At 54.4% G+C, this 56,403-nt stretch carries 58 protein-coding genes, 6 tRNA genes, 2 pseudogenes and 1 riboswitch (2 of these 67 running past the window's edge); of the genes and pseudogenes, 54 read left to right on the top strand and 12 right to left on the bottom strand.

Annotated elements, in window-relative coordinates; translation table 11 throughout:
- Window positions 1-767, top strand: the 3' portion of a protein-coding gene (locus PV433_RS28365; protein ID WP_332075372.1) for a tRNA1(Val) (adenine(37)-N6)-methyltransferase. It extends 49 nt beyond the left edge of the window; the window shows 767 of its 816 coding nt (coding positions 50-816); the start codon falls outside the window, past its left edge; its stop codon occupies window positions 765-767.
- A 32-nt stretch (window positions 768-799) separates the two neighbouring features.
- Window positions 800-1,699, top strand: coding sequence for a 16S rRNA (cytidine(1402)-2'-O)-methyltransferase (gene rsmI, locus PV433_RS28360; protein ID WP_332075371.1), 900 nt, complete (start codon window positions 800-802; stop codon window positions 1,697-1,699).
- A 123-nt stretch (window positions 1,700-1,822) separates the two neighbouring features.
- Here the strand turns inward: rsmI and PV433_RS28355 are convergent, their stop codons facing one another.
- Complete coding sequence (locus PV433_RS28355) at window positions 1,823-2,086, bottom strand: AbrB/MazE/SpoVT family DNA-binding domain-containing protein (protein WP_110843775.1); 264 nt, start codon at window positions 2,084-2,086, stop codon at window positions 1,823-1,825.
- 433 nt (window positions 2,087-2,519) lie between these two features.
- Between PV433_RS28355 and PV433_RS28350 the strand changes: the two genes are divergently transcribed.
- Window positions 2,520-3,812, top strand: coding sequence for an HD domain-containing protein (locus PV433_RS28350; RefSeq protein WP_332075370.1), 1,293 nt, complete (start codon window positions 2,520-2,522; stop codon window positions 3,810-3,812).
- Window positions 3,813-3,857: 45 nt separating this feature from the next.
- The gene (locus PV433_RS28345) at window positions 3,858-4,625 is read left to right on the top strand and encodes a TatD family hydrolase (RefSeq protein WP_332075369.1); all 768 of its coding nucleotides are present in this window, start codon (window positions 3,858-3,860) and stop codon (window positions 4,623-4,625) included.
- 112 nt (window positions 4,626-4,737) lie between these two features.
- Here the strand turns inward: PV433_RS28345 and PV433_RS28340 are convergent, their stop codons facing one another.
- Together PV433_RS28340 and PV433_RS28335 are read right to left on the bottom strand one after the other, a co-directional pair.
- The gene (locus tag PV433_RS28340; RefSeq protein WP_332075368.1) at window positions 4,738-5,952 is read right to left on the bottom strand and encodes an ABC transporter permease; all 1,215 of its coding nucleotides are present in this window, start codon (window positions 5,950-5,952) and stop codon (window positions 4,738-4,740) included.
- Window positions 5,949-6,695, bottom strand: coding sequence for an ABC transporter ATP-binding protein (locus PV433_RS28335; RefSeq protein WP_332075367.1), 747 nt, complete (start codon window positions 6,693-6,695; stop codon window positions 5,949-5,951). The genes PV433_RS28340 and PV433_RS28335 overlap by 4 nt, the downstream gene beginning before the upstream one ends.
- A 275-nt stretch (window positions 6,696-6,970) precedes the next feature.
- Window positions 6,971-7,123: riboswitch (cyclic di-AMP (ydaO/yuaA leader) on the top strand.
- 342 nt (window positions 7,124-7,465) lie between these two features.
- On the opposite strand from PV433_RS28335, the gene PV433_RS28330 reads away from it, so the two are divergent.
- The 12 genes from PV433_RS28330 (at window position 7,466) to PV433_RS28275 (ending at window position 17,046) form a co-directional block, all read left to right on the top strand.
- On the top strand, window positions 7,466-8,524 hold the full coding sequence (locus PV433_RS28330) for a ubiquitin-like domain-containing protein (RefSeq protein ID WP_332075366.1): 1,059 nt from the start codon (window positions 7,466-7,468) through the stop codon (window positions 8,522-8,524).
- Between the two features lie 165 nt (window positions 8,525-8,689).
- A complete protein-coding gene (gene rnmV / locus PV433_RS28325) occupies window positions 8,690-9,259 on the top strand; it encodes a ribonuclease M5 (RefSeq protein ID WP_332075365.1) in 570 nt (189 codons plus the stop codon).
- A complete protein-coding gene (gene rsmA, locus PV433_RS28320; protein ID WP_332075364.1) occupies window positions 9,256-10,167 on the top strand; it encodes a 16S rRNA (adenine(1518)-N(6)/adenine(1519)-N(6))-dimethyltransferase RsmA in 912 nt (303 codons plus the stop codon). Before rnmV ends, rsmA begins: the two co-directional genes overlap by 4 nt.
- Window positions 10,168-10,230: 63 nt before the next feature.
- Window positions 10,231-11,103: a sporulation peptidase YabG gene (yabG, locus tag PV433_RS28315; RefSeq protein WP_332075363.1), complete on the top strand. Its 873-nt coding sequence runs from the start codon at window positions 10,231-10,233 to the stop codon at window positions 11,101-11,103.
- Window positions 11,104-11,354: 251 nt separating this feature from the next.
- A complete protein-coding gene (gene veg, locus PV433_RS28310; RefSeq protein ID WP_190931647.1) occupies window positions 11,355-11,630 on the top strand; it encodes a biofilm formation stimulator Veg in 276 nt (91 codons plus the stop codon).
- Between the two features lie 86 nt (window positions 11,631-11,716).
- Window positions 11,717-11,905 carry a small, acid-soluble spore protein, alpha/beta type gene (locus tag PV433_RS28305; protein WP_332075362.1) on the top strand — a complete coding sequence of 63 codons (189 nt, stop codon included), beginning with the start codon at window positions 11,717-11,719 and terminating at the stop codon, window positions 11,903-11,905.
- A gap of 122 nt (window positions 11,906-12,027) precedes the next feature.
- The gene (ispE, locus tag PV433_RS28300; protein ID WP_332075361.1) at window positions 12,028-12,882 is read left to right on the top strand and encodes a 4-(cytidine 5'-diphospho)-2-C-methyl-D-erythritol kinase; all 855 of its coding nucleotides are present in this window, start codon (window positions 12,028-12,030) and stop codon (window positions 12,880-12,882) included.
- Window positions 12,883-12,961: 79 nt separating this feature from the next.
- The gene (gene purR / locus PV433_RS28295) at window positions 12,962-13,780 is read left to right on the top strand and encodes a pur operon repressor (protein ID WP_332075360.1); all 819 of its coding nucleotides are present in this window, start codon (window positions 12,962-12,964) and stop codon (window positions 13,778-13,780) included.
- A gap of 128 nt (window positions 13,781-13,908) precedes the next feature.
- Window positions 13,909-14,301 carry a RidA family protein gene (locus PV433_RS28290; protein WP_332075359.1) on the top strand — a complete coding sequence of 131 codons (393 nt, stop codon included), beginning with the start codon at window positions 13,909-13,911 and terminating at the stop codon, window positions 14,299-14,301.
- A gap of 114 nt (window positions 14,302-14,415) precedes the next feature.
- A complete protein-coding gene (spoVG, locus tag PV433_RS28285; protein ID WP_110843786.1) occupies window positions 14,416-14,700 on the top strand; it encodes a septation regulator SpoVG in 285 nt (94 codons plus the stop codon).
- A 259-nt stretch (window positions 14,701-14,959) separates the two neighbouring features.
- Complete coding sequence (glmU, locus tag PV433_RS28280) at window positions 14,960-16,360, top strand: bifunctional UDP-N-acetylglucosamine diphosphorylase/glucosamine-1-phosphate N-acetyltransferase GlmU (protein WP_332075358.1); 1,401 nt, start codon at window positions 14,960-14,962, stop codon at window positions 16,358-16,360.
- Between the two features lie 65 nt (window positions 16,361-16,425).
- The gene (locus tag PV433_RS28275; protein WP_332075357.1) at window positions 16,426-17,046 is read left to right on the top strand and encodes a 50S ribosomal protein L25; all 621 of its coding nucleotides are present in this window, start codon (window positions 16,426-16,428) and stop codon (window positions 17,044-17,046) included.
- Window positions 17,047-17,320: 274 nt separating this feature from the next.
- Here the strand turns inward: PV433_RS28275 and PV433_RS28270 are convergent, their stop codons facing one another.
- On the bottom strand, window positions 17,321-17,521 hold the full coding sequence (locus PV433_RS28270) for a hypothetical protein (protein WP_332075356.1): 201 nt from the start codon (window positions 17,519-17,521) through the stop codon (window positions 17,321-17,323).
- Between the two features lie 110 nt (window positions 17,522-17,631).
- Between PV433_RS28270 and pth the strand changes: the two genes are divergently transcribed.
- The 9 genes from pth (at window position 17,632) to PV433_RS28225 (ending at window position 28,141) form a co-directional block, all read left to right on the top strand.
- The gene (gene pth, locus PV433_RS28265; RefSeq protein ID WP_332075355.1) at window positions 17,632-18,192 is read left to right on the top strand and encodes an aminoacyl-tRNA hydrolase; all 561 of its coding nucleotides are present in this window, start codon (window positions 17,632-17,634) and stop codon (window positions 18,190-18,192) included.
- Between the two features lie 258 nt (window positions 18,193-18,450).
- A complete protein-coding gene (locus PV433_RS28260) occupies window positions 18,451-18,681 on the top strand; it encodes an anti-sigma-F factor Fin family protein (RefSeq protein ID WP_190931656.1) in 231 nt (76 codons plus the stop codon).
- 119 nt (window positions 18,682-18,800) lie between these two features.
- Entirely contained in the window at window positions 18,801-22,322 is a 3,522-nt protein-coding gene (gene mfd / locus PV433_RS28255) for a transcription-repair coupling factor (protein WP_332075354.1), read from the top strand.
- Window positions 22,309-23,352, top strand: a complete 1,044-nt coding sequence (locus tag PV433_RS28250; RefSeq protein ID WP_332075353.1) for a peptidylprolyl isomerase — start codon at window positions 22,309-22,311, stop codon at window positions 23,350-23,352. Before mfd ends, PV433_RS28250 begins: the two co-directional genes overlap by 14 nt.
- Window positions 23,353-23,560: 208 nt before the next feature.
- Window positions 23,561-24,103, top strand: a complete 543-nt coding sequence (gene spoVT / locus PV433_RS28245; protein WP_190931659.1) for a stage V sporulation protein T — start codon at window positions 23,561-23,563, stop codon at window positions 24,101-24,103.
- A gap of 227 nt (window positions 24,104-24,330) precedes the next feature.
- Window positions 24,331-25,989 carry a putative polysaccharide biosynthesis protein gene (locus PV433_RS28240; RefSeq protein ID WP_332075352.1) on the top strand — a complete coding sequence of 553 codons (1,659 nt, stop codon included), beginning with the start codon at window positions 24,331-24,333 and terminating at the stop codon, window positions 25,987-25,989.
- A 12-nt stretch (window positions 25,990-26,001) separates the two neighbouring features.
- Window positions 26,002-27,495: a nucleoside triphosphate pyrophosphohydrolase gene (gene mazG / locus PV433_RS28235; RefSeq protein ID WP_332075351.1), complete on the top strand. Its 1,494-nt coding sequence runs from the start codon at window positions 26,002-26,004 to the stop codon at window positions 27,493-27,495.
- A gap of 113 nt (window positions 27,496-27,608) precedes the next feature.
- Complete coding sequence (locus PV433_RS28230) at window positions 27,609-27,881, top strand: HU family DNA-binding protein (protein ID WP_110843797.1); 273 nt, start codon at window positions 27,609-27,611, stop codon at window positions 27,879-27,881.
- Window positions 27,881-28,141 carry an RNA-binding S4 domain-containing protein gene (locus PV433_RS28225; protein ID WP_190931662.1) on the top strand — a complete coding sequence of 87 codons (261 nt, stop codon included), beginning with the start codon at window positions 27,881-27,883 and terminating at the stop codon, window positions 28,139-28,141. The genes PV433_RS28230 and PV433_RS28225 overlap by 1 nt, the downstream gene beginning before the upstream one ends.
- A 181-nt stretch (window positions 28,142-28,322) precedes the next feature.
- Here PV433_RS28225 and PV433_RS28220 read toward each other — a convergent pair whose 3' ends face one another.
- Window positions 28,323-29,237 carry a hypothetical protein gene (locus PV433_RS28220; RefSeq protein WP_332075350.1) on the bottom strand — a complete coding sequence of 305 codons (915 nt, stop codon included), beginning with the start codon at window positions 29,235-29,237 and terminating at the stop codon, window positions 28,323-28,325.
- Between the two features lie 136 nt (window positions 29,238-29,373).
- Between PV433_RS28220 and yabP the strand changes: the two genes are divergently transcribed.
- From yabP to PV433_RS28170, 10 genes and pseudogenes are all read left to right on the top strand, one after another.
- Window positions 29,374-29,655: a sporulation protein YabP gene (yabP, locus tag PV433_RS28215; RefSeq protein WP_190931664.1), complete on the top strand. Its 282-nt coding sequence runs from the start codon at window positions 29,374-29,376 to the stop codon at window positions 29,653-29,655.
- Complete coding sequence (yabQ, locus tag PV433_RS28210; RefSeq protein WP_332075349.1) at window positions 29,652-30,242, top strand: spore cortex biosynthesis protein YabQ; 591 nt, start codon at window positions 29,652-29,654, stop codon at window positions 30,240-30,242. Before yabP ends, yabQ begins: the two co-directional genes overlap by 4 nt.
- Before the next feature lie 29 nt (window positions 30,243-30,271).
- The gene (locus PV433_RS28205) at window positions 30,272-30,595 is read left to right on the top strand and encodes an FtsB family cell division protein (protein WP_190931666.1); all 324 of its coding nucleotides are present in this window, start codon (window positions 30,272-30,274) and stop codon (window positions 30,593-30,595) included.
- Between the two features lie 172 nt (window positions 30,596-30,767).
- Window positions 30,768-31,121: pseudogene (locus tag PV433_RS28200) on the top strand (S1 RNA-binding domain-containing protein); the annotation flags it as partial.
- A 284-nt stretch (window positions 31,122-31,405) separates the two neighbouring features.
- Window positions 31,406-31,482: transfer RNA gene (locus PV433_RS28195), tRNA-Met, on the top strand.
- A 6-nt stretch (window positions 31,483-31,488) separates the two neighbouring features.
- Window positions 31,489-31,564, top strand: a tRNA-Val gene (locus PV433_RS28190).
- Window positions 31,565-31,624: 60 nt separating this feature from the next.
- A tRNA-Asp gene (locus tag PV433_RS28185) sits at window positions 31,625-31,701 on the top strand.
- A 24-nt stretch (window positions 31,702-31,725) separates the two neighbouring features.
- Window positions 31,726-31,798, top strand: a tRNA-Phe gene (locus tag PV433_RS28180).
- Window positions 31,799-31,831: 33 nt separating this feature from the next.
- Window positions 31,832-31,917: transfer RNA gene (locus PV433_RS28175), tRNA-Tyr, on the top strand.
- A 13-nt stretch (window positions 31,918-31,930) separates the two neighbouring features.
- Window positions 31,931-32,003: transfer RNA gene (locus tag PV433_RS28170), tRNA-Lys, on the top strand.
- A 148-nt stretch (window positions 32,004-32,151) separates the two neighbouring features.
- Here PV433_RS28170 and PV433_RS28165 read toward each other — a convergent pair.
- From PV433_RS28165 to larA, 5 genes and pseudogenes are all read right to left on the bottom strand, one after another.
- Window positions 32,152-32,464 (bottom strand): annotated as a pseudogene (locus PV433_RS28165) (MTH1187 family thiamine-binding protein).
- Window positions 32,465-32,638: 174 nt separating this feature from the next.
- A complete protein-coding gene (locus tag PV433_RS28160) occupies window positions 32,639-34,216 on the bottom strand; it encodes a GMC family oxidoreductase (RefSeq protein WP_332075348.1) in 1,578 nt (525 codons plus the stop codon).
- Window positions 34,213-34,800 (bottom strand): gluconate 2-dehydrogenase subunit 3 family protein, encoded by a 588-nt coding sequence (locus tag PV433_RS28155; RefSeq protein ID WP_332075347.1) that lies wholly within the window; start codon window positions 34,798-34,800, stop codon window positions 34,213-34,215. The genes PV433_RS28160 and PV433_RS28155 overlap by 4 nt, the downstream gene beginning before the upstream one ends.
- A gap of 6 nt (window positions 34,801-34,806) precedes the next feature.
- Entirely contained in the window at window positions 34,807-35,199 is a 393-nt protein-coding gene (locus PV433_RS28150; protein WP_332075346.1) for a hypothetical protein, read from the bottom strand.
- 45 nt (window positions 35,200-35,244) lie between these two features.
- The gene (gene larA, locus PV433_RS28145; protein WP_332075381.1) at window positions 35,245-36,486 is read right to left on the bottom strand and encodes a nickel-dependent lactate racemase; all 1,242 of its coding nucleotides are present in this window, start codon (window positions 36,484-36,486) and stop codon (window positions 35,245-35,247) included.
- A gap of 228 nt (window positions 36,487-36,714) precedes the next feature.
- Between larA and PV433_RS28140 the strand changes: the two genes are divergently transcribed.
- From PV433_RS28140 to PV433_RS28105, 8 genes are all read left to right on the top strand, one after another.
- Window positions 36,715-37,572 (top strand): MraY family glycosyltransferase, encoded by an 858-nt coding sequence (locus tag PV433_RS28140; protein WP_332075345.1) that lies wholly within the window; start codon window positions 36,715-36,717, stop codon window positions 37,570-37,572.
- 80 nt (window positions 37,573-37,652) lie between these two features.
- A complete protein-coding gene (locus PV433_RS28135) occupies window positions 37,653-38,243 on the top strand; it encodes a C40 family peptidase (protein WP_332075344.1) in 591 nt (196 codons plus the stop codon).
- Window positions 38,244-38,355: 112 nt separating this feature from the next.
- Window positions 38,356-39,447 (top strand): PucR family transcriptional regulator, encoded by a 1,092-nt coding sequence (locus tag PV433_RS28130; protein WP_332075343.1) that lies wholly within the window; start codon window positions 38,356-38,358, stop codon window positions 39,445-39,447.
- An 87-nt stretch (window positions 39,448-39,534) separates the two neighbouring features.
- Window positions 39,535-40,653, top strand: coding sequence for an ABC transporter ATP-binding protein (locus PV433_RS28125; RefSeq protein WP_190930301.1), 1,119 nt, complete (start codon window positions 39,535-39,537; stop codon window positions 40,651-40,653).
- Between the two features lie 229 nt (window positions 40,654-40,882).
- Window positions 40,883-41,821 (top strand): HPr(Ser) kinase/phosphatase, encoded by a 939-nt coding sequence (gene hprK, locus PV433_RS28120; RefSeq protein ID WP_190930300.1) that lies wholly within the window; start codon window positions 40,883-40,885, stop codon window positions 41,819-41,821.
- A 23-nt stretch (window positions 41,822-41,844) separates the two neighbouring features.
- Window positions 41,845-42,780: a prolipoprotein diacylglyceryl transferase gene (gene lgt, locus PV433_RS28115; protein ID WP_332075342.1), complete on the top strand. Its 936-nt coding sequence runs from the start codon at window positions 41,845-41,847 to the stop codon at window positions 42,778-42,780.
- Between the two features lie 42 nt (window positions 42,781-42,822).
- Window positions 42,823-43,461 (top strand): pyrophosphatase PpaX, encoded by a 639-nt coding sequence (gene ppaX, locus PV433_RS28110; RefSeq protein WP_332075341.1) that lies wholly within the window; start codon window positions 42,823-42,825, stop codon window positions 43,459-43,461.
- A 14-nt stretch (window positions 43,462-43,475) separates the two neighbouring features.
- Entirely contained in the window at window positions 43,476-43,955 is a 480-nt protein-coding gene (locus PV433_RS28105) for an acyltransferase (protein WP_332075340.1), read from the top strand.
- Window positions 43,956-43,984: 29 nt separating this feature from the next.
- On the opposite strand, the gene PV433_RS28100 is transcribed toward PV433_RS28105, so the two are convergent.
- Together PV433_RS28100 and PV433_RS28095 are read right to left on the bottom strand one after the other, a co-directional pair.
- Window positions 43,985-45,478, bottom strand: a complete 1,494-nt coding sequence (locus tag PV433_RS28100) for a PH domain-containing protein (RefSeq protein WP_332075339.1) — start codon at window positions 45,476-45,478, stop codon at window positions 43,985-43,987.
- Window positions 45,471-45,950: a PH domain-containing protein gene (locus PV433_RS28095; protein ID WP_332075338.1), complete on the bottom strand. Its 480-nt coding sequence runs from the start codon at window positions 45,948-45,950 to the stop codon at window positions 45,471-45,473. The genes PV433_RS28100 and PV433_RS28095 overlap by 8 nt, the downstream gene beginning before the upstream one ends.
- A gap of 126 nt (window positions 45,951-46,076) precedes the next feature.
- Between PV433_RS28095 and PV433_RS28090 the strand changes: the two genes are divergently transcribed.
- From PV433_RS28090 to trxB, 11 genes are all read left to right on the top strand, one after another.
- Window positions 46,077-46,223 (top strand): hypothetical protein, encoded by a 147-nt coding sequence (locus PV433_RS28090; RefSeq protein WP_332075337.1) that lies wholly within the window; start codon window positions 46,077-46,079, stop codon window positions 46,221-46,223.
- A gap of 179 nt (window positions 46,224-46,402) precedes the next feature.
- Window positions 46,403-47,605 carry an ATP phosphoribosyltransferase regulatory subunit gene (locus PV433_RS28085; RefSeq protein ID WP_332075336.1) on the top strand — a complete coding sequence of 401 codons (1,203 nt, stop codon included), beginning with the start codon at window positions 46,403-46,405 and terminating at the stop codon, window positions 47,603-47,605.
- Window positions 47,606-47,621: 16 nt separating this feature from the next.
- Window positions 47,622-48,260 (top strand): ATP phosphoribosyltransferase, encoded by a 639-nt coding sequence (gene hisG, locus PV433_RS28080; protein WP_190930292.1) that lies wholly within the window; start codon window positions 47,622-47,624, stop codon window positions 48,258-48,260.
- A 28-nt stretch (window positions 48,261-48,288) separates the two neighbouring features.
- Entirely contained in the window at window positions 48,289-49,572 is a 1,284-nt protein-coding gene (hisD, locus tag PV433_RS28075; protein WP_442951586.1) for a histidinol dehydrogenase, read from the top strand.
- Window positions 49,569-50,177, top strand: coding sequence for an imidazoleglycerol-phosphate dehydratase HisB (gene hisB / locus PV433_RS28070; RefSeq protein WP_332075334.1), 609 nt, complete (start codon window positions 49,569-49,571; stop codon window positions 50,175-50,177). Before hisD ends, hisB begins: the two co-directional genes overlap by 4 nt.
- A gap of 3 nt (window positions 50,178-50,180) precedes the next feature.
- Window positions 50,181-50,783 carry an imidazole glycerol phosphate synthase subunit HisH gene (hisH, locus tag PV433_RS28065; RefSeq protein ID WP_332075333.1) on the top strand — a complete coding sequence of 201 codons (603 nt, stop codon included), beginning with the start codon at window positions 50,181-50,183 and terminating at the stop codon, window positions 50,781-50,783.
- Window positions 50,784-50,895: 112 nt separating this feature from the next.
- Window positions 50,896-51,654 carry an imidazole glycerol phosphate synthase subunit HisF gene (gene hisF, locus PV433_RS28060; RefSeq protein ID WP_332075332.1) on the top strand — a complete coding sequence of 253 codons (759 nt, stop codon included), beginning with the start codon at window positions 50,896-50,898 and terminating at the stop codon, window positions 51,652-51,654.
- Complete coding sequence (gene hisIE / locus PV433_RS28055; protein ID WP_332075331.1) at window positions 51,651-52,340, top strand: bifunctional phosphoribosyl-AMP cyclohydrolase/phosphoribosyl-ATP diphosphatase HisIE; 690 nt, start codon at window positions 51,651-51,653, stop codon at window positions 52,338-52,340. Before hisF ends, hisIE begins: the two co-directional genes overlap by 4 nt.
- 502 nt (window positions 52,341-52,842) lie before the next feature.
- Window positions 52,843-53,793, top strand: coding sequence for a ribose-phosphate diphosphokinase (locus PV433_RS28050; RefSeq protein WP_332075330.1), 951 nt, complete (start codon window positions 52,843-52,845; stop codon window positions 53,791-53,793).
- Window positions 53,794-53,925: 132 nt separating this feature from the next.
- Window positions 53,926-55,668, top strand: a complete 1,743-nt coding sequence (locus tag PV433_RS28045) for a tetratricopeptide repeat protein (protein ID WP_332075329.1) — start codon at window positions 53,926-53,928, stop codon at window positions 55,666-55,668.
- Window positions 55,669-55,736: 68 nt separating this feature from the next.
- Window positions 55,737-56,403: the 5' portion of a thioredoxin-disulfide reductase gene (gene trxB / locus PV433_RS28040; protein ID WP_332075328.1), read on the top strand. The gene runs 281 nt beyond the window's last position; 667 of the gene's 948 nt are visible here — the first part of the coding sequence; it begins with the start codon at window positions 55,737-55,739; the stop codon falls past the right edge of the window.

Raw genomic sequence — 56,403 nt, 5'->3', positions numbered from 1 at the left:
TGACACACGATATCCGGATCATTCAAAGCGATGACGTGTTCAGCTTCTCGCTGGATGCGGTTCTGCTGGGCCGGTTTTGCACCGTGCCGCCTCGCGGACGGGTGGCCGATCTTTGTACAGGTAACGGCGTTATCCCTCTGCTGCTCTCGACGCGAACAAAGGCGGATATAGTGGGTGTGGAAATTCAGGAGAAATTGGCCGCCATGGCCGTCCGCAACATGCGGTTGAACGGTTTGGAGGAACGGATTCGCATCGTGCAGGACGATCTGAAGACGGTACATCAGTCGCTGGGGTATGGGAAATTCGACGTGGTGACGGTGAATCCCCCGTACTTGCCGGTTGCCTCCGGCGATTGGAAGACAAATCCGCATATAGCGGCAGCCCGTCACGAGATCTACTGTACGCTGGACGACGTACTGGCTGCATGCAGCCGGCTCGTCCGGACCGGCGGCAAAGTTGCGATGGTGCATCGCCCCTCCCGGCTTGCCGAGATCCTGTGCGGAATGAGACAGCACCGGCTGGAGCCGAAACGGATACGGCTTGTTCATCCGAGGGCGGGCGAGGAAGCGAATATCGTACTGATCGAGGCGGTCCGCGACGGGAAGCCGGAGCTTCGGGTGCTTCCCCCGCTTATCGTCTATGAGGGGAGCCAGTATTGTCGCGAGCTGCTCGACGTCTATTACGGAAGAAGCGACAGGCTCGGAACGGATGAACCGGATCTGGAACGTCAGCAGGTGGAGACAGGTAAAGGTGAGCTGTCTTTATAAGGAAGCTAGCCAACGTATCGGAGGGATTGATTTTGACTGTAAATAACCGCAATAGAAACAGCGGGGAGGGGCATCCCGGACCGGGGACGGGGAAGCTGTATCTGGTGGCAACGCCGATTGGTAACCTGGAGGACATGACGTTCCGCGCCATCCGTATTTTGAAGGAAGTGGGCTGTATCGCCGCCGAGGATACCCGGCAAACCCGCAAGCTGCTTACTCACTTCGAGATTCCGACGCGCCTGGTCAGCTATCACGAGCATAACAAGCGGGCAAGCGGACCGGAGCTCGTCCGGATGATGGAAGAAGGGCAATCGATCGCTCTGGTGAGCGACGCCGGAATGCCGGCCATTTCCGATCCGGGTTATGACCTGGTATGTCTGGCCATAGAGGCCGGTATCGATGTCGTGCCGATACCTGGTGCGAATGCGGCGCTGTCTGCCTTGATCATCTCGGGTCTTCCGACGGAACGGTTTTTGTTTGCGGGTTTTCTTCCCAGGGAGCGCAAGAAGCTGAAAGAAGAGCTGGAGCGGCTTCGTTCCGTGCCCGCCACCCTGATTTTCTATGAATCGCCGCATCGGATAACGAAAACGCTCGAGGTGATGCGCGAAGTATGGGGAGATCACCCGATCGCGGTAGTTCGGGAGCTGACTAAGAGATACGAAGAGGTGCTGAGAGGCTCGTTCGGCGAATGCCTGGACATCTTGCAGGAGAGGGAGCCTAAGGGAGAATATTGTCTGGTCGTGGACCGGAACGGGGTGGACCCGGTAAGCGGATCAGGCGAAGCGGGAGATTGGTGGACAGGGTTATCCGTCGCGGAGCATGTAGCGAAGTACGAGAGGGAAACCGGGGATAAGAAAGAAGCGATGAAACGGGCGGCCGCAGACCGAAACGTAAGCAAGCGGGACATCTACAATGCGCTGCTTGAAAAGTAAATGAAAAAAAGATCCCCATGCGTATGCCATCACAATACGCTTGGGGATGTAGAGGAGATATATAAAGGTTAGAATTAACAATGTTCGTATTCCTATTATAACCTATAATTTCGATTTTGTCTTTTAATTTGTCATAGATTTATAAATTTCTGCGAGTTCGGCCAAACATTCTTTGCTGATCATTTTACCTTTGAAGTAAACGAGGTTGTCAGCGTTCCCTGTAAAGATACAAGCGGGTTCATATTTCTTGAGCATGATCCGTTCGCCATCTACGTAAATCTCAAGCGCATCTTTCTCCCCGATTCCCAAAGTACGGCGAAGCTCTATTGGAATCACGACACGCCCGAGCTCATCAACCTTTCGGACAATACCAGTGGACTTCATCATGTGTATTTCTCCTCCCAAATTAATTCGTCATTATTCGACATTCTTTTCACTATTAATCATACCAACCATTCCCATAACAGTCAACCGAATTTGGGGCTCCTGAACGTGATTTGGCGCGCGCAAATTATTGTTGTTGACATAGAAGGTGCTGATAACACTGGGTATTTTCGCGGTCTTCATGGAAGTAAATACCTTACATTCCATGTAAAGATAGAGCAGGAGTTGTCAGTTTTTCGCGAGATTTGACTGTCAAAAATTTAATATTATTCGACAATTTTGCGGCATTATGTCGAACTTCGGCGACAATTTCCCTGCGATTGTCAAGGCGGCTCGAAACCTTTCCGGTAGGTGATTTGCCCGATATTGGTATATACTTGAAGAGAACCAACAACAGCGATTATTTCTGCAAAATTCAAGTACGGGAGGGTTGGGTATGCCCCGCCAATTGCGCGAAGAAAAAGTGTTTAAAGACCCGGTGCACAAATACATCTACGTCCAGGATGAGACGATCTGGAATCTGATCAATACGAAAGAGTTCCAGCGGCTTCGCCGGATTCGCCAACTGGGAACTTCGTTCATGACGTTTCACGGCGCGGAGCACAGCCGCTTCTCTCACTCTCTTGGCGTCTACGAAGTGGCCCGGCGCATCATCTCCCAATTCGAACGGAACGGATACGCCGATTGGCCGGGCGAGGAGCGGCTGTTGTGCTTGTGCTCCGCGCTTCTTCACGATATCGGGCACGGTCCATTCTCGCATTCGGTCGAAAAAGTGTTCGGCACCCATCATGAAGAGTGGACCTGCAAGCTGGTGCTCGGAGATACCGAGGTAAACCGCGTGCTGTCGGAGGCTGACCCGGAACTTCCGCGCAAAGTGTCTGAAGTCATCTGCAAATCGTACGAGAAAGAAATCGTAGTCAGTCTCATCTCCAGCCAATTGGACGCCGATCGGATGGATTATTTGCTTCGCGATGCTTATTTTACCGGGGTCCACTATGGAACGTTCGACATGGAACGCATTCTTCGCGTCATTCGGCCGCACCGGGGCCATATCGTGGTGAAGGAAAGCGGCATGCACGCGATCGAGGATTACCTGATGTCGCGTTACCAGATGTACTGGCAGGTTTACTTTCATCCGGTTACGCGCAGCTCGGAAATTGGGCTCCGTAAAATATTCGAAAGAGCAAAGCGGCTTTATGGGGACAGCTACCCGTTTCGATTTTTGATGGGGCCGCTTGTAGGACTGCTGGAGAACAATTTGTCGATCGGCGAATATTTGGAGCTCGACGAGTCTTATATCCAAATGACCATTATGCAATGGAGCAAGGAACAGGACCCGATCCTGTCGGATCTGTGCGAACGTTTCCTGCACAGACGGCTATTTAAATATGCCGCAACCGACGCCTGGGACGAGCCCCTCAAGTGGGAACTGCGGTCCGGGCTTGCTGCGGCCGGCATCGATCCGGACTTTTATCTGGAGATTGACTCCATCACCGACATGCCCTACGACGTATACCGGCCCGGAGACGAAGAAGAAAGCTTGCCGATCCTGTTGTTAAGCGATCAGGAAGGGCTTACGGAAATATCGCGAAAGTCGGATATCATCCGCTCGATCAGCGGAATTCATAGAGGGAAGCAGCATATTTATTATCCCGAGGAGCTTGTCCGGGACAGAGCGTCGGCGCTCCCTAGCAGCATCCGGAAAATGCTCGGCTTGGACAGGGTATAATAGTAGAAAAGGTCTCGAACATCATTGTTTTTGGAGGATGGATATATGCTTACCGATACGCACACGCATATGAATGCAAGCCAGTTTGACGAGGACCGGGATCAAGTCATCGAGCGCGCCCGCGAGCAGGGGGTCAGCCGGATGATCAACATCGGCTTTAACCGGGAGACAATACCTACCTCGCTTGAATTGACCGAGCGGTACGACTTTATATATACGGCGGTAGGGTGGCATCCGACAGATGCGATCGATATGAAGCCGGACGATCTGGATTGGATTGAGCAATTATGTTCTCGGGACAAAGTGGTGGCGATCGGTGAGATCGGACTGGACTATTACTGGGACACGTCTCCCAAAGAGGTGCAGCACCGCGTATTCCGGGAACAGATCCGGCTCGCCAGAAAGCTTGGCATGCCGATCGTCATCCATAACCGGGACGCTCATCACGACGTCGTTCAATTGCTCCGGGAAGAAAAAGCGGAGGATGTCGGAGGCGTCATGCACTGCTTTTCCGGCAGTTGGGAGACGGCCAAGCTGTGCCTGGATATGAACTTTTATATTTCGTTCGGCGGGCCGATTACGTACAAAAACGCGAAACAGCCGAAGGAAGTGCTTGCTCAGGTGCCGCTTGACCGGCTGCTTGTCGAAACCGATGCACCGTATTTGACCCCGCACCCTTTCCGGGGAAAACGGAATGAGACCGGATATGTGAAACTGGTTGCGGAAGCGGCGGCGGATATACTAGGCATTTCATTCGAGGAGCTTGCCAGGATCACGTCAGAAAATGCGACACGGCTGTTCCGTCTCCCCTGATCCGATTTTTTACGAAAAAATATAAATCCCCGTCGCTGCAACCGGAGAACGCTCGAAAAGCGTGCCGGTTGCAGCGGCGGGGATTTTTAATGTTAACTTGCGCTTGCCGGATTTATTCGGAATGACCGGAGGCCGCCCGGATGCCTCGCATCCGGAAAATCCAGGCAAGCGAAACGCCGAGGAGCGGGAGAGCCAGCAGCCATATTGTGAATACCGCTGGCCGGAACAAGGGCAGCGTCATGATCGCGATCTGGACGAGCTGGGCTATGAACGCGATCCGGGCGGCCGAAGGACGGCGCAACGTGCCGGGAATCGGATAGAGCGCGGTCCAGACGGAATGTCGGTGGAATCGTCCCAGAGCCGACAGCTGTACGTTCGTCATTACTTGGAACAGCATGTATACGACGGCGAACGTAACCGGACTTTCCACGAACAGCAGGATGATGACCGCGAGCAGCGTGATTCTCATCGTGATGCCGAACAGTTCGGAGCGCAGCAGCGTAAGCGAGTATAGGTACCGGAAGGCGTTAGACGCGCGGAACGGTACGAGCCCGGCTAATCCGGACAGAAGCCGGCGGGGTTTCACCCGGCTCGGCAGTTCTTCCACATCGATGAACCCGTTGAAAAATAACAGCATCGTCAGCCGGTGACCGGCTTCTTTTCTTCTTAAATACGGCCAATTGACGGGAATCCGGCGGGACAGACGAGCCCAGGCAGCAGCTGCGCCGATGGCCGCCAGGAGGACGATGGAAGCGGCTAAGATTTCGTACCGGTACAAGGCGTACAAGACGACCGCATCGGCTGCAAATCTACAGATCCGGAAGCAGACTCTGTGGCCGGTCCGTACGAAGGCGCTTTCCGTCCAAGCTCCGAGCATGTTGGCAAATTTCAGCGCCAGCGCGAACAGCAGAAGCGCGAGGAACGGCTGGGCGTTCTCCCCGTATCCGTGCCGGTACAGCGGCATGCTCGCTGTAAAAGCGACCACCAAAAGGAACGATTGGGACAAGTAGCTGTACAGCATCGCGCCCCGGAAGTACGGTCCCATCCGGGCTTCCATCGGCAGCAGGAAGATCAGATCCGCTTCCCGCAGCAGCGTCCGGATCGGGCTAACTGCGATAAAAGGCGTCAGCCATAAAGCGATGACGATTGCATACGGAAACGTTTCCGGTATGCGTTCAAGAGCTTTGCCGTAAAAATAGGAGGAGGCGATGAACACGATCAGGAGAAACAGGAAAAATCCGCTCTGCCCGGCATATGCCGTATACCGCGACACGATTTTCAGATGGGCCGTCAGCCGGTTTTTCCATAAAGCGGCTGCGGGGTTCATGTCGGCCCCCCTTTTACTAGCGTATAAAATACGTCGTCGAGCGTTGTATCGGGGACAGCCCCGGCGCTCCGGCGCAGCTCGTCGAGCGTCCCTTTCGACGCGATTCTCCCTTTGTTAAGGACGACATACCGGTCGCAATACGTTTCAAGCGTCGACAAAATATGAGAGCTGATCAAGAAGGCGGCGCCGTTCCGTTTGCGCTCCACCATCAGATCGAGCAGCGAACGGATACCGAGCGGATCGAGTCCGAGGAACGGTTCGTCGATGACATACAGCGGAGGTTCGACAAGAAATGCGTTCATGATCATTACTTTTTGACGCATGCCCTTCGACAAGGTCTGAGGGAAGGAGTCCAGCTTTTCGGTCATGTCGAATTGCCCGGCGAGCGTCTCCGAGCGGCGCTTGAATTGCGTCTCATCGAGTCCGTAAGCCATAGCCGTCATCCGTAAATGTTCGCGGATCGTCAGCTCCTCGTACAGTTCGGGGGCTTCGGGCACATAGGCAAAGGAGCCGCGGTACTTCTCGGCGTCGTCCGACACGCGGAGCCCTTTCACCCGAACTTCTCCCTGCTGAGGGACGAGCAGCCCGAGGATGTGTTTGATCGTCGTGCTTTTGCCTGCGCCGTTTAATCCGATCAGCCCGACCATCTCTCCGGAATCGATCGAAAACGAGAGTTCGTGGACGACCGGCCGGTTCCAGATGTAGCCGCCGGACATCCCCTGAATATGCAAAAACGGTTTCATAATGTTCCTCCACATGTAAGCTTTTACCTGTAGGACATCATAACATTTTTGTTCGAGCAAATCACGTTAAAGCGCTTTCTTTTCGCGTTTGACACACGAAGAAAGCGGCATAAAAGAATTAGACGAAGAAAAACAACGATTTGTTGCATAAAAAAAGTGAATTCTCGGTGATTTTTCCCCTTTTCGCATGAAAATCGGATTTATTTCCTCTTTACAGGTTTTTCATAAGGCTTTAATATAACGATCATAATGATTCTAACCGCATACCGCCATCGACTTACCCATCGCTGAGTTTCCGACAGGGAAACGGGGGAACCAAGTTATCTATGGGGTGAATACTGCACGAAGCCGTTCGCGGCGCTGTGCAATTAGGGCGACTCTCGCGTCCGAACCCGGCAGCTAACCTCGTAAGCGTGAAGAGAGAGGCACGATTGTCGGGCATTGATGCGCTCCCAAGTATGGGATGAGCATTCGATTCAACGCCGCGAGAAGAGTACCTCTTCGCCGCGGCTTTTATTTTCGCCTGAAACTATTTCTGCAGGACAGAGCGTACCGGATCTGTCAACGATTGTAGCCCGGAGCCTTACTAACGATGGCAATAGCGTGAATCATCCAAATTTAACCAGGTCACGTCAATTCTAGTCATGCGTAACACTCGACGGCGAGGCTGATGAAGGAGGACCGAAGAAGTGGGCGTTATTCAAAACGGAGAAACCCATGTAAAGCGATCATCCAGCATGTCTTTCGCAATGCGATGGAAGCATGGAAACTTGCGTTTGATCTTAGTAGGCGCTTTGTTTTCAATCGTGATGACAACGATGTTCGTGCTGCTCATGCAAGGCACGTCTATCAAAAAAGTGGGGTTAGTGGTAAACGGGGAAGAGAAACACATAAAAACGAGACAAACTACATTGTCCGCTCTTCTGGAAGAACAGCAAATTCCGGTAAGCGAGCACGACCGGGTCTCGGCGGTGCTTGGTACCGAGTTGAAGCATAACGATAAGTTTCATATCCAGCATACAATCCCGGTGCAGCTCACGGCTGACGGCAGAACCGAAACGTTATACACGGTCGGCAAAACCGTAGAGCAGACGCTGCAAGATCTCGGCATGGAGATCGGGGAACTCGACAAGCTGACGCCACCCGCGGAAGAAGCCGTAACGGAAGGCTCTCAAATTCAGATTGTCCGCGTGCACAAAGTTGTGGAAGACCAGACCGAAACGATTCCGTTCGAGACGGTCAAGCAAGACGATCCCAATCTGCTCAAGGGTAAGGAGCAGGTTGTATCGGAAGGCGTTGAAGGCGTACTTGCGAAGAAGATCGAGAAGGTGTACGAAGACGGCGAGCTCGTAGCCGAGAATGTCGTCGATACGAAAGTTGCACAGGAAAGCGTTACTAAAGTGGTTGCGCTTGGAACCAAAAATCCGGTAGTCGTCTTGTCCGCCTCTTCGCCGAATATCGATGAGGTAATGAAAGGCGATGTCAAATTCGGCTATAAGCAAATTTTGAATAATGTTACGCTAACCGCTTATTCCGTGGATGTTGCTTCAACAGGCAAGACCAGCGATCACCCTCAATACGGCATCACGTTTTCCGGTACCAAGGTAAGCGAAGGGCGTACGATCGCGGTTGATCCGAAAGTCATCCCGATTGGCTGGTGGGTGTACATCGAAGGGATCGGTCTGCGCCGAGCCGAGGATACGGGCAGTGCCATCAAAGGGAACAAGATTGACGTTTACTTCGACAACCCTGACTATGCCAAGCGTTTCGGCCTGAAGCGCGGGTACAAAGTCTATATTATCGGCAAAGAAAAGCCGGTAGATAATTAACGCTCCGCTGCTGTTTCGGGCCTTCCGGCCCCATCTATATTATTCAATTACCCGCAATACCGTTGATCGAAACGGAATCATTGGGTATATTGATATATAACAACAATGTGAAAGAAGAGGCGAGCCCTCTTCTTTTTGTTCGTACAAGGAAAGGAATCACAGAACATGATTCAAGAAATTATCGTGGTCGAAGGACGGGACGATACAGTCGCCATCAAGAGAGCGGTGGATGCGGAGACGATCGAGACCGGCGGTTCGGCGATCGGCGACGAAGTGCTGAGGCGAATTGCGCTCGCCAAGGAGCGCCGCGGCGTTATTATATTCACAGATCCGGATCATGCGGGCGAACGCATCCGCAAAATCGTCTCGGCCAAAGTCCCGGGCTGCAAGCACGCCTTTCTCACCCAGGAGGAAGCGACCCGCAAATCGGACATCGGGGTGGAGAACGCCTCCCGAGAATCGATTATCCGGGCACTTGAGAATGTCCGCACCGATGCGGCACCCGGCCAGGATGAGGAATCGGATATTACGATGGACGATCTGATGGCCGCCGGCCTTCTCGTGCATCCGCAGGCGGCAGCCCGGAGGCTGGAGATGGGCAAACTGCTCGGAATCGGTTATTGCAACGGCAAACAGTTCTACAAGCGCTGCCGGATGTTTCGGATCGGTCGTGAAGAATTCGCTCTGGCTTACGAGCGGATGAGCGTTTCGGAAAAAGGGGATGACAACGGATGAACAACCATCGCGCCGCAGATGTATCGAGTCCGAACCGGACAAAGGAAATCATCCGCAAGCACGGTTTAACTTTGAAGAAAAGCCTCGGTCAAAACTTCTTGACGGATGCCAACATTCTCCGCAACATCGCGGGGGCCGCCGAGCTGGACGCCTCCAAGGGGGCGCTGGAGATCGGACCGGGAATAGGAGCGCTGACGCAGCAGTTGGCCAAGGAAGCGGGCGTGGTGGTCGCGATCGAGATCGACCAGCGGCTGCTGCCGATTCTGGAAGAGACGTTGGAGCCTTATCCGCATGCCTCCGTCGTGCACGGCGACGTGCTCAAGCTGGATCTGCACGCGTTGTGGCAGGAACGCTTCTCCGGCTGCTCGAAGGTCAGTGTGGTGGCTAACCTGCCGTATTACGTGACGACGCCGATTATCATGAAGCTGCTTGAAGAGAAGCTGCCGCTTGAGTATATCGTCGTCATGATTCAGCGGGAAGTAGCCGAACGGATGGCCGCGAAGCCGGGGGGCAAAGAGTACGGCAGCCTCAGCATCGCCGTGCAGTATTACTGCGAGCCCGAGATGGTGGCGATCGTCCCGCCGACCGTATTCATCCCGCAGCCCAACGTGGACTCCGCCGTCATCCGCTTGAAGCGCAGGGAAGAGCCTCCGGCGCACGTCGAGGATGAAACGTTATTTTTCGAGATCGTGCACGCCTGCTTTGCACAGCGTCGCAAGACATTATCCAATAATCTGCTCGCCGGCATTTTCGCCAAAGCCGAGAAGCCGGCGATGGAGACGATACTCGCGGAATGCGGGATCGATCCGACGCGGCGCGGCGAGACGCTCAGCATAGCGGAATATGCGCGGCTGGCGAACGCGGTGCTGTCGTATCGTAGGCAGCTCGAACAGCAGTCCGGCGATTGAAAGATTATCCCAGGCACCAAACGCCCATATCGCCCATAGGATAGACGAGGAGGCGATTGTGGTATGAAGCAAGGAGAACTGGTTGTCCGGAAATCCTATGGCGGCGACGTCATTTTCAAGATCGACGCGATCGAAACGAAGCGCGCGGTGTTGAAAGGCGTCGACTTCCGGCTGCTGGCCGATTCGCCAGTAACGGATTTGTTGCCGGTTCGGGACGCGCGGCCGCTGCAGCAGCAGTACTCGCAGATGAAAGTGAGCGAATCGCTTCGCGAGCTGGCCCGTTACCGGATCTGGCAGCGCGAGAAACAGCAAAACGAGCTTGGCGGCGCCAAACAGAACGCTGCGCAAGCTTCTTATTTCGAAATGCCCGGCAAAGTGCTCCATTTGGACGGGGACCCTACTTATTTGCGCAAAAGCATGGCTCTATACGGCGAATTCCGTGTGCCGGCGGAAGGATTCTACGTCACCGAGCCGAATATGTCGCAGGCGCTGTACCGTCTGCTTCCTCAGACGAAGCCGGATATTGTCGTGATCACCGGTCATGACGGTATTCTGAAAAACGTGAAGGAACGCGATACGGCGAGCCTAAACGGCTACAAAAATTCGCACAACTTCGTGATCGGCATCCGGACGGCGCGGGAATATGAGCGCAATCTGGACGGTCTCACCGTGATCGCGGGGGCCTGCCAGTCGCATTTTGAGGCGCTGCTGCAAGCGGGAGCGAACTTCGCCAGCTCTCCGGCCCGCGTGCTGATTCATGCGTTGGACCCGGCCTGCATCGCCGTGAAGTCGGCATACACATCGGTTCGGGAGACGATCAACGTTGCAGATGTGATTCAAAGCACGATCAGCGGCTTTGACGGTCTTGGCGGAGTGGAGACGCGTGGCAGCTACCGGCTCGGCTTACCGAAGCTGAAAGCTCAGCCGGCCCCCTGAACGCGCCCCGACTATGCAAATCATTCCTGAAAAAGCACCGGTTGCTGGTGCTTTTTTCTTTTTGTGGCCGAAAAGGAGTAGAATATGAACATTTTGTGAATATTAATATTGATTTTGGGCGAAAAATCGCAAAAAACCTGTTAGAAAAGGCGTTGACAACAACTTTGTTTGACTGCTATAATATTTAGATTAATTTGACATACTACCTCTGGATGAGTTATAATAGTTAAGGAAAGAGGTGGTAGTTGACAATGGCAAAAAATGCGCTATTGGAAATCAAACGCAGTTTGGAAGCCCATGTCGGGCAGAAGATCATGTTGCGGGCAAACGGAGGCCGTCGGAAGACGATTGAGCGCTCCGGAGTGTTGGAAGAAACCTACCCTTCTGTCTTTATCGTCAAGCTGGACCAAGACCAGCACGCGTTTAAGCGGGTGTCTTACAGCTATGCGGACATTTTGACCGAATCCGTTGAAGTGACCGTATGCCAGGACGAAGGACAAGTCCGGATCACCTATATCCATAATTGAAAGACGTAACCCGGCGGCGAAACGAATCGTTTCGCCGCTTTTTTCACATAATAGGCCTATCCGCAGTTAGAAGGAGGCCGATAAGAATGAGTCGACGCAGACGCGGTATCATGTCCGAGCAGTTCAAGGACGAGCTCGCCAAAGATTTGGGGTTTTATAACACGGTTCAACAGGAAGGGTGGGGCGGCATCCGCGCCAAAGATGCCGGCAACATGGTGAAGCGCGCGATCCAGCTCGCCGAACAGCAGCTTGCGAATCAGGCTCCCAAACGCTGACTTCCGGCGTGAAGCGGACATATGGATCTGGATGAGGGCTAAAGCAGCGGAACTGCTTTAGCTTTTCTTTTTGGGGTCTGATATAATATGGAAAGTTATCGCTTCGGTAAAGAAGGTGGGTTATGAAAGTTTACGAAAAGGCGCCGGCGAAAATTAATTTGCTGCTGGATGTGCTCCATAAGCGCAGCGACGGCTACCATGAAGTTGAAATGGTCATGACCATGGTTGACCTGGCCGACCGTCTGGAGATGCAGGAGCTTCCTCGGGATACGATCATCATCTCTAGCCAGGCGGGATATATACCGCTGGACGAGAAAAACTTGGCCTTTCAGGCCGCGAAGCTGATTAAGGAACGGTATGACGTCCGGAGCGGCGTCTATATTCATTTGGACAAGCGCATCCCGGTAGCGGCAGGGCTTGCTGGAGGCAGCAGCGACGCTGCGGCAGCGCTGCGCGGTCTGAATCGGCTGTGGAAGCTGAACATTCCGGCCGAGGAGCTACAGGAGCTTGGGGCGGAGCTGGGCTCCGACGTGCCGTTTTGCGTCACGGGCGGAACGGCTCTCGCGAGAGGGCGCGGCGAGAAGCTGGAGCCGATTGACGGTCCGCCGCAATGCTGGGTGATTTTGGCCAAGCCGCCGATTCATGTCTCCACGCAAGAAATATACGGACGGTTGAATGCCTCCGCGATCCAGCGTCATCCGTCCACCGCCGATATGCTGCGGGCGATCCGGGAGAAGCGCTTTGCGGAGATGTGCGCCTCGATGGGCAATGTGCTCGAGGATATTACGATCCGTCATTATCCCGAGGTCAGGCAGATCAAGGAATGTATGCTGCGGCTTGGAGCCGACGGGGCGATGATGTCAGGAAGCGGGCCTACCGTATTCGGACTTGTGCAGAAGGAGTCGAAGGTGGCGCGTATCTACAACGGTCTGCGGGGATTTTGTAAAGACGTGTACGCCGTCAGGCTGCTTCCGTAATCAGTTGCGAAATCACGTATGAAAATGATATATTCTGTGTATAATATTCGGAATTTTGCGGATGTGGGGGGAGAGGCGCGTGAAGAAATTAAAACGAAGTGCCAGGCTGGTGGAAATGACGCAGTATTTGTTGTTTCGCCCCCACTCGCTCATACCGCTGACTGTATTTGCGGAAAGATACGCATCGGCCAAGTCGTCGATCAGTGAAGATTTGGCTATTATCAAAGAAGTATTCGAGGACGAGGGACTTGGGGAGCTGCATACGCTTGCGGGTGCGGCGGGAGGCGTCAAGTTTACGCCGAGAATATCCAAGGAGGCGTCGCTCGATATATTGAGCGATATACGCCGGCAGCTGGAACAACCCGACCGGGTACTGCCCGGCGGTTATTTGTATATGAGCGATATGCTGGGCCAGCCGGGTCTCGTTAACGATATCGGCAAAATGTTCGCGTCCGCCTTTGCAGACAAGCAGCTTGACGTCGTTATGACCGTAGAGACAAAAGGGATTCCGCTAGCTTACGCTACGGCGTCCTTTCTGAATCTGCCTGTCGTCATCGTACGGCGCGACAATCGCGTTACCGAAGGTTCGGCGGTCAGCATTAACTACGTATCGGGGTCAACCAAGCGCATCCAGACGATGTCGCTCGGCCGGAGGTCGCTTAAGGAGCAGTCGAACGTACTTATTATCGACGACTTCATGCGCGCCGGGGGGACGATTCAAGGGATGGTCGACCTGCTTAAAGAATTCCATGCCACCGTGCAGGGAGTGGGCGTGTTCGTAGAGTCCACCGAAGTGGACGAGCATCTGATCGAGGACTATATCTCGATTGCGAAGCTGACCGGAGTCGATCCGAAAACAAAGCAAATATCGGTCGTACCGGGCAACTACTTCGCATAAATTCGTGCGGGGCCCGGCTGCGCCGGAAGAAGAAATTGCCTTTGATCATCGAGGTGATTTTTTTCGGTTATACAGGGGAACAGCTAGTCCAACAACCAAACTTAAAGAAGATAAGGGGATAACCAAATATGAACTTGAACATTGTATCCACAACGAAAGCTCCCGCTGCCATTGGCCCTTACTCGCAAGCCGTAACGTTCGGCGATCTGATCTTCACTTCCGGACAAATTCCGCTCGACAGCGAAGGAAAACTGGTGGAAGGCGGAATCGAGGAGCAGACGCATCAAGTATTCCGCAACCTGACCGCCGTATTGGAAGCGGCCGGCGCCTCATTATCCCATACGATCAAAGCTACGGTGTTTATAAAAGACATGAATCAGTTCGCAACCGTTAATGAAATCTATGCTTCTTATTTCGGCGAGCATAAGCCGGCACGCTCCACTGTCGAAGTGGCAAGGCTGCCGAAGGATGTTCTTGTCGAAATTGAACTGATTGCCGCGAAAGTTGTCGAAAAAGTTTAAATAGCAAATAAATTTAAAAAAAATAACAAATAATCGGCAAAATCTAGGAGGATTTAGATTATAAATGTGGAAGTATAAACCAAGTCTCCCTAAGTAAAAAGGTGGTGAACACAAGTGCAGATTACTGATGTGCGTCTTCGCCGGGTAAACTCCGAGGGACGAATGAAAGCGATTGCTTCCATTACGATTGACAACGAATTTGTCGTTCACGACATTCGCGTTATCGACGGAAACAATGGCATGTTCGTGGCGATGCCGAGCAAGCGGACTCCCGATGGAGAGTTCCGCGACATTGCCCATCCGATCTCTTCGACTACTCGCGAGAAAATCCAGGCCGCCGTATTGGCCGAGTACGACCGGGTCTCGAGCGAGGAGGAAGTAATCGAAGAAGGAGCATGAGTGAAATAATGACGTGGAGGAGAGCCATACTTAAGCGGCTCTCTTTTCTTTTTGAGCAAATTGAGATATATTCGATTAGGGCATCGGGCCCCGCAGCCCTTGTCCTGATGACGTTTATAACTTCATGAGACGAACTTGCCGAGAAAACTTCCGGTCGCGGCGGTCGCTTCTTCCGGAAGGATGACGAATATATATAGGGTTGTTGTTTACTATTAATCTGACAAGCTAACTTACTAGTTTTCTGGAGGGAGAAACGAACATGCGGATACTGGGGATCGTACTGGCAGCGGGTCAAGGCAAACGAATGAAATCAAAGCTGTACAAGGTGCTTCATCCGGTATGCGGCAAGCCGATGGTCGGACATGTGCTGGATGTGCTGGAGTCGGTACAGGCCGACCGGAAAGTCGTAGTCGTCGGTCACGGAGCGGAAGCGGTCAAAGCGTACGTGGGGAACCGTGCGGAATTTGCCCTGCAGGCGGAGCAGCTCGGAACGGGGCATGCCGTCATGATGGCAAGTCCGATGCTGAAGGACGAGGAAGGCACGGCCGTTATTTTGTACGGAGATACCCCTCTGATTCAAGCGGCGACCTTGCAGGCGATGATTCGCCTTCATCAGGAGCAGGGGGCGTCGGCCACACTGCTGAGCGCAGTTATGGAGAAGCCGCAAGGATACGGGCGCATCATCCGCGACGAGCAAGGACACGTAGCTGCCATCGTAGAACAAAAAGACTGTACGCCCGAGCAGGATGCCGTAAAGGAAATCAATGCGGGCATGTACATTTTCGATAATCGTAAATTGTTCGAGGCTCTGGCGGATGTGAAAAACGACAATGCTCAGAAGGAATATTATTTTACCGACGTCATCGATATATTGCGCGCCAAAGGCGAGAAGATTCTCGGTTATTGCACGGAGGACGTTGCGGAAAGTATGGGCGTGAACGATAAAGTAGCTCTGTCCGAAGCCGAGTCCTGCATGCGCGACCGAATCAATCGCAGCCATATGGCCGGCGGCGTAACCTTGATCAATCCGTCGCATACGTACATCGAGAAAGACGTCGTCATCGGGGCGGATACGGTCATCTATCCCGGCACTTCGCTGAAAGGCAAAACCGTCATCGGCACCGAATGCGAGATTGGCCCGAACTGCGAGCTGACCGATACGATAGTGGGCGACGGGGTTCATATCAAGCAGTCCGTGCTGCTGGAGGCGTCCGTAGGCGACGGGTCTACCGTGGGGCCGTTCGCTTACCTGCGTCCGGGAGCCAAGCTGTCCAAACATGTGAAAATCGGCGATTTCGTGGAAATTAAAAATGCCGTTCTCGAAGAGGGCGTTAAAGTGTCGCATTTGAGTTACATTGGCGACGCCGAGGTAGGCAAAAACGTCAATTTCGGCTGTGGTTCGATTACCGTCAACTACGACGGGTTCAACAAGCATAAGACGATTATTGGGGACGACGCCTTTATCGGGAGCAACGTGAACCTGATCGCGCCGGTTACGATCGGCAAAGGAGCCTTCCTCGTCGCCGGCTCGACGATTACGAAAAACGTAGCCGATAACGAGATGGCCATCGCGCGGGAGCATCAGACGAACAAGCCGGAATACGCGGAGAAACTTCGCAGCCGGTTCAAAGCGGCCAAAGAAAACAAGTCGTCCACGTGACGTTTCGAACCTCCGCAAGATGGGTAAATTAAGTAGGACCAGCCATCAACAGGAGGGATTTCGAAATGGAAGCGACGCTAAGAGCGGAAACGCGCAACGATAATGCAACAAAATCCGAATTAAAGCAGATGAGAGAGCGGGGGAAAGTACCTGCCGTCGTATACGGCAAAAAAGTGCCGAGCATGCCGATTACGGTAGACGAGAAAGAACTGGGCGCTTTGCTGAGGAGCAACCCCCACTCGATCATTGAACTCGATATTCCAGGTCAAGGCAAACATCCGGTCATGATTAACGGCATGCACCGCGACAGCCTGCAGCGTACGCTGCTGCACATCGATTTTCACCAAATCAATATGAACGAACCGGTCCGTGCTACGGTCGGTCTGGAGTTTGTCGGGGAGTCGCCCGCCCAGCGTGAAGGAGGCGTGCTGACAGCCGTGCTCCATGAGGTCGAGGTTCGCTGCCTGCCTAACGAGCTGCCGGGTTCTATCGAAGTCGACGTCAGCAGTCTGCAGCTCGGCGACAGCTTCCTGGCGAAAGATTTGAAGCTTCCGCAGTCGGTTGAGCTGAAGACGGACGATAACGCGGTGCTCTGTACGATTCTTGTGCCGCAAAAAGCGACCGAGGATACCGCGGATGCCGCGGATGCAGCCGCTGAGGCTGAGCCGTCGGAGGAAACAGTTTAGCCGCATCAGCTAACAGGACATATCCTGCCGGCACACATAAATAAGGGTTACGCTCCGATTGGACCGTAACCCTTATTTAGTTGTCCGGGACAACATCAGTCGTAAAACCCGGACGGGCCCCCAGAAGTAATCGGCATGGGGCAGGAGAAGAACGCAGCCGTATGGGGGGCATTCCGGCTGCAGCTTCTCCGCTTCCTAAGCGTGCGGACTCCAATCGCTGCCGGCGAAAGGTGCCGCTCGAATTCACTTCTGGGGGAACATTCTCCGAAACCGATTAATAGCCGGGTCTCGATACGAACGTATACAAACTTCTGTTATAATAAGTGCTGTTAACCTTGATGAACGATGGTGTGAAGCGTTCGACATATCCGATGTCCCGGTGGTTGCGTTCCAAGTAGATTTGTACAGGAACTTCGTGTTCCATGTGATCCTGGAACTGTCCGTCTTCCAAAATATGATCGCCGTTCGAATACATACTCTCACCCTCGCTTATTGTTTTGGAATTTAGTAGCATAGACAATCGACTCATGCATTTCGTTGCATGGGCGGAAAAATTTTTTTTGAAAAGGATTAAGGTGATCGAAAATGAAATGGATCGTCGGCCTCGGCAATCCGGGCCAGGCATACCGAAACAACCGCCACAACGTCGGATTCATGACGGTCGACCGGGCGGCGGAACAATGGGGAATGCCGGTTTTCCAGAACAAATTAAAAGCGCTGGTCAGCGAAGGGCGCGTAAAAGGAGAAAAGGTATACCTCCTGAAGCCGATGACCTATATGAATTTGTCGGGAGAATCGATGCGGGCCTTTATGGATTTCTATAAAGCTTCTCTGGAGGACTGCATTGTCGTTTACGACGACCTGGATACTCCGTTCGGCCAAATCCGGCTTCGCTATCAGGGCAGCTCCGGCGGTCACAACGGGATCAAATCGATTATTCAGCATACCGGTACCCAGACTTTCAACCGGATCCGGATCGGCGTATCGCGTCCTGCCCCGGGATATAACATCGCCGATTACGTGCTTGCGGATTTCACGAAGGAAGAAGCGAAGACGCTTCCGGACGTCGTTCAGACGTCGGTGGATGCGCTCGAGTTTTCACTGGAAAACGAGTTTGACCGAACGATGGCCAAGTTTAATAAATAGAGCATGTCTCAAGCAGCCAGTTCTACGTTCTTTCCTCTCTTTCCCGCTGCCGACGCTTAAGATTGGGTCATTTGGTTCATACTAGTACAACAAAGGGCCAAAAGCCGAAGCGCATACGCGGCACCATGCCCAAATCGTCAGACGGCGCACGGGAGCGGTTCGCTGGTCAGGGCGGACCCGCTTTCCATGACAAGGCGGGCGGTTCTGAACGCGTGCCAGCCGCGTATGATGGCATACGGCCGGCAGGGGAGGCATACGATGACTGTAAAATATGTTTGTAGACATTGCTCGGCGCCGCTGGGTGAAATCGACAATCCGCTGGTGAGCGAATATCAGCTCGGGTTCCATTTCTTGACCCCCGAAGAACGCAGAGATATAATTACGTATAGCCAGAGTGGCGACATTCTCGTAAGGCTGACGTGCGATTATTGCCGGAAAGCGCTTGATGAGCATCCGGAGCTGAATCTGATTACCAGCCCGCTTCAATAAACCGGCCCGTTATGCCGGATATGCGAATACCAATCCAGCTCGAGCGGATGCGAAACAAGGCCTCGGCACCTTCGCCAAGGCTTTCTTTTTGGTTTGTACGTAAAAAGGAGTGTTTACCCTTGCAATCATTGATCCGTGCATTTTCCGAGGATCGCGATTTCCAGACGATCGTCACGGGGATCGAAACCGGCATGAGGGAGCAGCTCGTATCCGGCCTGGCCGGATCGTCGCGGCAGGTGTTTATGGCTGCGCTGCTGGAGAAGCTGGATCGACCCGTCTTTCTTGTGACACATAACATGTTTTCGGCGCAAAAAATAACGGAAGATCTGCTGGAATGTTTGCCGGAAGATCGAGTCATGTTGTATCCGGCTAACGAGCTTATGGTGACGGAGGCGGCAGTCGCCAGCCCCGAGACGCTCGCTCAGCGGATTGATGCGCTGACCCGGCTCGCCGGCGGATTCCGCGGGATCGTCGTGGTGCCGTTTGCCGGCGTCCGCAAGCTGCTGCCGCCGAGCGTTGTATTCCGCGAAGCGCAGTTTACGATTCGGGTAGGCGATACGGTCGAACTGGAATCGCTGCTGCAGCGGATGGTGGAGCTTGGCTACGAGCGGGTGGAGCGCGTAGAATCCAAAGGCGAGATGAGCGTTCGCGGAGGCATCCTGGACTTTTATCCGCTAACGTCGGCGACTCCGTACCGGGTCGAGCTGTTCGACGTCGAAGTCGATTCGATCCGCAGCTTCGATGCGGCCGACCAGCGTTCGATCGAGCAGATGTCCTCGATACTCATAACGCCGTGCAAAGAACTCATCGCGGATGGAAAACGCTTTCAAAACGCAGCTCAGCATGCGTACGACTTGCTGCAGGAGCAGCTGGCCAAGATGACCGACCGGCAGGTGAAGGAACGGCTGAAGGAAGAGATCGGCCACGATATTGAACAGATGCGCGAACACCAGTTTTTCGCGGGTCTCTATAAGTATGCCGGCTTGTTGTATCCGGAGCGTCATACGCTCATGGATTATATTCCGAAAGATACGATTCTCGTCATCGACGAACCGGGCCGTCTCATCGAGACGTCCAGGCAGTTGGAGCGGGACGAAGGCGAATGGATGACCAGCCTGCTGGCGGAAGGCAAGTCGCTTCCGGGCTTCGTATTATCCAAGCCATACGAGTCGATCTTACAACGGACTGCGTTTCCGACGCTGTACGTCTCTTTGTTTTTGCGTCAAGTGCCGCAAACGCAGCCGCAAAATATCGTCAACTTTATGTGCCGGGCGATGCAAAATTTCCACGGGCAGATGAACGTGCTCAAGTCGGAGATGGAGCGCTGGAAAAAGACCGGCGCGCGCGTAATGGTGCTGGCCAACGGCGAGGAGCGCGTAGAGCGGGTCCGCCGCGTGCTTGGCGATTATGAGATCGAGGAGCCGGCGATCCTGAACGGCAATCTTCAGGCCGGCTTCGAGCTGCCGTCGATTCATCTGGTCGTTATTACCGAAGGCGAGATGTTTACGCAGAAAAACCGCAAAGTACGCAAAATCGATAAAAAGATGGACAACGCGGAGCGGATTAAAAGCTACACCGAGCTGAAGGTGGGCGACTATGTCGTTCACGTCAATCACGGGATCGGCAAATATGTCGGAATCGGGACGCTCGAGGTAGGCGGCATTCATAAAGACTACATGCACATCTTGTACGCCGGCGGCGACAAGCTGTCGGTGCCGATCGACCAGATCGACCTGATCCAGAAATATGTCGGCTCCGAGGAGAAGGAGCCCAAAGTCTACAAGCTGGGCGGCGCCGACTGGGCGCGTGTGAAGAGCAAGGTGCGCAGCACCGTGCAGGATATCGCCGACGATCTGATCAAGCTGTATGCGGAGCGCCAGATGACGTCCGGTTATGCGTTCAACAAGGACTCCACCTATCAGCAGGAGTTCGAGGGCATGTTCCCGTACGACGAGACGCCGGACCAGCTTCGGGCGATCGAGGAAATCAAGAAAGACATGGAGAAGGCTCATCCGATGGACCGGCTGCTGTGCGGAGACGTCGGTTACGGCAAAACCGAGGTGGCTGTGCGTGCGGCGTTTAAGGCGGCAATCGACAACAAGCAGGTCGCGGTACTCGTCCCTACGACGATTTTGGCGCAGCAGCATTATGAAACGTTCCGCGAACGGTTCGCCGATTACCCGATCAATATTCGGGTGCTAAGCCGGTTCCGCTCCCAGAAGGAGCAGAAAGAGACGATCAAAAGCGTCAAGCAGGGGACGGTCGACATTGTCATCGGCACGCACCGGCTTCTGTCCTCCGACCTTGTGTTTAAAGATCTGGGACTGCTCATCGTGGACGAGGAGCAGCGTTTCGGCGTAACACATAAGGAGAAGCTGAAGCGGCTGAAGACCAATGTGGACGTACTGACGCTGACCGCAACGCCGATTCCGCGCACCTTGCATATGTCGATGCTGGGCGTACGCGATTTGTCCGTCATCGAGACGCCGCCGGAGAACCGGTTCCCGGTCCAAACGTATGTGGTCGAGCACAGCAACGCGCTTGTCCGGGAAGGGATCGAGCGGGAGCTGGCGCGCAACGGGCAAGTGTATTATTTATACAACCGGGTACAGGGGATTAACCAGATGGCGGAGCAAATCTCGTTTCTGGTGCCTGATGCGAAGGTGGGCGTCGCTCACGGTCAAATGTCCGAGCAGGAGCTGGAGCGGACGATCCTCGACTTCCTGGACGGGGAGTACGACGTACTAGTCAGTACGAGCATTATCGAGACCGGCGTAGACATCCCGAACGTCAATACGCTAATCGTTCACGATGCCGATAAGATGGGCTTGTCCCAGCTGTATCAGCTGCGCGGACGGGTCGGGCGCTCGAACCGGATTGCGTACGCGTATTTCACGTATCAGCGGGATAAAGTGCTGACGGAAGTCGCGGAGAAACGACTGCAGGCGATCAAGGAATTTACCGAGCTCGGTTCCGGCTTCAAAATCGCCATGAGAGACTTGGCGATCCGCGGTGCTGGCAACTTGCTGGGGGCGGAGCAGCACGGGTTTATCGCATCGGTCGGCTTCGATCTCTATTCCCAGATGCTAGGGGAGGAGATAGCCAAGCGCAAGGCCGAACTGCACGGCGAGCAGCCGAAAGAACCGGCGGCGGCTGGCACCCAAATCGATCTGACGCTCGATGCCTATTTACCGTCGGATTATATTTATGATAGTATGCAGAAGATTGAGATTTACAAGAAAGTGGCAAATATTAAGACGCTTGAGGAAGCGAAAGACATGTATGAGGAAATTGAGGACCGTTTCGGTACGTTGCCTCAGGCGGTGCTGAATTTGCTCGCCGTCGCCAGGCTGAAAGTGTACGGAGCCGAATATGCGATCGAATCGATATCGCAAAAAGGAGACGATCTTCAAGTCAAGATTCATACAAGTGAAAACGGCAATTTGGACGGTCAGCGGCTGCATGCCATTTCTTCGCAATTCGAAGGCCGGGTTAAGCTCGTTCCGGGGCCTCAAATCGTCATCCAGATGAAGTGCAAGGGCCTGGAGCCAGAAGCATCCATCGAAATGCTGGAACGTTTTCTGGTACAATACAGGGAGGCTTTAAAATCGAAAGGAGAGTTGCGTCATGTTGCCAATTAACCGCAGCAAGTCTGCGCGCCGGATATCCGTTGCCCTAGCATCGCTTCTCGTAGCGGCTCTGGCTTTGACCGGATGCGGCAAAGATAAAAATTCGGCTGCCGGAGCGAATGCCGGGAGCGCGGAGGTCGTCGCCACATATAAGGACGGCGGAAAAGTCACGCGCGGCGAGTACGATTCCTTCGTCGGCTCGGTCAAGTTTTTTAACCCGATGTATGCTCAATTTGAAACCGATCCGACGTTCCAAGATCATATGATGAAGCAGCTGATCGCCTTCCGGGTGCTCGGCCAGCAAGCGGACGAGCCGTCCAAGAAGGAAGCGGAGACCAAATCGAAAGAGCAGATCGACCAGATCAAATCCTACTTCGAACAGCAGGGCGGGGACAAAAACGCGCTTGACAACCAGTTGAAGGAAGTTAACATTTCACAGGACGATTTGAAAAACTATATCAAGCAAAGCTTGATCGTGCTCGGGGACGCCGAGAAAAAAGTGACCGACGATCAAGTGAAAGCCAAATACGACGAGAACGCCAAAGCGAACGCCTACACGGTAGCTACGGTCAGCCACGTTCTTGTTGCTCTGAAGGATCAGAACCAGGAGAAAGATATCCGTACGAAGGAAGAGGCGCTGCAGCGGGCTCGGGAAGCGAAGCAGAAGCTTGATGCCGGAGCCGACTTCGCCGCGGTTGCCAAGGATTACTCCGATGACGGCAACAAAGATACTGGAGGCAAATACGAGAACGTGGACGTCAATCAATGGGTCGAGAATTTCAGGAAAGCGGCGATTGAGCTGCCGATCGGCAAAATCAGCGATCCGGTCGAGACCGAATACGGCTACCATGTCATGAAGGTGGAAGCGCGTAAAGATAAAACGTTCGACGAAGTGAAGGAGCAGCTCAAGGGCGAGCTGGCCGAAACGCAAGTGATGGACTTTATCGACAAAGACATACCGGGCATTATTGAGAAAGTCGAAACGGACAAGCTGCCGAAAGCCGAACCGGCTCCGGCCGCCGGCGGACAGACAACCAAATAAGGTATTCATGCTTCTCCACAGAAGGCGTCCTGGTCCAGGGCGCCTTTTTTCCACTCTGCATAAGAATTTGGGAGCAGTAACATACTATGGGCAGACATTGAAACAAGCAGTACAATCGTCTGTCGACTTCCTGTCACAGGAAGAGCGAATAGAGCGTCACCATCCAGTTCGTACCAAAACTTCATTGGAAAGTGAGGCAACCAGAATCATGAAAGCAACTGGAATTGTTCGTCGGATCGATGATTTGGGCCGAGTCGTAATACCGAAGGAAATTCGCCGCACGCTGCGGATTCGCGAAGGCGATCCGTTAGAAATATTCGTGGACCGCGACGGCGAAGTGATACTTAAGAAATACTCGCCGATTGGAGAACTTGGGGATTTTGCCAAGGAATATGCCGAATCGCTATATGAAAGCACGAATCATATTACGATGATTTCCGACCGGGACACGGTTATCGCCGTAGCCGGTGGCTCTAAAAAAGAGTATCTCGACAAGCCGATCGGGCCTTACGTCGAAACGTGCATGGAGAACCGCAAGGCGACCGTGGAGACGAATGCGGGACAGTTTGAGCTATGCAAAGATTTGAGCGAGTTGTACAGCTCGTTCGTCATCGCTCCGATCGTCGCAGGCGGAGATCCGATCGGTGCGGTTATGCTGGTCAACAAGGATGAAACGGTCAAGATGGGGCAGATGGAACTGAAAATGGCGGAAACGGCTGCAGCTTTCCTCGCCAAGCAGATGGAGCAGTAATCGGCGGCTTATCATGACAGAGCTTCACGGAGGAGGCAATACGTCCGCCGGCGAAGCTTTTTTGTTTGGGATTGATCGGTTATACTTATGAACGAAGTCAAAACAAAGTGTACGTTTGACTTCGTTCTTCAGTGTACAAAGAAGTCAAAACAAATAAAGCGTATATTTGACTTCGTTCTTCAGTGTACATAGTTTAAAGCGTCGGTTGCGAATGGAGAGGGAAGCGCATGTCACAAGGCCCGGGCCCGACGGAGGTTCCCGCAAGGGCGCTAGTCAAGGGCGCAGTCGTGCTTGGCGCGGCCGCAATCGTGTCCAAGCTGCTCGGTACGATGCAGAAAATTCCGCTGCAGAATGTAGCCGGCGACAACGTATTCGGGATTTATAATGCGGTTTATCCGCTCTATATCACGATATTGGTTTTGGCGACGGCGGGCTTCCCGGTCGCCGTCTCTCGCTTCGTAGCGGAGGAGCGGGCGCTGGGGAGGCCGGACGGAGCCCGCGGCATTCTGAAGATGGCGCTGAAGCTGGCGATAGGGACCGGGCTCGTCTGTTTCGTCCTGCTTTATTTCGGAGCGGGGACGATCGCCTCGTGGATCGGCAACCGGCAAACGGAAGAGGCTTTGCGAAGCGTTTCGTTTGCTTTGTTTTTCGTTCCGGCGCTGGCGACGATTCGCGGTTATTTTCAAGGAATCGGACAGATGGCGCCCACCGGCGTATCTCAAGTTGCGGAGCAAGTCGTACGCGTCGCCGTTATGGTAGCGCTTCTGATCATGCTCGTCCGTGCAGATGCTTCGGACAGCCTGATCGCGGCAGGAGCGACGTTCGGCTCCGCAGCAGGGGCGCTGGCGGGGCTTGGCGTCGTCCTTCTCTACTGGCGGTCTCATCGGCTGAGGGAGCGCGGCTTTAGGCCGGTTGTGCGACCCGATACGACAAACGGAACGCGTGTCGGATACGGCCGCTTTATCGCTTATGCGCTGCCGATCTGCCTGGGCGCTATCGTGCTCCCGGTATTGACGCTGGTGGATACGTTTACGATGCCCCGTCTGCTCACCAGAAGCGGTTATGACGAAGCGGGAGCGATGGCTCAGTTCGGGCTTTACAATCACGGTTTGCCGCTCGTTCAACTGGTGGCGATGATCGTCTCCTCGATGTCTGTAGCGTTAGTTCCCGCCATCTCCGAAGCGAAGGCGTCCGGAACGTTAGCCGCAGTAAGGGGGAGCGCGGAGGCTTCGCTTCGCCTGACCTGGCTGATCGGTCTGGCTGCATCGGCAGGACTCGCCGTGACGGCCATGCCGCTGAATGTGATGTTTTATAAAGAAGCCGAGGGCTACGGCGTGATGATGATTTTGGCCTTTACAGCCGTATTCAGTGTAATACAGATTGTCTCGGGGGCTATGCTCCAAGGACTCGGCGCAGAACGCGCGACCGTCCTGCATCTGCTTGCGGCCGCTCTGGTGAAGGTTGTGCTGAACGTATGGCTGATGCCGGTATGGGGAATTGCCGGAGCGGCCGTCTCCGCTGTGGCCGCTTATGCGGTTGCGGCCGCTTTGAACGTGTACCGGTTGCGGAGACTCGGATTTATCCGGATGCCTTGGCGCGACTATACATGGAAACCTGCCGTATGTACGCTGGTTCTGAGTCTGGCCGCATTAGCCGTCGTAGGGGCGGCAGAACCGCTGCTGACGCAAGCCGCGCCGGAACTGTCGTACAGATGGCGGATGACGGTCATTGCCCTTCTGGCCGTCGCTGCAGGGGCTCTGGCGTTCGCCTTGACGCTGTTCAAGACAGGGGCGATCAGCGCGGAGGAGCTGGGCGCCGTTCCGAAGCTTGGAAACAAGCTGGTATCCTTGCTGCGCAAAGCGCGGCTGCTACGACACCGAAACTAAAGGAGGACCCGTATGCGAGCAAGCATCACTGTCGTCGGACTCGGTTCCGGAGACGAAAATCAACTGACGTTAGGCGTCTGGAAAACGCTTCAATCTGCCGGATCTGTGTATGTGCGTACAGAGCATCATCCGGTTATCGATTATTTGAAACAAAACGGCGTTGCGGTACAATCGTTCGACGGGATCTACGAATCCCGCGGTTCGTTTGCAGACGTATACGATACGATCGTCGGACAACTGATTGAGGCTGCCAAGGCCGGTGGCGGCCCTGTCGTGTACGCCGTACCCGGGCATCCGATGGTGGCCGAATCGACAACCATGCTGCTCCGCGGGCGTTGTCCGGACGAAGGGATCGATTTGACGGTGACCGGCGGGGAAAGCTTCCTGGATCAGGCGTTCATCCGGTTCGGTTTCGACCCGATCGAGGGTTTTGCGCTGATCGATGCGACCGCGCTTTCAACCGAAGGTTCCGCTGTTCTCGATCCCCGGATGCATACATTAATCGCCCAAGTCTATGACACGCATACGGCTTCCGATGCCAAACTGTTTCTCATGGACGCGCTGCCTGACGATTATGAGGTAGTCGTAGGCCACGAGCTCGGAGTGACGGGGCGCGAACGGATCGTCACCGTACCGCTGTATGAGCTGGACCGTCTGGAAGGGTACGGCAATTTGTCGCTTGTCTGGATTCCCCGGGCCAAGGACGATTCGGTCCGGATGCGTTCGTTCGAGAGACTGCGTGAAATCGTCGAGATTTTGCGAAGTCCGGAAGGATGTCCGTGGGATCGGGAGCAAACCCATACGAGTATCCGCAAAAATCTGATCGAGGAAACGTACGAGGTGCTGGAGACGATCGACGACGACGACCCGGAGGCGATGTGCGAGGAGCTCGGCGATTTGCTGCTGCAAATTATGCTGCATAGCCAAATGGAGGCGGAAACCGGTACGTTTAACGTATTCGACGTCATCGAAGGTCTGAACGAGAAACTGATCCGCCGTCATCCGCACGTGTTCGGCGATCAGGGAGCTAGCGACTCCGAGGAGGCGCTGCAAAACTGGAATGCGATGAAAGCGGAGGAGAAGCAGAAGGCGGGAATCGATGTCGCCCAGCTGTCCGTTTTGTCGGGCGTTCCGCGCGATTTGCCGGGCTTGATGAAGGCGTACAAGCTTCAGAAGAAGGCGGCTCAGGTCGGTTTCGACTGGGAGAGAACGGATGAAGTGTACGCGAAAATCGAAGAAGAGCTGCGCGAGTTGAAGGAGGCGGCGGAGGAGGAGCGGACCGGCGAGCTTGGCGATCTGTTGTTTGCTGTTGTCAATTTAGCTCGATTTTTGCGGATTGACCCCGAAGAAGCGATTGTGGCGACGAACCGGAAATTCGTCCGGAGGTTCGAATATATCGAGCAAAAACTGCGTGAATCGGGCAAATCCTTTGAGCAGACAGGGTTGGGTGAGATGGAAAAATTTTGGCAGGAAGCAAAAAAACTTTCGAAAAATGCGGGAGTGTAGAAGGAATTTCCTGACCGACAAAGAATACTACTACCGTACAGGCTTTTTGAGCCAGGTAACTATAGCTAATATGGCGTAAGCTTTCAGCCAACTATTTTAGGAGGAATCAATCGATGAACAAGACAGATCTCGTAAACAACATCGCTGCTAAAAGCGGATTGTCCAAAAAGGATGTCGAATCCGTATTGAACGGTTTCTTGGGTGAAGTAACGGATGCATTGTCCGCTGGCGGTAAAGTACAATTGATCGGTTTCGGCACGTTCGAGACTCGTACGCGCTCCGGTCGTACAGGCCGCAACCCGCAAACGGGCCAAGAAATCAAAATCCCTGCTTCCAAAGTTCCTGCATTCAAAGCGGGCAACAAGCTTAAAGAAGCTGTAAAATAATGCGTCTCGACAAGTTTCTGAAAGTATCCAGATTGATTAAGCGCCGCACGGTCGCCAAGGACGTATCCGATCAAGGCCGCATCTGGATTAACGGGAAGGAAGCGAAGGCGAGCAGCACCGTTAAGATCGGCGACGAGCTGATGATCCGTTTCGGACAGAAGAGCGTAACCGTTCGGGTGGAGCGGATCTCCGAAACTTCCCGGAAAGAAGAAGCCAGCGAGATGTATACGGTGATCAAGGAAGAATCGAATCAGGATTGATTCGATAGCGAAGACCGGCCAATGGGGCCGGTTTTTTTAATATCTGGAATGGTTAGAATCAACAACGATGTCCGAAAAAGCCGCCTCGACACGGGCCGGAGCGGCTTGGGATTACTAATCCGCATAAAGGGGCTGGCGCCTAAGGGGTCCGAATTCCGGTCGGGTCCCTGTTTCAGCTCTGTCAGGAGTTCCCGGGAGTCTCCTGGGATTTCTTTTGCAGCGACGGACGAACCCATTCAAGAATCATCTCCCGGTCCAGCGTAGGGGTATATTGCACGATGTATTTGGACGCAAATACGGAGTTGTCTCCGCGCATGAAGCGCAGCTCGCCATTCAACTGGTAAACCGACATAGCCCCCGGCGAGGCCGGACTGTCGGGGAACTTGAACGTATAAGCGGTCGTAAAAAACTCTCCGGCTTCGAGCGTGTAGGGCAGCTTCACCAGCGGGAGCGGATCTTTGCGGGGCTGGTTGCGTTCGCCTTTGAAGAAATACAGCTCCAGATTCGACTCCAGATGAGGAGCTTCGGGAAGCAGCCAGCCGATTAGGGCGAGGGGCTCTGCCGCTTGCTTCGTATCATGACCGCCGGGAAATCCGTCGATGACGATACCGCCGCTGGAGCTGAACTGGAGGGAAGGCTTGCCGCCTTCCGCCGCACTTCCGGCCGTTCTAGGAATTAGCGTGATTCGGCCGATGTCCGGACGTCCGATTTCCCCGTTGCTGTAAACAACCTCCATATTCCGGATATCCAGGCGCTGCTGTCCATCTGCTAAACGGCGGCTCGGTTCCGTTATATTTACAGTATACTTGCGGATTTGATAATAACGCTCCCGCGGTTCCGGTTCCCCGATCGTAATGCGCATATCCGGTATTTCCGGGAAGCTGGCTCTGACTGGATGGACCGGGTCCTTCACATTCTCGATCGCATACAGATGGAAGTAGCCGTAATTCTCATCTTGAAGATCGATATAGTGTTCGAGGAAGACAGGCTCTTCGAGCCGCTTGCTAAAAGCGTCCCGGTAGTTGAACGCCCAGAACGCACCGATGATGGCTACCGCGGCCGCTGCTAACATAATTAGTTTCGTCCGTATTGCCAATTCCCTCCCAACCTCCTCTTACTGCCTTTACCTCTTATACGCAAGAAGCTTGGTTAAAGTTTGGTCCGAGAGACAGACAACCGTTCTAAAACGTGTCCCCTTCCCATAATCTAGCTGTAGAGGAGGGGTACATGCCATGATCGATCCGATGAAACAAAAGCGTCAGGAAGTGAAGATGCTGAACCGTAAGCTGCTCGAGATTTCGGGCGTGCTCAATGTCGAAAGCTTCGACAGCGAGGAGTTTCTGCTCGAAACCGAATGCGGATTCCTGGCCATCAAGGGGCAAAACCTGCATATTAAAAACTTGAACCTTGAGCAAGGGCTGGTCGCGATAGAAGGCACGGTGCACGGACTCACCTACCTGGACGGAAATGCGCACGAGAAATCCAAAGGTTTTCTAGGGAAGTTGTTCAAGTGAGCCTATACGTCCAATTTATCACCTTATCGGCGATGGCGGGCAGCGGCGCGTTCATGGGGGCTATGTTCGACGTATACCGCGTCCTGTCCGGCCGGCTGCGGCCTCCCCGCTGGCTCGTACCGCTGCTCGACATCGTCTATTGGTTTGCCGCCACCCTCTTCGTGTTCCGTACGCTTCTCTACAGCAACCATGGACAAGTCCGGCTGTACGTGTTCCTTGGCCTGCTGCTCGGGGTATGGTTGTACTTCCGGATCGCAAGCCGCTGGACGATCAAGCTCGTACTGCTTGTGGTCCGCATCATCCAGGCGCTGGTCCGCTTTGTACGGCGTTTGACGGAGCTGTTGCTGATCAAGCCGATTGTGCTTCTGTACCGGCTTGTTATAATCGTTTTTGGATTTTTGTGGGCGCTCTCTATTTTCCTCGGAAAAATTGTGCTACAATTGCTGTATCCATTCCTTCTTCTGGGACGCGCCATCTACAAACCGCTCAAGAAGCGGTTCAAAGCGCCCAACTGGTGGAAAACATTCGCCAGTCTATGCGGACGATGGGTACAAGCAGTCAGGAAGATATTCGGCAGGAAAGGGTAATCCATCATGTTTGGAGGAACCGCATAGCAATGCGCGAAGCAACCAAAGCCGGGAAACCGGAACAATCGAATAGAGGCGCCAGGCGCCGAGTTCGACTGCTCGCATTTGCGATGATCGGCTTTATGACATGGGCGGCTCTAATCCTGTGGAATCAGCAAGGGCGTCTCGGTGTCAAAGCGGCTCAAGTCGAACAGCTGGAGCAGAAACGTCTCGAAACCGTCCAAATGCACGAACAATATCAGACCGAGATCGAACGTCTGAACGATCCCGAATATATTTTACAAAAAATTAGGAAAGAATATCACTATTCTAAACCGGGGGAAACGTTATTTTACACTCCCAAATCACCGTAAGCCCACGTCCTTATTGACCTTTATGTCACCGATCTTGTATAATCTCCATATCCGATCCTTTGCCTGTTGGTGCACATTTTGCGCCGGAACCGTCGCAAAAGTTGCGAGAAATGCGTATGGATAGGTATGAGAGATTATTTCCAACATATTTTAGGGAGGAACGTTTCATTCTATGGCAATTGAAGTGGGCACCAAGTTGGAAGGCAAGGTGACAGGCATTACTCATTTCGGGGCATTCGTGGAACTGTCTGCAGGCGTAACCGGCCTTGTTCACATTTCCGAGATTGCCGACAACTATGTAAAGGACGTCAACGATCATCTCAAGCTTGAAGACAAAGTCTTGGTGAAAGTCATCAATGTGGACAAGGACGGCAAGATCGGCTTATCCATTCGCCAAGCGGTAGACAAGCCGCCGGGAGAACAACCGCAGCGTCCGGAGCGTCCCGAGCGCAGCTTCAATCGGGACCGCGATGATCGGGGAGGCCGAAATGACCGTGGTGGACGCCCCTTTAAACCGACTGCAGGTTGAATGAGGTTCGGGGTGGAAGTGTCGCGTTTCGTGGAGGTGAGCGAATAGCTCATCGGTCGTGGGCTTATCGTAGAATACTCGAGGGACCTTCGTGGCGGCCTCAGGCGCGCTTGGGGTATAGTTTCAGTCTGTCTCTTCTTCGGTTCGGATTCTGTTTTCGGGGATTTATTCTGGAGAGGTACCCAATCGGCCGTTTTTTGCGCTTTGCTAAAGCGTTAGGGTGTAACGTCCGCGATGGTTCGACATCCCTCTCTTTCTGTTTTATCCTTTCGAATTGTTATGGCGGTGTAGCTCAGCTGGCTAGAGCGTACGGTTCATACCCGTGAGGTCGTGGGTTCGACTCCCTCCGCCGCTACCATATTAAGGACGCTTAGCTCAGCCGGGAGAGCATCTGCCTTACAAGCAGAGGGTCGGCGGTTCGATCCCGTCAGCGTCCACCATCTTTCTCCAAGCATGGTTTAAGTGCTTGCGGGGAACGATTAGTAGTATCGAAACAACACGGAGCTGTGGTGTAGTGGCCTAACATGCCTGCCTGTCACGCAGGAGACCGCGGGTTCGAATCCCGTCAGCTCCGCCATTCTTTTCACAATTTCATACATATGGCTCGGTAGCTCAGTCGGTAGAGCAGAGGACTGAAAATCCTCGTGTCGGCGGTTCGATTCCGTCCCGAGCCACCTTGCATGCTTCCTTTACAGGTCGCATCACATGGAGGCTTAGCGAAGTGGCCAAACGCAGCAGACTGTAAATCTGTTCTCTGACGAGTTCGGTGGTTCGAATCCATCAGCCTCCACCATTCCCTTCATCATGAGCCATTAGCTCAGTTGGTAGAGCACCTGACTTTTAATCAGGGTGTCGTAGGTTCGAGTCCTACATGGCTCATCGAAACCTCTCCAGAACTGGAGAGGTTTTTTGCTTTTATACAGATACCTATTAATGCCACTCTACAAAAAGAAAGGAAGGTTGTCCCAAGCTCTTTTACGAGCAGGAGCAGCCTTCATTTTTTTTCTTCGATTTGCTGCTCTTGTTCTCAGCGATCTTGAAGCTTCGCTGCCACGGACCTCATTTTTTGCTCCATGGAGGAGGGCAAGTCGCGCCGATCGTCGATTTTGATCGATGTGCAGACGCGCTGCGCGCCGCCGGAGAACGGCGATTCATGCAGTTGCCGTACGACGTCCAGCAATACGGACAAATCCCCTTCTTATGATCGTGCTCATCGGTGTTAACTCGTAATGAATCGCGCTTCCCGCTCTATCCAATATCCGCTGCATAGCGGCAACATAAGAACTGAGACTGGTTGTCCCGGTTCCAACCGGAATCACCGTAACCTCAACTATAGCCATACCGTATGTACCTCCCCTGAGACGATCCTCGGCAACTGTAAATCTTGAACGGCTGTTACCGATTCGTTCTGATCTGTAATGGAAATTCGATTGCAGCAGCAGACTTGGCCGCTTTTCTAATTGTACACCCGAATCGCCACTGGGGAAACGGCATGAGGCAGCCATGAAGAAAGGCTACAGCTCTCTACGGCTGGCCCTTTCCTGAATATAGTCTGCCGTTCTGGAGGCGATAGCCATCACGGTATTCGTCGGATTGCCGCCACCGGAGGTGACGAATAAGCTGGCGTCGCACACGAACAGGTTGGGGATGTCATGCGTTTGTCCATAGGAGTTCGTTACCGACGTATCCGAATTGTTCCCCATCCGGCAGCCTCCCGTTAGATGCGCCGTATCCGGAACTACATATTCGACAGCACCGCCGGCCGCACGTAAAATCGAGCTCATCATACCGACGGCGTGTTGGATTAACTTTCGATCGTTATCGCCGTAGCTAAACGATACTTTCGCTCTTGGAACGCCGTGCCGATCTGTCTCATCGGATAGGGTGATCCGGTTGTGCTCGGAAGGCAGCACTTCCCCCACCATCGTAATCCGCCCGTAGTGATTGAAATCCAGGAGCGTCTCCTTCAGCCGCTGTCCCCACACCGGTCCTTGCTCCGATAAGGAAATTCCGCCTGCAAAACCGACGGGCCGCGTGCCATGGGCATGGAGCGTATATCCTCTAACGAAGGGGTGGGCCGGGTCGGTTTCATAGAAATCCTGAGTCGTAGCCAGCACAGGTGTCCCTTTGTACAGGCGAACCTCCTGATCGAACTTGGCATACACGTCATGACTGCTGTGGGGCATAATCGCTTTGCCGACCCAACCGCTGCTGTTGGCCAATCCGTCGGGAAACTGGGAGTTTGCCGAGTTGAGCAGCAGCCGGGGAGTTTCCACCGCGAAAGCGGACAAGATGACGATACGAGCTTGTTGCTCGTACAACTGCCCGTCATGAATAAATTCGACTCCGCAGGCTTTACCGTCTTTCCCCATCAATACCCGGGTAACCGTACAGTCGGCCAGAACCTCTGCGCCCGCGCGGATCGCTTTCGGAATATGGACGATCAACGTGCTGAACTTGGCGTTGGGCATGCAGCCTTCGTTGCAAAATCCACGGTTGATGCAGGGAGGCCGCCCCTCGAACGGAGCCGACAAAATGGCGAGAGGAGGCACTGAGGTGCGGATGCCAAGCTTCTCGCAGCCGTTCATAAACAAATAAGCATTGGGACTAAGCGGTTCTCTCTCGGGGTAAGGATAAGGTCCGTGATAGTTTCCCCAAGGGAAAAACTTCGGTCCCGACACCGCAATCGCTTTCTCGACCCGAGAATAATAAGGCTCCAGGTCCGAGTAGCCAATCGGCCAGTCTTCTCCGACCCCATCCAGAGACCGGGTGCGAAAGTCGGATTCGTGAAAACGCAAAAATACGCCGGTAAAGTGAGTAGTTCCCCCGCCCACCCCCCGACCTGAGTTGTTGTGTCCCATCTTAAGCGGATCGGCACCGTCTACCAGACGGGTTTCCTCCCAGCCGAGCGATCGCATCGCGAGTTCGTCGCTGGCGAAATCCCGCTGTGGGTCCCGGAACGGTCCAGCCTCCAGGACGACGACCCGCATCCCCGCCTCGCTTAATTGCTGGGCGAGCACGCCTCCCGCCGCGCCGGCTCCTACGATCACCGCATCGACCTGATCGTTTCCGTATTTACGCTGAAGTGTCATGGTTCGGGCTTCGCCTCCCAAGGATCGAGTTGTCCGATCTGAGTCCGCACATAACCTCTCGGATAAGCCGGTCCGCCGTAACCGATCTCGGACCATACGGTCGGATGCGAGTAGTACGATTCGACCGTCCAGCTCAGCAGGCGGCGGAATAAAGCCTTTTGCGGAAAAGCCGGGTCCGCCAAAGGCAGCTTGCCTTCACTAAGGTCGGAAACAATCGTGTGCTGCTCCATTTCCGTCAGATCGATTAACGGACGGCTGAAGGTAGTCAGACACCATTGGTCGATCAGCTTCAAGCCGGTACGAACAAGCTCGGAAGCATGAGGAACGGCTGTGCCGCGTTCGCTTTCTGGCGTTGGCCCGTTTACCGTCCGATCGATGTGCTGCAGAACGAACTGGATCACATTGGCCCGGTTATCCCCGGCCAGCATGGAGCACAGCGCACGCAGCATCTCCACTTCGACGAGAGTTAAGTATGAATATGAGAAAGCGGCCTCGGTCCGGGACAAAACGATGGAGCGCGTCGTATCGTCCCAAGCCGTCTGTTCGCCAAGTACGTCATAATTCGGATATTTGGTTTTTTTCAAGGCAGCTCACCTCCAATATACGGCCAGTAGTCCCAGGGCGCTTATCGCTGTAAACAGAAACGGGAGCACAACCGGAGGACCGATCAGGAAATTGCGCATCGCGTAACCTCCGACACGGACGCCGACTCCTTTGGCGTGAAAATAAACGCCGACCAGGCCGTCAATCGCCCCAAGCACCATAAACGCGACGAATAAGAGTCGCAGCCAGTTTGCGTTATAAAACGTAAGGGCAAGCCCTGTCGCAAAAAAGACGGGGGCTGATACGACGGGAACCCACATTGATTTATGATGGAAATTTTGCCGGTAATGAAACATCGTTACCTGAATGCCGATCATGGCGAAAGCGGCGCTGACGAACAAAATAAGCAGACGATCGAGCGACCATGCATCCCAGTACATAGAAACTCCTCCTTCGAAAAGTATGGGCCCTGTCCTTTAAAGGAATCAGGGCGATTGTGGCTGTGGAAACGTAAGCGATCCGTGAGGCATAACGGCTACCTCGCAACCGTCGCCGAACCGGAGCGACCGGATGGTCGCGTTCAGATCAGGTGCTGGGATGAATCCGGCAAGTTCCACAAGCGGGTCAGGCATATCGGTATGAAGGTATACCGTATACGGACCGACAATCTCTTGAATATGCGCGATCTTGTGAGCACCCAGCACGAACTGCTCGTTCAGCCTGGCCATAATCGTATTCCGATCCTGAACGGTTTCGATCCAGTATTGAAAGATCCCGTTGCCGAATAGCTCCTCACAGCGTGCTGCGAGAATGATCGCACCTCCGGGCTTGGTGAAAGCCGCGGCGTTTTGCAGCGTCTTGAGTGCCTGATATAGCTGCATATCCTTCGGGTAGCCGCCGGTGGAAGCTATAACCAGATCGTACTTCGTATCGGCATTTACAAAAAAACGGCTTCGCGCCGCTTCCAGCCCCCGGCGGTGCGTCGGAACCAGCTCCCCGGCAAACGCCTCCAGCAGCTCACGCCGATGGTTCGCGATTACGTTAAACAAAAAGTGAACCGGAACGACACGCATCACCTCTTCCAAATCCCGGTGAACCGGGTTGTCCGGATCGCCAAGTCTCGCTTTATACTTTTGCGAGAGTGCGTGATTGGCTTCGATGCATCGCTTGGAAGCGGTGCCTGGCACCAGAGCTTTCACGCCGCCGGACACGCCCACGAGCCGGTGCGGCTCGATATTGCCAGTAGCGATACGCAGGTCGGCCTCCACGACGATCCGATTGATCTCGATCGGGGTGCCGCTGCTGGTTGCCCCCACATAGACGCAATCTTCCGATAGGGCGGAATGATTCACAACCGCTACCCGGCGAAACACTTCTTCACCGGTCAATTCAATCAACTCCGCCTCCGTCTGTTTCCGGTGCATGCCCAAGGCCACGACAATCCGGATCTGTTCGTCGGATAGGCCAGCTTCGTTTAATTGTCCGAGAAGAGCGGGTAAAAAGAGCCGGCTTGGACAAAGCCGGGTATTGTCGCTGATCAGGATTACGGCGCGCTTGCTTCCCGCAGCCGCTTCCCGCAACGATTTTCCCGCGACCGGCTGCTCAAGCGCACTCCGAATGATGCGGTCTGCCGGTAAATCGGCTTCTGACCGGTAATCCAGCACGGCCGGAGGCGACATGAAATCAACGTCCAGCTCGATTCGGCCTTTCCCGTAAGGAAGTAAAATCGGTCCGGCCTCCTTTCTGCCAAAAGAAAAGTTCGAATGGGAAAATTATGTCCATCGCACGCCATTAATAAACCGGATGGAAACGGAGACGATCGGGTATCCTAACGGAAATGACTGCTTGCAAGGGAGGGAAACCGTATCGCTTACTTATTTCCCGCGATTATCAGCTTTGGCATCGTATACGCACTGGTGCCGCTCATTCGAAGGACCGCACTACGGATCGGCTTTGTGGATGCCCCTACGAAACGGAAAATTCATTCCAGCCCGATACCGCTTATGGGCGGAATCGCTTTATATCTCGGCTGTATGATCGCCATCTACGCTTTTGACGGAGCTTCGGCACGGTTCGCTGCCGTTTGTACCGGAGGAACATTACTTGTCGCTACGGGCTTGCTGGACGATTGGTATAAGGTAAAGGGCAAAGAATTTCCCGTATGGCCGAGGTTAGTCGTATACATAGTCGTCTCCGCCGTTCCGGCCTGGTTCGGGATTCAGATTATCGGGATTACCAATGTCGCCGGTCAAGGCATGCTGCTGTTCCCCGTGTGGCTTTCGTGGATCGCAACGATGGCCTGGGTGTTCGGCATCACGAACATGATCAATTTTATCGACGGGGTGGACGGGCTTGCTTCCGGAATCGTCACCATCTCCTCGTTTACTTTATTGATTGCAGCCATCTTCAAGGAGCAGCACGGAACCGCGATTTTGGCCGCAGCGCTGGCCGGGGCTTGTCTTGCTTTTCTGGCGTTCAACTTTTATCCGGCGCGAATCTTCATGGGGGATGCCGGCGCGGTATTTCTCGGCTATACGCTGGCGGTGCTTGCGGTAGACGGTTCGTTCAAAAGCGCAACGATGATCTCCACGCTCGTCCCCGTATTTGCCATCGGGGTGCCGATCATGGATTCGGTAATCGTGATGACAAGGCGATTGTGGAGCGGTAAAGGGCTGCATCGCGCCGATAAGCTGCATACCCATCATACGCTGATGAGCTGGGGGCTGACCCAGACGCAAACCGTTTCCTTCCTGTATTTGATCGGAATGTTGTTTTCCTTGTTGTCGATTATTTTGCTGCTTGTTATCGGTTGATGACATCGATCAGAATGGATGAATAATGGAATCTTGTTGTTGATAAAACGTATGGAAGTAGCTGTGGAGGGACTATCGTTTTGATTCGAAGGAAGAAGTTGCTGCCGGTGCGAGTGGCTGTCGTTCTGGTTGGACTGACAGCTGCAGCCGCCCATCTATGTAATCATGTTCAAGCTTCGCATCATCAGGAGCCGGCGGAACCGGCTATTGCAGTCGCTCAAGACCGCTTCAGAACGGAGTCGCTCGAAGCAGGCATCTTAGCAATGAACCAGAAGCAAGCCGCACTGGACACGGACCGGCTGCGCATCGTGCTGACAGCCCGAAAATATTTAGGAACCCCTTATGTTTACGGCGCCAAGTACGGACAGACGGATACGTTTGACTGCTCATCGTTTGCCAAGACCGTATTCGCCGAACATGGAATGGAACTGCCCCGGGTATCCCGCGATCAGGCGAAGCTGGGGGAAGCGGTGGAACGGGACGAATTGAGTGTAGGGGATCTTGTTTTTTTCGCTACGGATGAAACGCACGGGGGGATCGGGCATGTCGGCATCTATACCGGCAGCGGGAGAATGATCCATACGTACGGAGACGGAGGAGTCAAATACAGCCGCATCGATTCCGGCTACTGGGAGGAGCGGTACGTAACGGCAAGGAGGCTCCTTAAATAAAAAGCGGCATCCCTCCAGCGACCGGACCCGGGACTCATTCCCGCCCGCAGCAAGGTTTTCATCCCCCTTCAAAACGTGTATCATGAAACTATAGTTTGGAGGGGTTTACAACATGGTGCAATGGGAGCGGTTAACGCAGCAACTGGGACAAATACTGGGCGCCGAATTCAAACTGGGCCGAATTCCCTTTACCGAGTGGAATCAGGCGGCGGAAGAGGGCAAGTCGGGCAAGAGCCGCTGCATCGGCAGCCGGGTTCATTTTTTTCTTATGAAAGAAAGCGGACAAGTCCAGACGATAGCAGTGGGGAAATCCGTATTAACACCGTCTGAGAAGCAACTGGTGGAACTGGCCGTGGAAGCTTATCGCGTACAGGAGAAACGGGGCGCCGCAACGGCTCACTCGGAGGACGAGCGGAAGTCCCAACTTATCCGAAGCTGGATCAGCCAACAATTGGAGCAAGGAATTACCGATGCGGAGCTGCCGGAGTCGCTTGCGTCCACCTTCGCTTTGTACGCACAGAAAATTCCGCTCCTCGTATACGGCGATTATTCCGATCAGCGCAAAGCCGTATTTCAGGATTTGAAAAAGCTGCTCGAGTCGTTTTTCGATTGCGAGATCGTCCTGATTCCGCTGCTGGACAAGGAATGGCTGATCCTGGGCCCCGAATCGCTGTTGCAGGAAGGCGGAGAAGGGGAAGAGGAGACGGCGGAGGATACGCTCGCTTCGCTTGGACTTGCGCTGCACGAGATGCTCGCCACCGAATGGATGGGCGAATGCCATATAGCCGTCGACTACCCGCTGCTGCCTTCCAAGTCGCTGCTCGTCTCGGTTGTGAAGCTGCGTGAGGCGATGACGCTTGGCCGGACTTATCATGTGTCGGATAATATTCATATGCCATGGAAGCTGCAGCTTGAGAAGCTGCTTCATCCGATCGGCGACGAGGCGCGGCAGTTATTCCTGGAGAGGGTGCTGAAACGGGTCGATCTGTTTAAGGATACGGAGACGGTCACGACGCTGGAGCAGTTTATCGCGCTGGACTGCAGTGTCAGCGAAACGGCCAAAAAGCTGTTCATTCACCGCAATACGCTGCTGTACCGGCTGGACAAGTTCAAGCAGGAGACGGGGCTCGATGTCCGTACGTTCCATCACGCGTTATTGGTGCATATGGCGCTCTTATTGTACAAAGTAACGAAAAGAACCTGATTTTTTTGTAAGCAATGTGCATAGCCATGAAAGTGGACGTAGGTTAATATATAGGTATGTGATAGATGATTATAGGAGGAATGATCCATGGCAGGCGTACGTTTGAATCATATCGTTAAGAAATATCCAGGGGCCGCAGAAGATACCGTTAAAGACTTTAACCTTGAAATTAAAGACAAAGAGTTTTTGGTGCTTGTAGGCGCATCCGGATGCGGTAAATCGACGACGCTCCGTATGATCGCTGGTCTTGAGGAAATTTCGTCCGGCGAGCTGTACATCGGCGACCGTCTGGTGAACGACGTAGCTCCTAAAGATCGCGACATCGCGATGGTATTCCAATCCTATGCTTTGTACCCGCACATGAACGTTTATCAGAACATGGCGTTCGGTCTGAAACTCCGTAAATTCAAAAAAGCCGAAATCGACGCACGCGTGCGCGAAGCGGCTAAAATTCTCGATATCGAAGTCCTGCTCGACCGTAAGCCGAAGGCTCTCTCCGGCGGTCAGCGTCAGCGTGTCGCCTTGGGCCGCGCAATCGTACGGGACCCGCAAGTGTTCCTGATGGACGAACCTCTTTCCAACTTGGACGCCAAACTCCGCGTACAGATGCGCGCCGAGATCAGCAAATTGGCAAAACGTCTGGAAACGACCGTTATCTACGTAACGCATGACCAGACGGAAGCAATGACCATGGGCGACCGGATCGTCGTTATGCACCAAGGCATTATCCAGCAAGCGGCTTCTCCGGAAGAGATCTACAACTTCCCGACCAATATGTACGTGGCCGGCTTTATCGGATCGCCTTCGATGAACTTCATTCACGGTTCTTTGTCAGAGTCCGGCGGCAAAGTCCGCTTCAAATCGCAAGGTGTCGACGTTGTACTGCCGGAAGGCAAAGCGCAAATCTTGCGCGATAAAGGCTACATCAACAAAGAAGTCGTGTTCGGTATCCGTCCGGAAGATCTTCACGACGAGCCGATCTTCTTGGAAGGCTCCCCGGACAGCCACGTGACCGCTACGATCGAAGTATCGGAAAACCTTGGTCACGAAGTTCAGCTTCACCTGAGCGGACTCGGAACACAAACGATCGTCGCTCGTGTCGATGGACGTACGGGCTTCAAGGATGGCATGACGATTAAACTGGCGATGGATATGAACAAAATCCATATCTTCGACAAAGAAACTGAAATTAACGTATTGCTGTAATTATATAGTTCAGGACGGAAAACCGGTGGAAACGCCGGTTTTTTGTTTTGCCTGGAAGTATCAAGTAACGGAGTCTTTTTGAGGCTAAGACCCTGCTTGGAGAGGAAAATTAGATAATAGTGGTGCCTGACGATCGGTGTTTAACTGAACTTGCAAGGCGTTACAAGGTTGCTTTCGAACCGCATTTCCATTACGATAATGACATTGGAACAAAAAGGAGACGTCAGGCATGGGGAAAAAGACGAAAGTATCCGAACTTGTCCACCATTTTAATCTGGAGGTCGTAGCCGGGGAGGAAGGGCTCGGACGATTGATCAAGGTGGCGGATATTTATCGGCCCGGCTTGGAAATGGCGGGATACTTCGCCTACCACCCCCGGGAACGGGTTCAAATATTGGGAAGAACAGAGCTGACGTTTTTCGAGACGTTGTCGGCTGAACAACGGCACGAGCGCATGTCCAAGCTCTGCAATGAAGAGACGCCCTGCATCATCGTAACGCGCGGGCTAAATGTGCCGGAGGAGTTGATCGGCCTGGCGGGGGAACACCGGCTGCCGGTACTCCGAAGCCCGCTGGCGACAACGACGCTGGTCAGCCGGATTACCGGATTTCTGGAGAACAAGCTGGCTCCTACGACGACGATTCACGGGGTACTGGTTGAAGTGTACGGTATCGGCATGCTCATCACCGGCACCAGCGGCATCGGCAAAAGCGAGACGGCGCTGGAGCTCGTCAAACGGGGACACCGGCTGATCGCCGACGACGCCGTAGAGATCCGGCAGACGCCGGACAACGTCCTGATCGGCAACGCCCCGGAACTGATCAAGCATCTGCTGGAGATACGGGGAGTCGGCATTATTAACGTCATGACGCTGTTCGGAGCGGGCGCTATCCGGAACAATAAAAAAATATCGCTTGTGATCCGTCTCGAGACGTGGCAGCAGGACAAGGAATACGACCGTCTGGGCATCGACGAGGAACTGACGAGAATTATCGAAACCGACATTCCGCTCGTTACGATCCCGGTCAGGCCTGGACGCAATCTGGCCGTTATTATCGAGGTGGCCGGGATGAATTACCGGTTGAAGCGAATGGGCTACAATGCGGCCCTGCAGTTTACAAACAAGCTGACCGAGTCGATATCCGGCGATTTGGACGATTCGGAATAATGTTGGTGTAGAGGAGTTGGAGCATGGCTTATTTACTCGATCCGATCGCATTCTCGCTCGGTCCGATTACCGTGCGCTGGTATGGCATCATTTTAGGCTCAGCGGCTCTTATCGGGTTATGGCTCGCTGTGATGGAAGGCAAACGGTTCCGAATCCCGCCTGATTTCTTCATGGATCTGCTGCTGATCGGAGTCCCTTCGGCCATTATCGGAGCGCGGATCTATTATGTAGCGTTCAAATGGGATGCCTACAAAAACGATTTGCTTGAAATCTTTAAAATATGGAACGGCGGGATCGCCATCTATGGGGCGCTGATCGGCGCGATTATCGCCGGTTATATCTATATGCGGCGCAAAGGTTACGATTTCTGGCGAATCGCCGACATATGCGCGCCATCGTTAATCGCCGGCCAGATGATCGGCCGCTGGGGCAACTACGTCAACCAGGAAGCGCACGGCGGACCGGTAACGGAATCGTTTCTGCGCGACTCGCTCCATCTGCCCGCCTGGATTACCGATCAGATGTATATCGACGGGCAGTTTTATCATCCGACGTTTTTGTACGAATCGATGTGGAACCTGCTAGGGCTGTTCCTGCTGTTCTTCCTGCGGCGCCAAAGCTTCTTGCGTGCGGGCGAGCTGTTTTTCAGCTATTTTATCTGGTATTCGATCGGAAGGTTCTTCATTGAAGGACTGCGTACCGACAGTTTGGCCTTTACGGCTCCCGAATGGTTTGCCTCAATCATTAACGGATTGTGGTCTCCGATGCTCGTCTTGTTCGAGCCGGGCTCGATGGATTACGGCAACGTGCGGATCTCGCAGCTCATCGGTATTCTCATTATCATTGCGGCGGTGATCCTGATCGTACTGCGCCGTAAAAAGGGCTGGTCCGCCGAGAAGTACTCGGACCCGATCGTTTCAACCAAATCTTCGCCTCCGGCCTCAACGGAAGCGAACTAACCGGCAGCAGCACACCAACACAGCGGGGGGATTGGACCTAGGATGCCGATTACAACTGTACTGTTCGATCTTGACGGTACGATCGTCGATACGAATGAACTGATCGTCCGTTCGTTTTTACATACGCTGGAGGGAGAGACGGAGAGAGCGTTCACCCGGGAAGATATTATTCCGCATATGGGATTTGCGCTTATGGAACAGCTTCGTTTCTTCACAGGCCAAGAGCAGGTAGACGAGCTTGCCGTCAAATACCGGACCTTTAATCAAAGCAAACATGACGAACTGGTTACGGAATTCCCCCATGTCCCGGAAGTATTGGCCGAGCTTGCACGGAGGAGCATCCGGATGGGAGTCGTAACGAACAAGATCCGGCAGACGACGCTGATGGGGCTCCGGTTATGCGGAATCGAATCGTACATGGAGACGATCGTGACGGCAGACGATGTCGCCAGGGGCAAGCCTGATCCTGAGGCGGTGCTGAAGGCGCTGGAGCAGCTCGGAGTCGCTCCGGAAGAAGCGCTGATGGTCGGGGACAGCAAGTATGATATTATCGCCGGCCGCGATGCGGGAGTGAAAACCGTCGGGGTGTCCTGGTCGCTTAAGGGCGAGGAGCATCTTCGTTCGTTCGATCCGGATTACATCATTCACGATATGAAGGATCTGCTTGAAATCGTAAGGTAAAGAGGGATTCCCTATTGAGACAAACCAAACGGTATCCGGTAGAAGGGCCGAACGCGCTCTGGCAAGTGTATAAAACGGTGAACAAGTGGAAAGTGGTGCGCAACTTCGTATTTATCCAAATCTCCCGTTACTGTCCTTCGCTTCCGGTAAAAAACTGGATTTATCGAAGGGTGCTCGGCATGAAGGTAGGAGAACATACCGCGTTTGCGCTGATGGTGATGGTGGACGTCTTCTTCCCGGAGAAGATCGAGGTCGGGTCCAACTCGATTATTGGTTACAATACGACGATACTCGCCCATGAATATCTAATCGGAGAATACCGGCTCGGCGATGTGAAGATCGGCTCTAACGTGATGATCGGCGCCAATACGACGATATTGCCCGGTGTGACGATTGGCGATAACGCGATTGTCGGTGCGGGTACCGTCGTTCACCGGGACGTAGCGCCCGGAAGCTTTGTAGCAGGCAATCCGCTTCAGGTCATCCGCGAATAGCACATACAGGAAGGGTCTGGCGCGAGACGTCAGACCCTTCTGCTGTACCAGCTCCATACCCGGTCAATATCCTGCTTGTCGATATGTCCGACACTCCACGTGTTGTCTCCGGTATGACCCATCAGATTCACTGTGAGCGTCATCACCCGCTTCTTCCGTTGGGTGACGGACCCTTTCACTTGCAGTGACATGATCTGAGGTCTGCGCACGTAACAGGTTGTCTTGGCGATCAACCGGTTCTGGATCGTAAGCTGCTTGTCCGTCAACGTCATGCCGGAATCGAGGAATCGTCTCGCGGCCCATGCCGTAATAAGCGGAAGCAGCAGAAGCGACCACATGCCGGGAATGCGAAAGTAGGCGATGAGTCCGGCGCTCAGTAGGGCAGCCAGGAGCAGTTCGATCCGGATGTAATACAAGAAAGCCCGCTTCGGCGGCCGTGCTTCGATCGGCGTTGCGGCAAATTGCGGCAGAATCGCTTCTATTATATGGGGCAGCTCGCTCATTCGAAAAAGCGGATGGAACATCAGTTTGTCTTCTTTGGCGGAAGCGACGACCCGGAGCTCCATCTGGCCGTAACCGAGCGCTTGTCGCAGCCAGCCTTCCTTGACCATAACCGCCTGGACGCGTTCGGGCGAGAAGAGATGCTTCTTTTTCTCCAGAAGACCGTAAGTGACCGCGATTTGTTCGCCTTGGCGGGTGACGGTAAAGCCGGCATATTTAATGACATAAAGGACGACCGACAAGAGCCAAGCGAGCAGCAATCCGATCAGCGCGGCCATTACGATCGCCCAGCCGGAAGGCATCAGGGCGGTTGCTTCTTGGAAGATCCGATCGGAAAACCGCTGCGGAAGCAAGTCGTCGGCAAATGACATGACACCGGCAATAAACACGAAAACGAGTCCGATGTTCATGGAGGTAAAGGCGGCTTTCGCCAGTTGACCGGCCGATAAACGGACGATCGGGACGGCAGCCGACTCCGTATCGCGCGGCTCTCTCAGGCTGCTGTCAGCAGCATCGGCCGAAGCGTCGCCAAGCTCAGGCTTCTCGGCAAAGACGTGGTCAGGATGACGATCCGCGGCAGCTTTCGCTTCGCGGAGCCAGAGCTGCAGCCGCTCAGCGTCCGCGACAGCCACCGCAGGCAATACTCCGTCCGAATCGGCTTTGCCGCCGGGCGTCTCGATCTTTAATTGAACGACGCCCAGCAGCCGCTGGAGCAGAGGCTGTTCGGTGTTGACGGAATGAATACGGCCAAAATAGATGGACTTTTCCTCGCGGAATAAGACCCCTTTGCGAATTACGATTTTGTCGTCTTCAAGCACATATACGAATTTTTTCCATTGCAACACGCCGAAAACGATCAGCACGATCAGAAGTGCGGGAGCAACGGTGTACACGGCCCAGTGAGGATTGCTCCAGTCAATGTCTTTGAAGAGAATGAGAATAATTAGCGGAAGCATCGCTTTAATCCATTGAACGGTTGTAAACAAAATAAACACGGGGTGCAGCCGGCGCGTCTCATTCATCGTCGTCCACCACTTTCGCCAGCACGCCTATGCGCCGTTTCAACCGTTCCGCATCGTCCTGCTTCAGACCGCTGATCCGGTGAGTGGTCGCAGCTGTGACGACTTTCACTTCAGCCAGCCCGTACTTCCGCATCAGCGGCCCGCTCTCGATCTCGACGTGCTGCACCCGTACCATCGGGACAAGAACGTTGCTGATAAAGAGAAGACCGGAGCGGATCTCAAGCTCCTCTTCGAACACTTCATAGGCGAAACGGCGGAATTCCACAGTCGGAACGATCCAAACAAAGACGATAAACGTCAGGGCGAACAGACCGAGGGCGATCCGGCCGGGTAGCAGTATCCAGTCCCACCGGCTTGCCGCGACCAGATAAGCGGCCGACAGGAGGAGCAGCAGACCGTTCAAGATGATTGCGCTAATGCGGGAAGCTTTGATCGAATCCGGGTGAAGCCGCTGAGTCAGATCAGGTTCCATATATGCAGTCACTCCTTGGATGTAGTATATCCTTAATGGTAATACGTTAAAGAGGCCGAATCGTTCTATCCCTTATTAAAACGGTCCAAAAGACGGTTGGTTACAGCAAACAAGGGGGACATATGGATGACGACCCTGATTGTAATCTTATTAATTATCATTATACTCCTGCTGCTGCATATAAACAGCAAGCTGCCGGGCAGAGACTACATCCAAGAGGCGCTTAAGCGAGATCAGGAGAGGGCCAAACAGAAAGAAAACAGCTCCGAATGATGGGCTTTAAAAAGACAAGCAGTCAAGTAACCTGCAATTGACGCTGTAGAGCGTCCGTGATACACTATCAGATAAATTCCTTTATTTTGTTAGCATGGTAGATTGGTAATACATTAACGCAATAAAGCGACAATGCGCGGGAGAAAACGATACAACTGTCGGGAAAAGGGGAGTGGCCCATGTCGAAGCCAAAAGTATTTGAAAAGCCGACTGGCGTAAAGGATTATTTGCCGGATACGGTCGCCAAGCTGCGCCGCATCGAGACGAATGTGCTGGAATGCATGCACAAGTGGGGGTACCGCCAAATCATAACGCCCACGTTGGAATATTACGACACGGTAGGAGTGGCGAGCTCTACGACCGACCGGAGACTGTTCAAGCTGCTGGACAAAAAAGGGACGACAGTCGTGCTCCGCTCGGAAATGACCGGACCGATCGCACGCGTTGTCGGATCGCTGCTGAAGGATCATCCGTTCCCGCTGCGGCTTTCCTACCACTCGAACGTTTTTCGGGCTTTCGAGGAGGAAGCGGGGCGGGAAGCGGAGTTTTTCCAGACTGGGGTCGAGCTGGTCGGAGACGGCTCCGCCGACGCGGATGCGGAAGTGGTCGCGCTGGCGATCGCTTGCCTGAAGGCGGCGGGCGTACGCGATTTCAAAATCGCGATCGGGCACGTCGGGTTTTTGAACGGCTTGTTCCAGGAGGCGCTGTCCGGGCGCGAGGAGGAGCAAAGCGCGCTTAAGGAACGGCTGCTGCAGCGGGATCACGTCGGCTACCGGAGCTTGCTCGCCGGGTATGGACTCCCAGACGATGTCCGCTCCGAGCTGGAAGGCATCCTGCGCTTGCGCGGCGGACAGGAAATATGCGAACAGGCGAGAGGGTTGTCGCTCGACCGGATGGCGCAGGATGCGATTCAGCATCTGTGCGAGGTTTGGGATGTGCTGAAAGCGTACGGAGTCAGCGAGCATGTGCTGATCGATCTGACGATGATCGGCGATTTTACGTATTACACGGGCATGACGTTCGAAGGATATGCGGCGGATCTCGGCTTCCCCGTCTGCAGCGGAGGCCGGTACGACAACCTGCTGAAGCAGTTCGACCGTCCGGCGGCCGCGACCGGATTTGCCCTGAAGACGAACCGGATGCTGGAGGTCGCCGTGTGCGATCCGGCCGAAGAGCTGTACCGGGTGCTCGTGGTGTATACGCCCCGGAAGGTTGGAGAGGCGCTCGCGCATGCCCAGGAGCTGCGGAGCAGACCGAATGTGATGGTGGAGACGCTGCGCGTGGATGCGGACAAGAAGAACGATTCCGGTACCCGCTTGACAGAGCGTGCGGCCAGTCCGGTAAATCTCGAAGCGTACAGCGAAGTCATCGAATTTGGCTGACGAAAGGATGGTTGAGATGCAGGACCTGTTGAAGGTAGCGATTCCGAAAGGGAGAATCGTCAAGCATATTCACCGGTTGTTCCAGGAAGCGGGCATGCCGCTGCCGGAGGATCTGGACGATTCCCGGAAATTCATTATTCCCGCTCACGAGATGGGCATGGAATTTATCGTGGCCAAACCGGCCGATGTGCCGACGTACGTAGAGTACGGGGTGGCGGATATCGGGATCGCCGGGAAAGACGTGATGATGGAGGAAAACCGCAACGTGTACGAGCTGCTCGATCTGGGCATCGCGCGCTGCCGGTTCTCGGTCATCGGCCTGCCGGATTGGAAGCCGGTGCTTAATCCGCGGGTGGCGAGCAAGTTTCCGAATGTCGCATCGCAATATTTCCGCGAGAAGGGCCAGCAGGTTGAAGTGATCAAGCTGAACGGGAACGTCGAGCTGGCGCCGCTGATCGGCCTCGCCGACCGGATCGTCGATCTTGTCGAGACCGGCAATACGATCCGGGAAAACGGGCTGGTGGAGCTGGAGAAAATAGCGGATATCACGAGCCGTCTCGTCGCCAACCGGGTCAGCTACCGGATGAAAAACGGAGCGGTACAGCAGCTGTGCGACCGGCTGCAGTCGGCGATTAACGCTGCGGCTGTACGATGAACGAAAGGAGGCTGGCAACGTGCGCATCATGAAGGCTAACGAATTCAAGCTGGCGAGGGAAGTGGAATACGGCTCTCCGGAGCAGAATGCAGCGGTTAACGAGATTTTGAACGCCGTTCGCACGGAGGGAGACGCCGCGGTGCTGCGGTATACGGAGCGGTTCGACCGGGTAAAGCTGGAGGCCGGTCAGCTCCGCGTCACGGAGCAGGAGATCCTGGCCGCTTATGATCGTGTGGAGCCGCGGTTTATCGAGGCGCTCAGACGGGCGGCGGCCAATATCCGCAGCTTCCACGAGAAGCAGAAGCGTACGTCGTGGATGGATGTGCAGCCGGACGGGACGACGCTCGGCCAGATCATCCGGCCGCTGAGACGCGTCGGACTGTACGTGCCGGGCGGCAAAGCGGCGTATCCGTCGTCCGTGCTGATGAACGCGATCCCGGCGCAAGTGGCCGGAGTGCCCGAGATCGTAATGGTGACCCCGGCATCGACGGGAGGCCAGGAAGGGATCGATCCGTACATTCTGGTCGCCGCGGCGGAAGCCGGTATTCGTGAAATGTACCGGGTCGGCGGCGCCCAGGCGGTTGGGGCGCTGGCTTACGGCACCGCGACGATCCCGCCTGTCGATAAAATCGTCGGACCGGGCAACATCTACGTCGCTCTCGCGAAGCGGTACGTGTACGGCGTAGTCGATATCGACAGTATCGCCGGCCCGAGCGAGATCCTGGTGCTTGCCGACGACAGCGCCGACCCGGCTTATATCGCCGCCGACCTGCTGTCGCAGGCGGAGCATGACGAGATGGCGTCATCCATCCTCGTCACTACCTCGCAATCGCTCGCCGAGTCGGTTCAGGCCGAGGTAGCCCGCCAGCTCGAGTCGCTCCCGCGCAAAGAAATTGCCGAGCGCTCGATCCGCGAGCGGGGCGCGATCCTGATGGCGGACAGCGAGGAGGAAGCGGTCGCGACCTCGAACCGGCTGGCGCCGGAGCATCTGGAGATTCTCGTCCGCGAGCCGTTCGGCATGCTCGGACGCATCGAGAACGCCGGCGCGATATTCCTCGGACCGTACAGCACGGAGCCTGTAGGCGACTATTATGCAGGACCGAACCATATTTTGCCGACGAACGGCACGGCACGGTTCTCGTCGCCGCTGAACGTCGACGACTTCCTGAAGAAGTCGAGCGTCATTCATTACAGCAAGGAAGCGCTGCTGCGCAGCGGCGAGGATATCATCACGCTGGCCAAGCACGAAGGCTTGGAAGCCCACGCCAGGGCGGTTCAAATTCGATTGGAAAAGGAAGGGAAGCGCACATGAGCGATACGGCGAATCGGCCAACGCGTACGGCGGCCATCGAACGGAAGACGAACGAAACGAATATTAAGCTGGCTTTCAATGTGGACGGTACCGGGATTTCGGAGATTCAGAGCGATGTCCATTTCATGAACCATATGCTGGACCTGTTTACGAAGCACGGCCTGTTCGATCTGCGGATGGAAGCCGACGGCGACATCGAGATCGACGATCACCATACGACGGAGGATATGGGCATCTGCCTCGGCCAGGCGTTCCGCGAAGCGCTCGGCGACAAGCGGGGGATTAAGCGTTATGCGAACGTATTCGTGCCGATGGACGAAGCGCTGGCCCAGGTGGCGGTCGACATCAGCAACCGCCCTCACCTTGAATACCGGGCGGAGTTCCCTTCCGCTCAGGTAGGCAGCTTTACGACGGAGCTCGTACACGAATTTTTGTGGAAATTCGCGCTCGAAGCCCGGATTACGCTGCACGTTATCGTCCATTACGGCAGCAATACGCACCATATGGTGGAGGCGATCTTCAAGGCGCTGGGCCGTGCGCTTGACGAGGCGACCACGATCGATCCGCGCGTTCAGGGCGTTCCGTCTACGAAGGGAGTGCTCTAACGCGTGATCGCCATTATCGATTACGGCATGGGGAATTTGCACAGCGTAAGCAAAGCGGTCGAGCGGTTAGGGTTTGAAGCGGTCGTAACGTCCGATCCTGAGGTTATCCTGTCTGCAAGCGGGGCGGTGCTCCCGGGTGTCGGTGCATTCGGCGACGCGATGGACAATCTTCGCGAGACCGGGTTGAAGGAAACGGTGCTGGAGTACGCAGCCAGCGGCAAGCCGCTGCTGGGCATCTGCCTCGGGATGCAGCTGCTGTTTGCCGAAAGCGAGGAGCACGGTCAGCATAACGGGCTGAATTTGCTGCCAGGCAAAGTCGTCCGCTTCCGCGGGCCGTACAAAGTGCCGCATATGGGCTGGAACCGGCTGTCGTTCCGCCGCTCCTCGCCATTGCTGGAAGGGCTGGAGGAAGGACACGTTTACTTTGTCCACTCGTACCATGTCATTCCGGAGGAAACGAACGATCTGCTGGCTACGACGGATTATTACCAGGCAGTCACGGCGATAGTCGGTCGGGGCAACGTGTACGGGATGCAGTTTCATCCGGAGAAGAGCAGCGATCTCGGCATGAAGCTGCTGGAGCGTTTCCTGAAGCTGTGCCGCTGACGACCGGCGGCTGTTGAACCGTTTTATCCGATAAAGCACATGGGACTAAGCTGATCGTGAGGACGTATAGGACGGGGCAGTTTACTATGGAAGAAAAGCGGGGGAAGAGACTATGCTGGCGAAACGGATTATACCTTGTCTGGACGTCAAGGACGGACGGGTCGTAAAAGGCGTCAATTTTGTCAACCTGCGGGATGCCGGCGATCCGGTCGAGCTTGCGGCCGTATATGACAGGGAAGGCGCGGACGAGCTCGTATTTCTCGATATCTCCGCCTCGGTGGAAGGACGCGCGACGATGATCGAGGTTGTGAAGAAAACGGCGGGGGAGATTACGATTCCGTTCACGGTCGGCGGCGGCATCTCCAGCACGGAGGATATGAAGCGGCTTTTGCGCGCAGGCGCGGACAAGATCGGGATCAACACGGCCGCGATCAAAAATCCCCGTCTGATCGAAGAGGGCGCGTCCAAATTCGGATCGCAATGTATCGTCGTCGCGATTGACGCCAAGTACAACGAGTCGTGGGGCGAATGGGAAGTGTACACGCACGGCGGACGCAATGCGACGGGCATCAAGGCGCTCGAATGGGCGCAGCAGGCGGAAGCGCTCGGAGCGGGGGAGATTCTGCTGACGAGCATGGATGCGGACGGTACGAAGGACGGCTTCGACCTGGCGCTGACGAAGGCGGTATCGGAAAGCCTCGGAATTCCGGTCATCGCCTCCGGCGGAGCGGGAAGCAAGGAGCATTTCTACGACGTATTCACGCAAGGCAAAGCCGACGCCGGACTTGCGGCGACGATTTTTCACTATAAAGAAATGACGATTCAAGAGGTTAAGGACGATCTGAGAAGCAAAGGGGTGGAGGTCCGATGAGCGGTCAAACGTTCGAACAGCTGGCGGATGCGATCAAATGGGATGAGGCGGGGCTCGTTCCGGCTATCGTTCAGGATGCGGTCAGCAAAGAAGTGCTCATGCTCGCTTACATGAACCGGGAATCGCTAAAGCTGACGGCGGAATCGGGGGAAACCTGGTTTTGGAGCCGTTCCCGCTCGGAGCTGTGGCACAAAGGAGCGACGTCCGGACATATTCAGAAGGTGCGCTCGCTGCGCTACGACTGTGACGGCGATACGCTGCTCGTGACGGTCGAGCAGACAGGACCGGCTTGCCATACCGGCAAGTACAGCTGCTTCTACAATGTCGCGGGTGTGAGCGGAGCGGACGTAAGCGAGGCAACTTCCGGACCGAAAAACCGGTTCGAAATTCTCGAGAAGCTGGAAGCGACGATCGCCGAGCGCGACGCGGAACGTCCGGAAGGGGCGTACACGACGTATTTGTTCGAGAAGGGCGTCGATAAAATATTGAAGAAAGTCGGCGAAGAAGCGGGCGAAGTGATCATCGCAGCCAAAAACCGCAGCCACGAAGAGCTGCGCTATGAAGCGAGCGACCTGATCTTCCATCTGATGGTGCTGCTGCGCGAGCAGAAGCTGCCGCTCGATGACCTGCTCGGAGAGCTGGAACGCCGGTATATGAAACAAAAAAGCGATTACGCGATCAGTTGAGCCTGAAACGTATCGAATAGGACGATCCCACCCGAGACTTGTCATTATGGAGTAAGGGTGGGTGTTTTTTTACGATTCACGCCAGAAGGTTTGAGTTCGCTAAAGCGATAAAGCGAATCGAGACATTTTGAACCAAGGAAAGCTACCTCTTACGCAGGGGATTGCATCGTGGCAAAAGGCTTCGTTTAGAAGCTTTTCTTACTATCCGATACGTAATCCGGGCCGGGATGGAGATGCTAACCGACTAAGGAAGAGGTGCAGTCCAGCCGGTGGATTCGCCTTTATTTCCAGAAGATGCTTAAACTTGACTTTTTTTCGGTCGGATTTGGAAGTGAAACGGGGCTATTTGTGACGAATTGATGAAATGCGGAACTGAAAGCTTTTGAAAAAACTTGTCGAGGGAGTATAATAGTGCTTGGACAGGCACGCCTGGGTATTGTCGAAACAAGTTAATAATTGATGAAACGTGCTGGAAGGCTTCAACCATTTCTAGGAGGTAACCATGTACAAGGACAATTGTAAAATTTTTTCCGGATCGTCCAATCCGAAGCTCGCCGCAAGCATCTGCGCCGAACTGGGTATTCCGCTCGGTCAAATCAAGCTTTCCCGCTTCAAGAGCGGCGAAGTGTACTGCCTGTACGAGGAGTCGGTCCGTAATTGCGACGTCTTCCTGGTGCAGACGTTCTCGCATCCGATCAACGATCATTTCGTAGAGCTGCTTGTTATGATCGATGCGGCTAAGAGGGCATCCGCCAGAACGATCAACCTTGTCATCCCGTACTATGGTTATTCCAGACAGGAACGCAAAGCCGCTCCTCGCGAACCGATATCGGCCAAGCTGGTAGCCGATCTGCTGACGACCGCGGGCGCCAACAGCATTGTGACGGTCGATCTGCACGCGCCGGCCATTCAGGGCTTCTTTAATATACCGGTTAATCACATGACCTCACTGGATCTGATCAGCGATTATATCCGCAACAAAAAGATTCCGAATCCGGTCGTCGTCTCTCCGGACGTCGGACGTGCATCTACCGCCGAAAATTTGGCGAACATTCTCAACGCTCCGTTCGCGATCATGATCAAGAAGCGCCATGCCCACAACGAAGCGACGATTACGCACGTCATCGGCGACGTGGAAGGCCGCACTCCGATCATTATCGAAGACATGATCGACACCGGCAATTCGATTATTAAAGTCGTGGAAGGTCTCAAGGAACGGGGAGCGGAGGACTGCTTCGTCTGTGCGACGCATCCGATCTTCTCGGGACCGGCGCTTCAGCGGCTGGATCATCCGAATATCCGGGAAGTGGTTATTACCGATTCGATCGCGCTGCCGGACGGACATCCGGAGCGGTTCAAAGTGTTGTCGCTCGCCCACTTGTTCTCCGACGCCATTCGGATTATCCGTGAAGGCGGATCGATCAGCACGCTGTTCAAATACGGCGGCGTGTAAGGCTCGCCTATTGCAATCAGGCCGACCTCCGGCCGGACGCCGCCGCGAAATGCCAGCAAAGCAGTAGGTAAACTCGCCGGATGTGTGTTATACTTTGAGGTAATAAGTAGAGTTGCCGGAGGTGTCTGAAGTATGGCAAAGAAAAAGCATGTGGCCAAGACGAAAAAGCGCAACGTCATCACGGTCGAAATGGATGCCACGTTCTTTTTCGAAAGAGCCGTCCAGTCTTTGGACCGTCACCGTTACGATAAGGCGTTGAAATACTTCCGGCGGGCCGTCGAGTTCGAACCGGATAATCCGGTCAACCATTGCAACCTGGCCGGCGTCTTGTCGGAAACGGGGGATTATGAGGAATCGAACCGGATTCTGCAGCATATTGTCGAACAAATCGATCCGTCCATGACGGAATGTTATTTTTATATGGCAAACAATTACGCCAACATGGAAAACTACGAAGCGGCCGAAGAGGCGCTCGTTTATTATTTGGAACACGATCCGAACGGCCAGTATCTGGACGAAGCGGAGGAAATGATGGACCTGCTCGGATATGAGCTGGAACGGCCGACGAAGCTCACCTCGATCAAAAGCAGGGAAGGGCTGTTTGAGCATGACCGGGCGCGTACGCTGCTGGAAGAAGGCAAGTTTTCCGAGGCGGTGCGCATTCTCGAGAAGCTGGTGAAAAAGTCGCCGGACTTTATGGCCGCCCGCAACAATCTCGCGCTTGCCTATTATTATATGGGCTTGTTTGACAAAGCGATGACGTCGATCCATCAAGTGCTGGAGCTGGAGCCGGGGAATTTGCACGCCTTGTGCAATCTCGCCATTTTTCACCAGCATAGCGGCAACCGGGAGGAGCTCGGCGAACTGCTCGTAAGCTTGCGGAAAACGTATCCGATGCACCATGATCACATCTTCAAGCTGGCGACGACAATGGGCATACTATCCGAGCACGAAACCGCCCACCGGTTGTTCCGGCGACTGCTCAAATCCGGCGAGTCCGGTCTTGATCCTTGTCTTTATCACTACACCGCGGTGGCGGCTTATAATATCGGCAAATACGCCGAAGCGGAGAAGCTGTGGCGGACCGTCGAGAAGCTCGATCCGGGTACGGATATTCCCCGGTATTACTTGACTCAGTTGAGGGATGCGGAAGCAGGAAATAAGAAACCGGTCGGTTATCATTACCACCTTCCCTTCGAAGAGCAGTTTCGCGTGCTGGAGACGGCGACGGACGGCATTCCCGATCATCTGAAGCGGGACCCGCTGGTGCGATCTTCGTTTTTCTGGGCGCTGCGGCATGGAGACGTGGAGACGAAGCTTCAAGTCATTCAGGCGTTCGGCATTATTGCCGACAGCGAGGTGGAGGACGCGCTTCGCGAATTTTTGCTCGATCCGGAGGAAGACGAATATTTAAAGAAGGTCGCTATCTTCGTGCTGCGCAGCATGCGTGCGAAGGAGCCGATCTACGTCAATCTGGACGGCCGGGAGACGCCGCTGCAGTCTTCGCCCTGGTCGCCGCATCTGCCGGTGTGGAAGGACAAGTGGCAGGAGGTCATGGAAGCCGCCCTCCGAAAAATGGATAAACGGTACGACATGATTCAACAGCACGACTTGGAGACGCTATGGGTAGAGTTTCTGACCCGGGTATACCCGGACGCTCCCCGAATCGGCAAAGTGGAAGGCTGGGCCGCCGCGCTGGAATATTTGACGGCCAAAATGCACCGCAGAGCGATCTCTTACCATGAAGTCGCAATCCGTTACGGCGTATCCGTCACCACCGTAAGCAAAAACGTCAAAGTGATCGACGTCGCCTGCGGCCTTAAAGAAAAAATGGACGCGATCTTTCCGAAGCTGACCAGCTCGGAGCCGTTCTGATCCAACCCCGTGCGTTTGAAGGGGATATACCGCCAATCACAAGCAGGAAGCGAAGGAGGAGAATAAGCATGTACAAAACGATTGTAATCGGCACAGGTCCTGCGGGACTTACAGCCGCTATCTATTTGGCTCGGGCCAACCTGAATCCGCTCGTTATCGAAGGACCGGAGCCGGGCGGACAGCTGACCACGACGACGGAAGTAGAAAATTTCCCGGGCTTTCCGGAAGGCATCATGGGTCCTGAGCTGATGGATAATATGCGCAAGCAGGCCGAACGGTTCGGCGCGCAATTCCGCACCGGCTGGGTGAACGAAGTCGACATGTCGAACCGTCCGTTCAAGCTGAAGATCGAAGGCGGCGAGGAGCTTGTTGCCGAGACGCTTATTATATCCACCGGAGCATCCGCCAAGCTGCTCGGCATTCCTAACGAGAAGGAAAGCATGGGACGCGGCGTCAGCACCTGCGCCACCTGTGACGGATTTTTCTTCCGCGGCAAAAAGATTATCGTGGTCGGCGGCGGAGACTCCGCGATGGAAGAAGCGAACTTCCTGACCCGTTTCGCTACCGAAGTACGCATCGTGCATCGCCGCGACGAGCTTCGCGCTTCCAAAATCATGCAGGACCGCGCCCGCGAAAACCCGAAAATTACTTGGAGCTTGAACAAGGCTCCGGTCGAAGTCGTGTCGGGCGACAAGGGAGTTACGGGCCTGAAAGTGAAAGACAGCACGACCGGAG

This window comes from Paenibacillus sp. GYB004, assembly GCF_036577605.1.
GTDB classification, from domain to species: domain Bacteria; phylum Bacillota; class Bacilli; order Paenibacillales; family NBRC-103111; genus Paenibacillus_AB; species Paenibacillus_AB oceani.
Note: the sequence above shows the minus strand (reverse complement) of the source record. Positions and strands in the feature narration are given on the sequence as shown.

What these genes read in the sequence shown, in the direction of transcription:
- PV433_RS28290 (WP_332075359.1), top strand. Translation starts at nt 13,909, where the DNA reads ATGAACTTGAACATTGTATCCACAACGAAAGCTCCCGCTGCCATTGGC.
- ispE (WP_332075361.1), top strand. Translation starts at nt 12,028, where the DNA reads ATGAAAGTTTACGAAAAGGCGCCGGCGAAAATTAATTTGCTGCTGGAT.
- PV433_RS28250 (WP_332075353.1), top strand. Translation starts at nt 22,309, where the DNA reads ATGTTGCCAATTAACCGCAGCAAGTCTGCGCGCCGGATATCCGTTGCC.
- rnmV (WP_332075365.1), top strand. Translation starts at nt 8,690, where the DNA reads ATGATTCAAGAAATTATCGTGGTCGAAGGACGGGACGATACAGTCGCC.
- PV433_RS28100 (WP_332075339.1), bottom strand. Translation starts at nt 45,478, where the DNA reads ATGAATGAGACGCGCCGGCTGCACCCCGTGTTTATTTTGTTTACAACC.
- PV433_RS28345 (WP_332075369.1), top strand. Translation starts at nt 3,858, where the DNA reads ATGCTTACCGATACGCACACGCATATGAATGCAAGCCAGTTTGACGAG.
- hisF (WP_332075332.1), top strand. Translation starts at nt 50,896, where the DNA reads ATGCTGGCGAAACGGATTATACCTTGTCTGGACGTCAAGGACGGACGG.
- mazG (WP_332075351.1), top strand. Translation starts at nt 26,002, where the DNA reads ATGCGAGCAAGCATCACTGTCGTCGGACTCGGTTCCGGAGACGAAAAT.
- PV433_RS28085 (WP_332075336.1), top strand. Translation starts at nt 46,403, where the DNA reads ATGTCGAAGCCAAAAGTATTTGAAAAGCCGACTGGCGTAAAGGATTAT.
- hisG (WP_190930292.1), top strand. Translation starts at nt 47,622, where the DNA reads ATGCAGGACCTGTTGAAGGTAGCGATTCCGAAAGGGAGAATCGTCAAG.
- hisD (WP_442951586.1), top strand. Translation starts at nt 48,289, where the DNA reads ATGAAGGCTAACGAATTCAAGCTGGCGAGGGAAGTGGAATACGGCTCT.
- rsmA (WP_332075364.1), top strand. Translation starts at nt 9,256, where the DNA reads ATGAACAACCATCGCGCCGCAGATGTATCGAGTCCGAACCGGACAAAG.
- PV433_RS28160 (WP_332075348.1), bottom strand. Translation starts at nt 34,216, where the DNA reads ATGACACTTCAGCGTAAATACGGAAACGATCAGGTCGATGCGGTGATC.
- pth (WP_332075355.1), top strand. Translation starts at nt 17,632, where the DNA reads ATGAAATGGATCGTCGGCCTCGGCAATCCGGGCCAGGCATACCGAAAC.
- PV433_RS28130 (WP_332075343.1), top strand. Translation starts at nt 38,356, where the DNA reads ATGGTGCAATGGGAGCGGTTAACGCAGCAACTGGGACAAATACTGGGC.
- PV433_RS28125 (WP_190930301.1), top strand. Translation starts at nt 39,535, where the DNA reads ATGGCAGGCGTACGTTTGAATCATATCGTTAAGAAATATCCAGGGGCC.
- lgt (WP_332075342.1), top strand. Translation starts at nt 41,845, where the DNA reads ATGGCTTATTTACTCGATCCGATCGCATTCTCGCTCGGTCCGATTACC.
- PV433_RS28240 (WP_332075352.1), top strand. Translation starts at nt 24,331, where the DNA reads ATGTCACAAGGCCCGGGCCCGACGGAGGTTCCCGCAAGGGCGCTAGTC.
- glmU (WP_332075358.1), top strand. Translation starts at nt 14,960, where the DNA reads ATGCGGATACTGGGGATCGTACTGGCAGCGGGTCAAGGCAAACGAATG.
- PV433_RS28230 (WP_110843797.1), top strand. Translation starts at nt 27,609, where the DNA reads ATGAACAAGACAGATCTCGTAAACAACATCGCTGCTAAAAGCGGATTG.
- spoVT (WP_190931659.1), top strand. Translation starts at nt 23,561, where the DNA reads ATGAAAGCAACTGGAATTGTTCGTCGGATCGATGATTTGGGCCGAGTC.
- PV433_RS28305 (WP_332075362.1), top strand. Translation starts at nt 11,717, where the DNA reads ATGAGTCGACGCAGACGCGGTATCATGTCCGAGCAGTTCAAGGACGAG.
- yabG (WP_332075363.1), top strand. Translation starts at nt 10,231, where the DNA reads ATGAAGCAAGGAGAACTGGTTGTCCGGAAATCCTATGGCGGCGACGTC.
- PV433_RS28260 (WP_190931656.1), top strand. Translation starts at nt 18,451, where the DNA reads ATGACTGTAAAATATGTTTGTAGACATTGCTCGGCGCCGCTGGGTGAA.
- PV433_RS28350 (WP_332075370.1), top strand. Translation starts at nt 2,520, where the DNA reads ATGCCCCGCCAATTGCGCGAAGAAAAAGTGTTTAAAGACCCGGTGCAC.
- PV433_RS28090 (WP_332075337.1), top strand. Translation starts at nt 46,077, where the DNA reads ATGACGACCCTGATTGTAATCTTATTAATTATCATTATACTCCTGCTG.
- PV433_RS28205 (WP_190931666.1), top strand. Translation starts at nt 30,272, where the DNA reads ATGCGCGAAGCAACCAAAGCCGGGAAACCGGAACAATCGAATAGAGGC.
- PV433_RS28335 (WP_332075367.1), bottom strand. Translation starts at nt 6,695, where the DNA reads ATGAAACCGTTTTTGCATATTCAGGGGATGTCCGGCGGCTACATCTGG.
- PV433_RS28275 (WP_332075357.1), top strand. Translation starts at nt 16,426, where the DNA reads ATGGAAGCGACGCTAAGAGCGGAAACGCGCAACGATAATGCAACAAAA.
- PV433_RS28225 (WP_190931662.1), top strand. Translation starts at nt 27,881, where the DNA reads ATGCGTCTCGACAAGTTTCTGAAAGTATCCAGATTGATTAAGCGCCGC.
- ppaX (WP_332075341.1), top strand. Translation starts at nt 42,823, where the DNA reads ATGCCGATTACAACTGTACTGTTCGATCTTGACGGTACGATCGTCGAT.
- yabP (WP_190931664.1), top strand. Translation starts at nt 29,374, where the DNA reads ATGATCGATCCGATGAAACAAAAGCGTCAGGAAGTGAAGATGCTGAAC.
- PV433_RS28355 (WP_110843775.1), bottom strand. Translation starts at nt 2,086, where the DNA reads ATGATGAAGTCCACTGGTATTGTCCGAAAGGTTGATGAGCTCGGGCGT.
- veg (WP_190931647.1), top strand. Translation starts at nt 11,355, where the DNA reads ATGGCAAAAAATGCGCTATTGGAAATCAAACGCAGTTTGGAAGCCCAT.
- hisB (WP_332075334.1), top strand. Translation starts at nt 49,569, where the DNA reads ATGAGCGATACGGCGAATCGGCCAACGCGTACGGCGGCCATCGAACGG.
- PV433_RS28095 (WP_332075338.1), bottom strand. Translation starts at nt 45,950, where the DNA reads ATGGAACCTGATCTGACTCAGCGGCTTCACCCGGATTCGATCAAAGCT.
- PV433_RS28045 (WP_332075329.1), top strand. Translation starts at nt 53,926, where the DNA reads ATGGCAAAGAAAAAGCATGTGGCCAAGACGAAAAAGCGCAACGTCATC.
- hisIE (WP_332075331.1), top strand. Translation starts at nt 51,651, where the DNA reads ATGAGCGGTCAAACGTTCGAACAGCTGGCGGATGCGATCAAATGGGAT.
- PV433_RS28150 (WP_332075346.1), bottom strand. Translation starts at nt 35,199, where the DNA reads ATGTACTGGGATGCATGGTCGCTCGATCGTCTGCTTATTTTGTTCGTC.
- PV433_RS28270 (WP_332075356.1), bottom strand. Translation starts at nt 17,521, where the DNA reads ATGTATTCGAACGGCGATCATATTTTGGAAGACGGACAGTTCCAGGAT.
- PV433_RS28050 (WP_332075330.1), top strand. Translation starts at nt 52,843, where the DNA reads ATGTACAAGGACAATTGTAAAATTTTTTCCGGATCGTCCAATCCGAAG.
- PV433_RS28340 (WP_332075368.1), bottom strand. Translation starts at nt 5,952, where the DNA reads ATGAACCCCGCAGCCGCTTTATGGAAAAACCGGCTGACGGCCCATCTG.
- hprK (WP_190930300.1), top strand. Translation starts at nt 40,883, where the DNA reads ATGGGGAAAAAGACGAAAGTATCCGAACTTGTCCACCATTTTAATCTG.